The sequence below is a fragment of the Methylomonas montana genome (assembly GCF_030490285.1).
GTDB lineage: Bacteria > Pseudomonadota > Gammaproteobacteria > Methylococcales > Methylomonadaceae > Methylomonas > Methylomonas montana.
In genome coordinates this window covers 4,253,457-4,310,319 of record NZ_CP129884.1, presented here as the reverse complement: position 1 = coordinate 4,310,319, position 56,863 = coordinate 4,253,457, and the positions used below count along the sequence as shown (strand labels likewise).

Annotated in this window: 57 protein-coding genes (2 of these 57 only partly in view); 26 read left to right on the top strand and 31 right to left on the bottom strand. The window is 49.3% G+C overall.

Annotated features, from left to right (window positions below; all coding sequences use genetic code 11):
- The 4 genes from QZJ86_RS19890 to mobH form a co-directional block, all read right to left on the bottom strand.
- A protein-coding gene (locus tag QZJ86_RS19890; protein WP_301672262.1) for a ubiquitin-activating E1 family protein crosses the window boundary here: on the bottom strand, positions 1-444 show its start. The gene continues 696 nt to the left of window position 1, outside the view; only the first 444 of its 1,140 coding nucleotides appear in the window; the start codon lies at positions 442-444; its stop codon lies beyond the left edge, outside the window.
- Between the two features lie 128 nt (positions 445-572).
- Entirely contained in the window at positions 573-1,205 is a 633-nt protein-coding gene (locus tag QZJ86_RS19885; RefSeq protein ID WP_301672261.1) for a DUF4400 domain-containing protein, read from the bottom strand.
- Positions 1,202-3,046 (bottom strand): conjugative transfer system coupling protein TraD, encoded by a 1,845-nt coding sequence (traD, locus tag QZJ86_RS19880; RefSeq protein ID WP_301672260.1) that lies wholly within the window; start codon positions 3,044-3,046, stop codon positions 1,202-1,204. The genes QZJ86_RS19885 and traD overlap by 4 nt, the downstream gene beginning before the upstream one ends.
- Positions 3,043-5,394, bottom strand: a complete 2,352-nt coding sequence (gene mobH / locus QZJ86_RS19875; protein ID WP_301672259.1) for a MobH family relaxase — start codon at positions 5,392-5,394, stop codon at positions 3,043-3,045. The genes traD and mobH overlap by 4 nt, the downstream gene beginning before the upstream one ends.
- Before the next feature lie 110 nt (positions 5,395-5,504).
- Here mobH and QZJ86_RS19870 point away from each other — a divergent pair, with 110 nt between their 5' ends.
- Together QZJ86_RS19870 and trfA are read left to right on the top strand one after the other, a co-directional pair.
- On the top strand, positions 5,505-5,990 hold the full coding sequence (locus QZJ86_RS19870) for a hypothetical protein (RefSeq protein WP_301672258.1): 486 nt from the start codon (positions 5,505-5,507) through the stop codon (positions 5,988-5,990).
- 7 nt (positions 5,991-5,997) lie between these two features.
- Positions 5,998-6,864, top strand: coding sequence for a plasmid replication initiator TrfA (gene trfA / locus QZJ86_RS19865; RefSeq protein WP_301672257.1), 867 nt, complete (start codon positions 5,998-6,000; stop codon positions 6,862-6,864).
- Between the two features lie 384 nt (positions 6,865-7,248).
- Here the strand turns inward: trfA and mobI are convergent, their stop codons facing one another.
- A complete protein-coding gene (gene mobI / locus QZJ86_RS19860; RefSeq protein ID WP_301672256.1) occupies positions 7,249-7,719 on the bottom strand; it encodes a conjugative transfer protein MobI(A/C) in 471 nt (156 codons plus the stop codon).
- A gap of 488 nt (positions 7,720-8,207) precedes the next feature.
- On the opposite strand from mobI, the gene traF reads away from it, so the two are divergent.
- The 3 genes from traF to QZJ86_RS19845 are packed head-to-tail and all read left to right on the top strand — an operon-like array spanning position 8,208 to position 13,901.
- Entirely contained in the window at positions 8,208-9,227 is a 1,020-nt protein-coding gene (gene traF / locus QZJ86_RS19855; RefSeq protein WP_301672255.1) for a conjugal transfer protein TraF, read from the top strand.
- Positions 9,224-10,675 carry a conjugal transfer protein TraH gene (locus tag QZJ86_RS19850; protein WP_301672254.1) on the top strand — a complete coding sequence of 484 codons (1,452 nt, stop codon included), beginning with the start codon at positions 9,224-9,226 and terminating at the stop codon, positions 10,673-10,675. The genes traF and QZJ86_RS19850 overlap by 4 nt, the downstream gene beginning before the upstream one ends.
- A 28-nt stretch (positions 10,676-10,703) precedes the next feature.
- On the top strand, positions 10,704-13,901 hold the full coding sequence (locus tag QZJ86_RS19845; protein WP_301672253.1) for a conjugal transfer protein TraG N-terminal domain-containing protein: 3,198 nt from the start codon (positions 10,704-10,706) through the stop codon (positions 13,899-13,901).
- A gap of 7 nt (positions 13,902-13,908) precedes the next feature.
- On the opposite strand, the gene QZJ86_RS19840 is transcribed toward QZJ86_RS19845, so the two are convergent.
- The 4 genes from QZJ86_RS19840 to QZJ86_RS19825 all read right to left on the bottom strand — a co-directional run bounded on the left by QZJ86_RS19840 (position 13,909) and on the right by QZJ86_RS19825 (position 15,481).
- Positions 13,909-14,508, bottom strand: coding sequence for a hypothetical protein (locus QZJ86_RS19840; RefSeq protein ID WP_301672252.1), 600 nt, complete (start codon positions 14,506-14,508; stop codon positions 13,909-13,911).
- A complete protein-coding gene (locus QZJ86_RS19835; RefSeq protein ID WP_301672251.1) occupies positions 14,508-14,696 on the bottom strand; it encodes a hypothetical protein in 189 nt (62 codons plus the stop codon). Before QZJ86_RS19835 ends, QZJ86_RS19840 begins: the two co-directional genes overlap by 1 nt.
- Positions 14,697-14,807: 111 nt before the next feature.
- Positions 14,808-15,197, bottom strand: a complete 390-nt coding sequence (locus QZJ86_RS19830) for a type II toxin-antitoxin system VapC family toxin (RefSeq protein WP_301672250.1) — start codon at positions 15,195-15,197, stop codon at positions 14,808-14,810.
- A gap of 11 nt (positions 15,198-15,208) precedes the next feature.
- Positions 15,209-15,481 carry an antitoxin gene (locus QZJ86_RS19825; protein ID WP_256604569.1) on the bottom strand — a complete coding sequence of 91 codons (273 nt, stop codon included), beginning with the start codon at positions 15,479-15,481 and terminating at the stop codon, positions 15,209-15,211.
- A gap of 213 nt (positions 15,482-15,694) precedes the next feature.
- Here QZJ86_RS19825 and QZJ86_RS19820 point away from each other — a divergent pair, with 213 nt between their 5' ends.
- Complete coding sequence (locus QZJ86_RS19820) at positions 15,695-15,913, top strand: recombinase family protein (RefSeq protein ID WP_455429801.1); 219 nt, start codon at positions 15,695-15,697, stop codon at positions 15,911-15,913.
- A gap of 116 nt (positions 15,914-16,029) precedes the next feature.
- Here QZJ86_RS19820 and QZJ86_RS19815 read toward each other — a convergent pair whose 3' ends face one another.
- The 3 genes from QZJ86_RS19815 to QZJ86_RS19805 are packed head-to-tail and all read right to left on the bottom strand — an operon-like array spanning position 16,030 to position 17,526.
- Positions 16,030-16,566 (bottom strand): FlhC family transcriptional regulator, encoded by a 537-nt coding sequence (locus QZJ86_RS19815; protein ID WP_301672249.1) that lies wholly within the window; start codon positions 16,564-16,566, stop codon positions 16,030-16,032.
- Positions 16,563-16,868: a flagellar transcriptional regulator FlhD gene (locus tag QZJ86_RS19810; RefSeq protein ID WP_292573926.1), complete on the bottom strand. Its 306-nt coding sequence runs from the start codon at positions 16,866-16,868 to the stop codon at positions 16,563-16,565. Before QZJ86_RS19810 ends, QZJ86_RS19815 begins: the two co-directional genes overlap by 4 nt.
- A gap of 13 nt (positions 16,869-16,881) precedes the next feature.
- Entirely contained in the window at positions 16,882-17,526 is a 645-nt protein-coding gene (locus tag QZJ86_RS19805) for a transglycosylase SLT domain-containing protein (RefSeq protein WP_301672248.1), read from the bottom strand.
- Between the two features lie 17 nt (positions 17,527-17,543).
- Here QZJ86_RS19805 and QZJ86_RS19800 point away from each other — a divergent pair, with 17 nt between their 5' ends.
- The 5 genes from QZJ86_RS19800 to QZJ86_RS19780 are packed head-to-tail and all read left to right on the top strand — an operon-like array spanning position 17,544 to position 19,465.
- Complete coding sequence (locus QZJ86_RS19800; RefSeq protein ID WP_301672247.1) at positions 17,544-17,711, top strand: hypothetical protein; 168 nt, start codon at positions 17,544-17,546, stop codon at positions 17,709-17,711.
- Positions 17,712-17,747: 36 nt separating this feature from the next.
- Complete coding sequence (locus tag QZJ86_RS19795; RefSeq protein ID WP_301672246.1) at positions 17,748-18,008, top strand: site-specific integrase; 261 nt, start codon at positions 17,748-17,750, stop codon at positions 18,006-18,008.
- Positions 18,009-18,039: 31 nt separating this feature from the next.
- Positions 18,040-18,408, top strand: coding sequence for a helix-turn-helix domain-containing protein (locus QZJ86_RS19790; RefSeq protein WP_301672245.1), 369 nt, complete (start codon positions 18,040-18,042; stop codon positions 18,406-18,408).
- The gene (locus QZJ86_RS19785; RefSeq protein ID WP_301672244.1) at positions 18,384-19,055 is read left to right on the top strand and encodes an IS630 family transposase; all 672 of its coding nucleotides are present in this window, start codon (positions 18,384-18,386) and stop codon (positions 19,053-19,055) included. Before QZJ86_RS19790 ends, QZJ86_RS19785 begins: the two co-directional genes overlap by 25 nt.
- A 32-nt stretch (positions 19,056-19,087) precedes the next feature.
- Positions 19,088-19,465, top strand: a complete 378-nt coding sequence (locus tag QZJ86_RS19780; RefSeq protein ID WP_301672243.1) for a tyrosine-type recombinase/integrase — start codon at positions 19,088-19,090, stop codon at positions 19,463-19,465.
- Positions 19,466-20,494: 1,029 nt separating this feature from the next.
- Here the strand turns inward: QZJ86_RS19780 and istB are convergent.
- The 3 genes from istB to QZJ86_RS19765 form a co-directional block, all read right to left on the bottom strand.
- Positions 20,495-21,250, bottom strand: a complete 756-nt coding sequence (istB, locus tag QZJ86_RS19775; protein ID WP_301672242.1) for an IS21-like element helper ATPase IstB — start codon at positions 21,248-21,250, stop codon at positions 20,495-20,497.
- 11 nt (positions 21,251-21,261) lie between these two features.
- Positions 21,262-22,779, bottom strand: a complete 1,518-nt coding sequence (istA, locus tag QZJ86_RS19770) for an IS21 family transposase (protein ID WP_301672241.1) — start codon at positions 22,777-22,779, stop codon at positions 21,262-21,264.
- 273 nt (positions 22,780-23,052) lie between these two features.
- Positions 23,053-23,337 carry a helix-turn-helix domain-containing protein gene (locus QZJ86_RS19765; RefSeq protein ID WP_301672240.1) on the bottom strand — a complete coding sequence of 95 codons (285 nt, stop codon included), beginning with the start codon at positions 23,335-23,337 and terminating at the stop codon, positions 23,053-23,055.
- Positions 23,338-23,425: 88 nt separating this feature from the next.
- Between QZJ86_RS19765 and QZJ86_RS19760 the strand changes: the two genes are divergently transcribed.
- From QZJ86_RS19760 to QZJ86_RS19745, 4 genes are all read left to right on the top strand, one after another.
- On the top strand, positions 23,426-24,076 hold the full coding sequence (locus QZJ86_RS19760) for a helix-turn-helix domain-containing protein (RefSeq protein WP_301672239.1): 651 nt from the start codon (positions 23,426-23,428) through the stop codon (positions 24,074-24,076).
- Positions 24,077-24,106: 30 nt separating this feature from the next.
- Entirely contained in the window at positions 24,107-24,718 is a 612-nt protein-coding gene (locus QZJ86_RS19755) for a hypothetical protein (protein WP_301672238.1), read from the top strand.
- 30 nt (positions 24,719-24,748) lie between these two features.
- Entirely contained in the window at positions 24,749-25,327 is a 579-nt protein-coding gene (locus tag QZJ86_RS19750) for a hypothetical protein (RefSeq protein WP_301672237.1), read from the top strand.
- A 518-nt stretch (positions 25,328-25,845) separates the two neighbouring features.
- The gene (locus QZJ86_RS19745) at positions 25,846-26,379 is read left to right on the top strand and encodes a hypothetical protein (RefSeq protein WP_301672236.1); all 534 of its coding nucleotides are present in this window, start codon (positions 25,846-25,848) and stop codon (positions 26,377-26,379) included.
- A 53-nt stretch (positions 26,380-26,432) separates the two neighbouring features.
- On the opposite strand, the gene QZJ86_RS19740 is transcribed toward QZJ86_RS19745, so the two are convergent.
- The 12 genes from QZJ86_RS19740 to QZJ86_RS19680 all read right to left on the bottom strand — a co-directional run bounded on the left by QZJ86_RS19740 (position 26,433) and on the right by QZJ86_RS19680 (position 39,483).
- Positions 26,433-26,927, bottom strand: coding sequence for a flagellar protein FlhE (locus QZJ86_RS19740; RefSeq protein ID WP_301672235.1), 495 nt, complete (start codon positions 26,925-26,927; stop codon positions 26,433-26,435).
- Between the two features lie 302 nt (positions 26,928-27,229).
- Positions 27,230-27,682, bottom strand: coding sequence for a putative iron-sulfur cluster-binding metallochaperone (locus tag QZJ86_RS19735; RefSeq protein WP_301672234.1), 453 nt, complete (start codon positions 27,680-27,682; stop codon positions 27,230-27,232).
- 15 nt (positions 27,683-27,697) lie between these two features.
- Positions 27,698-28,405 carry a MerT/CopZ fusion-like heavy metal transport selenoprotein gene (locus QZJ86_RS21640; RefSeq protein ID WP_331725267.1) on the bottom strand — a complete coding sequence of 236 codons (708 nt, stop codon included), beginning with the start codon at positions 28,403-28,405 and terminating at the stop codon, positions 27,698-27,700.
- Positions 28,406-28,492: 87 nt separating this feature from the next.
- Complete coding sequence (locus QZJ86_RS19720; protein ID WP_301672232.1) at positions 28,493-28,900, bottom strand: MerR family transcriptional regulator; 408 nt, start codon at positions 28,898-28,900, stop codon at positions 28,493-28,495.
- A gap of 1,446 nt (positions 28,901-30,346) precedes the next feature.
- Positions 30,347-30,841, bottom strand: a complete 495-nt coding sequence (locus QZJ86_RS19715) for a hypothetical protein (RefSeq protein ID WP_301672231.1) — start codon at positions 30,839-30,841, stop codon at positions 30,347-30,349.
- Positions 30,842-31,090: 249 nt separating this feature from the next.
- Positions 31,091-32,770 carry an NUDIX hydrolase gene (locus QZJ86_RS19710; protein ID WP_301672230.1) on the bottom strand — a complete coding sequence of 560 codons (1,680 nt, stop codon included), beginning with the start codon at positions 32,768-32,770 and terminating at the stop codon, positions 31,091-31,093.
- Between the two features lie 297 nt (positions 32,771-33,067).
- A complete protein-coding gene (locus QZJ86_RS19705; protein ID WP_301672229.1) occupies positions 33,068-33,484 on the bottom strand; it encodes a hypothetical protein in 417 nt (138 codons plus the stop codon).
- A gap of 5 nt (positions 33,485-33,489) precedes the next feature.
- Positions 33,490-34,878: a hypothetical protein gene (locus QZJ86_RS19700; protein WP_301672228.1), complete on the bottom strand. Its 1,389-nt coding sequence runs from the start codon at positions 34,876-34,878 to the stop codon at positions 33,490-33,492.
- The gene (locus QZJ86_RS19695; protein WP_301672227.1) at positions 34,875-36,335 is read right to left on the bottom strand and encodes a hypothetical protein; all 1,461 of its coding nucleotides are present in this window, start codon (positions 36,333-36,335) and stop codon (positions 34,875-34,877) included. Before QZJ86_RS19695 ends, QZJ86_RS19700 begins: the two co-directional genes overlap by 4 nt.
- Before the next feature lie 778 nt (positions 36,336-37,113).
- On the bottom strand, positions 37,114-37,521 hold the full coding sequence (locus QZJ86_RS19690; protein ID WP_301672226.1) for a hypothetical protein: 408 nt from the start codon (positions 37,519-37,521) through the stop codon (positions 37,114-37,116).
- Positions 37,522-38,003: 482 nt separating this feature from the next.
- Positions 38,004-38,999: a Gfo/Idh/MocA family protein gene (locus QZJ86_RS19685; RefSeq protein WP_301672225.1), complete on the bottom strand. Its 996-nt coding sequence runs from the start codon at positions 38,997-38,999 to the stop codon at positions 38,004-38,006.
- Between the two features lie 70 nt (positions 39,000-39,069).
- Positions 39,070-39,483: a GFA family protein gene (locus QZJ86_RS19680; RefSeq protein ID WP_301672224.1), complete on the bottom strand. Its 414-nt coding sequence runs from the start codon at positions 39,481-39,483 to the stop codon at positions 39,070-39,072.
- Positions 39,484-39,910: 427 nt separating this feature from the next.
- Between QZJ86_RS19680 and QZJ86_RS19675 the strand changes: the two genes are divergently transcribed.
- Complete coding sequence (locus tag QZJ86_RS19675) at positions 39,911-41,773, top strand: tetratricopeptide repeat protein (RefSeq protein ID WP_301672223.1); 1,863 nt, start codon at positions 39,911-39,913, stop codon at positions 41,771-41,773.
- Positions 41,774-42,082: 309 nt separating this feature from the next.
- Here QZJ86_RS19675 and QZJ86_RS19670 read toward each other — a convergent pair whose 3' ends face one another.
- Entirely contained in the window at positions 42,083-42,658 is a 576-nt protein-coding gene (locus QZJ86_RS19670) for an SLATT domain-containing protein (RefSeq protein ID WP_301672222.1), read from the bottom strand.
- Positions 42,636-43,439, bottom strand: a complete 804-nt coding sequence (locus tag QZJ86_RS19665; RefSeq protein ID WP_301672221.1) for an SMODS domain-containing nucleotidyltransferase — start codon at positions 43,437-43,439, stop codon at positions 42,636-42,638. Before QZJ86_RS19665 ends, QZJ86_RS19670 begins: the two co-directional genes overlap by 23 nt.
- A gap of 475 nt (positions 43,440-43,914) precedes the next feature.
- On the opposite strand from QZJ86_RS19665, the gene QZJ86_RS19660 reads away from it, so the two are divergent.
- The 3 genes from QZJ86_RS19660 to QZJ86_RS19650 all read left to right on the top strand — a co-directional run bounded on the left by QZJ86_RS19660 (position 43,915) and on the right by QZJ86_RS19650 (position 49,176).
- Positions 43,915-45,093 carry a DUF6399 domain-containing protein gene (locus QZJ86_RS19660; protein ID WP_301672220.1) on the top strand — a complete coding sequence of 393 codons (1,179 nt, stop codon included), beginning with the start codon at positions 43,915-43,917 and terminating at the stop codon, positions 45,091-45,093.
- Positions 45,094-46,065: 972 nt separating this feature from the next.
- Positions 46,066-47,061: a DUF4365 domain-containing protein gene (locus QZJ86_RS19655; protein ID WP_301672219.1), complete on the top strand. Its 996-nt coding sequence runs from the start codon at positions 46,066-46,068 to the stop codon at positions 47,059-47,061.
- A gap of 696 nt (positions 47,062-47,757) precedes the next feature.
- Positions 47,758-49,176, top strand: a complete 1,419-nt coding sequence (locus QZJ86_RS19650) for a Shedu immune nuclease family protein (protein WP_301672218.1) — start codon at positions 47,758-47,760, stop codon at positions 49,174-49,176.
- A gap of 217 nt (positions 49,177-49,393) precedes the next feature.
- Here QZJ86_RS19650 and recD2 read toward each other — a convergent pair whose 3' ends face one another.
- On the bottom strand, positions 49,394-51,589 hold the full coding sequence (gene recD2 / locus QZJ86_RS19645; protein ID WP_301672217.1) for an SF1B family DNA helicase RecD2: 2,196 nt from the start codon (positions 51,587-51,589) through the stop codon (positions 49,394-49,396).
- Positions 51,586-52,143, bottom strand: a complete 558-nt coding sequence (locus tag QZJ86_RS19640; protein ID WP_301672216.1) for a hypothetical protein — start codon at positions 52,141-52,143, stop codon at positions 51,586-51,588. The genes recD2 and QZJ86_RS19640 overlap by 4 nt, the downstream gene beginning before the upstream one ends.
- 211 nt (positions 52,144-52,354) lie before the next feature.
- Here QZJ86_RS19640 and QZJ86_RS19635 point away from each other — a divergent pair, with 211 nt between their 5' ends.
- From QZJ86_RS19635 to QZJ86_RS19605, 7 genes are all read left to right on the top strand, one after another.
- On the top strand, positions 52,355-52,897 hold the full coding sequence (locus tag QZJ86_RS19635; protein ID WP_301672215.1) for a hypothetical protein: 543 nt from the start codon (positions 52,355-52,357) through the stop codon (positions 52,895-52,897).
- Positions 52,897-53,205 carry an integration host factor subunit beta gene (locus QZJ86_RS19630; RefSeq protein ID WP_301672214.1) on the top strand — a complete coding sequence of 103 codons (309 nt, stop codon included), beginning with the start codon at positions 52,897-52,899 and terminating at the stop codon, positions 53,203-53,205. The genes QZJ86_RS19635 and QZJ86_RS19630 overlap by 1 nt, the downstream gene beginning before the upstream one ends.
- Before the next feature lie 199 nt (positions 53,206-53,404).
- Positions 53,405-53,686, top strand: a complete 282-nt coding sequence (traL, locus tag QZJ86_RS19625; protein WP_064028648.1) for a type IV conjugative transfer system protein TraL — start codon at positions 53,405-53,407, stop codon at positions 53,684-53,686.
- Positions 53,683-54,294 carry a TraE/TraK family type IV conjugative transfer system protein gene (locus QZJ86_RS19620; RefSeq protein WP_301672213.1) on the top strand — a complete coding sequence of 204 codons (612 nt, stop codon included), beginning with the start codon at positions 53,683-53,685 and terminating at the stop codon, positions 54,292-54,294. Before traL ends, QZJ86_RS19620 begins: the two co-directional genes overlap by 4 nt.
- Positions 54,291-55,268 carry a TraK domain-containing protein gene (locus QZJ86_RS19615; protein ID WP_301672212.1) on the top strand — a complete coding sequence of 326 codons (978 nt, stop codon included), beginning with the start codon at positions 54,291-54,293 and terminating at the stop codon, positions 55,266-55,268. The genes QZJ86_RS19620 and QZJ86_RS19615 overlap by 4 nt, the downstream gene beginning before the upstream one ends.
- A complete protein-coding gene (locus QZJ86_RS19610) occupies positions 55,268-56,647 on the top strand; it encodes a TraB/VirB10 family protein (RefSeq protein WP_301672211.1) in 1,380 nt (459 codons plus the stop codon). The genes QZJ86_RS19615 and QZJ86_RS19610 overlap by 1 nt, the downstream gene beginning before the upstream one ends.
- A 27-nt stretch (positions 56,648-56,674) precedes the next feature.
- Positions 56,675-56,863, top strand: the 5' portion of a protein-coding gene (locus QZJ86_RS19605) for a DsbC family protein (RefSeq protein WP_301672210.1). The gene runs 636 nt beyond the window's last position; 189 of the gene's 825 nt are visible here — the first part of the coding sequence; its start codon is at positions 56,675-56,677; its stop codon lies off the right edge, out of view.

Here is a 56,863-nt window from a genome sequence, read left to right as displayed (position 1 = left end):
GTCTTCAAGGGTGAATAATTCGTCATGAATGGCGAGAGCTTGTCCATCATTGATCAGCCCATGGCTTTGAAGCAATTGTCTAATGCGCTCGGGGTCTTCAATACGCTTAGGCAAAGCCTTTCCAAGGTGGGGCTCGATGACCATCGGAATGGCGAATACGATCGACTCTGCATTCGGCATAGACGGCAATCTCACCCGAATGCGTTCGGCGAGCGAAACAATGCGCTCATTTAATATCGAAAATACGTGCAAACCTTCCGATTGTCGTAAAGCGCTTACCAAAATATCGTCCTGGCCTTTTGCAATACAGGACTCGATCAACGCTCGAAAAAGTGAATCGAGCTCCGACGACGTTGGGTTCAGGGCGACTTTCTTAGCGGTTAAAGTAATGAATTCAACGAAAGGATCCGACGTAGCGGTGTCGTTAATAGAACGGGTTGACATGATAATGCTCCTGGGTTGTGTTGAGGTTGAGGAGTAAAACAAGTTTTGGATTTGGCCTGAGCCTGGGGTTATGCTCCGGATGTGTGTGGATCATGCCGTGCAGAAAACAGATGACATTCATGGAACACCTACACCCGCTTTTGCGTATTGGCCAACAACACGTTGACGGCGTAAGCCACGACAAAAACGCCTACCGGGACGGCTTGCGGTGGAATCGGGAACGGCAAGGTCAAACTGACCAACAACAGATACAGCGCGCCCAGAATCAGGTAGAGGCTGTAGCGATGCGCCATGGGGCTGGGATAATCGAAATTGGTCTGGCTGATCTTGCGCCGTACCAGTCCGTCGACGACAAACGGCAGCAAGGCGGCTGCCAAGTACGGCAACCAGATGCAGGCCGTGGTCAGGCGCTTGATCATTTGAAAAATCGTGTCCCACAGCACGTTAAGCCGGCTTTCGATGAAGGGAAACAAATCGTTGCGACCCACATCCTCGAAGCCTTTGGACATCTGCCGTTCGCGCTCGGTCGGGATGAAGTAGCGGAACACACTGTCTCGGATGCCGGTGGTGACGAACAAGCGATCAAACCAGCGCTGCGCGGTGTGGCTGATCTGAGATTCTTTATCGGCGCCAAAATAGCCAATCATCATCCGGTCTTCGGCGCGCTGCAGTTCGCGCGTCCAGCGGTCGGACACAAAACTGGCCACCAGGATCACCTCCAGTAGCCAAAGCATCAGACTGAACAAGAGATTGCGCGTCATGAGCTCGCACCATGGCGGTCCCGTTGTTGATCCAGGTCCGACCGCAGAATCGGCAACCGACCTTTTACTATCCGGCCGCCGGATAACTTGGCGATGTAATGCAAGTCCGGCAGTTGTCCGAGTAGCTGCGGTGCAAACAAATCACCTTCTTCTTCCATCAGGCGTTCACCGACATTGCCGGAAAACACCGTAGGATTGGTCGCACTGGTGGCGACGCCTTGGGTGCGCATGATGTACTTCAACCGCGTCTTCGGTAGATTGTCGGTAATGTACTGCTGGGTCTCGCTGTCCATGATCCTAAGGGCAATCAGGTTGTTGACGTTGCCCAGTACCTGCCGCGCTTTGTCCTGGGAACCGGTGCGGGCGGCAAAATCGGCAAAGGTCTGGGTGGCGATGAACAAGCGAATTTTGGCGCCGCGGCCTTTGTTCAAGACCTGGATGAAGGGATCGTTGATGACTTCCGCCGCCTCGTCGACGAACACATTCACGGGTCGCTCCGAGACACCATAGTTGTAACGGTCGCCGGCAACCGCCGCCAAGTCAGCCAACAGAATCGAGCCAATGGCACTGCCCACCATGCCGTCCGATAACGAGTCCAGGCCGATGTAGGCGACCTGGGCTTTTTCGATGATGTGGCCGGTATTGGTGATGGGCCGCAAGTCATCTACGTCGTGCGGATTCGGTGACAGCAAAGGCCCCAAGGAGCCGGAGGTCAGCATGTTCATGATCGGAATCAAGGACGCCACCATCTTGCTGAAGTGCGCCCGGTCGTGTTCGAACAAGGACAACAGGCCTTCCAAATCCAGATTGGGCAATTGATACTGCACCACCTCCCGGTAAAATCGCACCAGGCCTAATGCTTTGGAATCGATGTCCTTGGCATTCTTCAGGTAAGGCCGCGCCTCTTGCCGCCAATGACCGAGGTTGTTGTCGAAATAGCGTTCTAAGGCTTGAATCACCAGCGTGGAGGGTCCGCCTTCCAAATAACGACGCAGCTTGACCAAAGTTGGTCGCTCCTCGATGACCATCAAGCCTTGAATTACGTTATCCAGTGATTTTTGGCCAAAGGCTTTGAACGGATCGTTACTGCTTTCGCTGGGAGAAATAGCGCTGATACGACTGGCGATTTCCGAAGGCCGGTTGAAATTGTGCAAGGGATCGAGTCGGACGCTGTCTTCTGGAAACGCCGGGTGGAAATACACGAAGCGATCCGGACGCTTGGCCAAGGCGCAGGCACGTTTGGCGCAGGTCATCAAATCCTTGTCGCCCTTGGGATCAATGATAATCACCGCTTCGCCGCGCAACACGGCTTGCGTTACCAACACGTCAAAGGCGCGGGTTTTGCCGGCACCGGTGGTACCGACCAGCAGCGTATGGCCGGCGGTATGCTGCAAGGGCTGACGAATATCACTTTCGGACACTTCCAGTCCATGTATCCAGGCCGAGCCCATGCGTTGATGATCGCTGGGAATCAAGGTCGAGACATCGCGTTTTAAAATCTCATAGGCCAACTGGGCATGCTTTTGCACCCAATCGAATCCCCAACCAAACCACAAGGCCTCGGGATGCTGTTTCACCATCGAAACCAGCTTTTCGGCATCCAGGTACTGGAACCGAAACTGGCGCAACCGGCGTTTGCGATACCAGAGATTCAAGGCCGGTGACAATCGCCAACACGCCATCACTCCGCACGCCGTCATCAACCAGTCGAAGGGTTCGCGCGGCAAGCCCGACCAACGACTGGTGAAATGCGCCAATCCGGCACCACCCAACCAACCCGAGATGGCATACACCTCGAAGATGGGGCGCCAGGGGAACTGGTAGTCGTAATCGGATTTCATGGTTTGATCCGTACTTTGATGCCTTGCCCCCGCCCCATCACTTGGCAGTCAGGATGCTGACTGATTTCGCGTAGGAACTCGTAGCGTTTCAAGTCGGGATGAGCGTCCAGGTAGACCCCGAGTTCGTCATCAGAAACAGTGATCCAGTCGTCTTGCTGATCTCGAGTGTTGCTCAGTGTCCTGATCCACGCGCTCACCACCGGAAAATCTTGCCTAGGTTGAACGCTCTGAATGTCGTCGTTAGCGCTCGGTTTGGCCGAAATCGAGACCATTGTCGATGTTAAAGAGGGTTCTGCCGGTTGTTTCTGGCTCCTTGGTTTGGTTTTGCTGTTTCGCTGCTTGGTGGGCTTTTGAACGGTCGATGGATTGAGTGGATCGATACGATTGTCTGGTTTGACTTCGGCATTTTCAGCAGTCAATGCATTTGTTGTGGCATTCGATGATTGAATCGATAAATCGCCTATCATGCGCAATAGCATTTGCGCAGGTTCCGCGGCCAGTTGTACGACGCGTTGCTGCCCTAAGGTTTGCACTTTACGCATCGGAGACAACACATCGGTCACTAACCAGTTTTGATCGACCAATCCTTGAATGAACACATCGCTTTCGATCTGAAGCTTTTGCGGAACGTCTGGAAACAGGCAGAACCATTTGCCTTGTCTTTCGAAGATGTCTCCGGCCCATGGCCACTGACCCTGAGCGATCCGGGTCGCGATTTCGATAAGCCAAGCGCCGGCCAGGCCATGATTGCTGAGCCATAAGGTTTCTGGAACTTGGATGGATTGCGTTTGGATTTGCTCAGTCACGATTTCCGCTTGAGAGTCGGCTGAAGACTGGGCATCGCCATCCACACTCGGCGTGCATGCGTCCTCGACAAGGGTGGTGGTTTTGTCGGTTTCACTGGCATCCGATTCAACCTGCATTGCAGGGGATAACGGGACCTGCTCTTGGACATTGCCATCGGGAAAGACAGCCAAGTTTGGCATTTCGCGGTCGGTTGCTGGTGTCTGTGAAACCTGCTTGGGTTTGATCGGTTTGCGAGGTTTTACCGCTACTGACTTTTCGGGCAATGCCTGGTCGTTGGTTTCGGGTTGAGTTGGCGTATTACGATCCTCATCCTCGACTTCAAATCCTTCGATCGCGGCCGGCGGCTCATTGCTGAATATCGACTCCAACGATGCCAAACGCAGCATGTAAAACACGGCGTCCAAGTTATCGGGTCGCATACGCCAATAGCGGTACTGGCGCCCCTCTGCATCGCGTTTGGGAATAGCCAAACCGCGTTCGATCAAAATATCCGCCAAGGTATCTTCATCGCGCGGAATACCGGGCACTTTGTCTTTGGCCAGCAAACCGACTATGTCTTGCGCACCGGTACGCCAGACAATATGCACCCCGGATTGGAATCGCCATACTCTGGCGCCTTTGTCGTTGACCAGCCACTGGCCGGATTTAATCAAGCGCCGCATCGCATCGAACAGATACCGCTCGACCGGCATGCCCAACGCCGCATCGACCGAATGCGCGTGGGTTTTCAAATCGCGTTCCACGCTTTTGCAGTCAGCGGTAACCACTAACTCATAGAGCTTGCTGCCGCGATCCAGACCATGCAATGTTTCCAGTAGCGCTTGCATGATTTCTGGCCCCGGTTCCAGCAGGTAAGCACGCGACTCACGTGTCAGCACCCGCTCGATAACCAGTGCAGAAAACTGTTGGTGGCGCTTATGACGGTTCTCTCGCCAGCGCAAAAAATAGCGATCGATATGGTGTTGTGCCGCCCAGTCGGTCAAATTTTCGTCGCAGGGATTCCAGGTGTGCTGACCCTGACTGTCGGTGACAGCGATGTCGGACACAGGTTTACCGATATCGTGCAATAAACCGGCAAAACACACGGCCAATCGCCAGCGCGGCTCCAAGGTTTTGCGAGCCTTGGGTGTGGCGTCGGTTGCAAACAGAGAACCCTGCGCAGCTAGCGTTGCCCAATGCGCGACTTCGAGGCCGTGCCGAAACAAACCGCCGGCGCCGCGATGGTGATGTGATTCGGAGGCCGGTAACAAGTGACTGAATGCGGCATAGCGCGTAATGACTGGCAGTGCAATCGCCTGATACAACGCATCCGGCAATGCCAATGCCTGCTCGATCGATTGAATCAGCTCGCTTTGGGTGGCCAGAATACGCTCTACCGATGCCGCGGGCAGCCCCTTCATGAACGGCGGATAGCGTGGAATCTCCTCGCCAGACGATGCCGGCGGTGCACTGGCCAAAGCCGGTTTGTCGCCCCAAAGACGCTGACTGATACGTTGAATGAAAGATGACGGGGCGTTTTCCATGACGCCGCATCGTGACATAAAATTTTCCGACCCTTCCTGCAATAAAGGTCAAATTCGACCTTTATTGCAGGAAGGTCAGAAAAAATTGTTATTAATGTACTGCGCTTTCTAATTCGTCTGGAGGCCGCATGAACATTGACAGCATTTTCCCCTATCGTCGCTCTTTTATCCCCGTATTTGCTGCCCTGGTGCTGTGCACGGCTTGCGCAACACCAGCCGCGCGGGATGAGCGTGTCGACGAAATCGTGATCGGATCGATGATGCTCGATTCCAAAGGCCCCTGGCGCTTGGACAGTGCTTGGCAGGCCGGCGGAATGGGCGGTTCGGCGTTACGGACGGCGTCGATAGAGCATGTCGTCAGTCAAGTGGATTTGCCCAGGCCGCACACGGATACCGATTCCGCAGTGACTGCAAAAGGCAAAGAAACGAGTCCGAACCAGAGTGCTCCCAGCGTGCCGTTCGGCGACGACCAGTCTCGATTAGAACGCGCTTGGCGCAAGTATTGTCATCATCAACTCGATTTGACCGAAGCGGAACACGACCTGATCGAGAGAAACCCGCCTCCAGTAACTTCGACATTCCGGCACTGCGATCCACGCAGCTTGAAAAAGTGAGGATGGTATGACCCAAAATACCGGAACATCACTGATCAATCTAACCGAACGCTTCCAGTCATTGACTGAGCGAAAAAAAGCCCAACCCCGACGCGTTGAGCCGTTAGCTACGCTTCCCAGCTGGCCAGCCGCTATGCGCGGTACGCCGAATGCCTGTTTGCGCAGTGCCTTGTTTGCTGGCGTGCAGGGTAATGAACGGATCGCGTACAAAAAGCGTACCTTACTGGCAGCGGTCGATGGGATCGAAGTCCGTTATCTGGGCGTTCAGCTCAATCAGTCGGATCTGGACGTCTGGATGCAGATCGTGCACCTGTCCAGAACGCAATTGCCGGGATTTAGCGTGACCTTCAGTGCGCACGCGCTGCTGACGGCGCTGGGTCGATCAACCGGCAAAAGTCAGCACGAATGGTTGAAAGAATCCATGGCGCGTTTGGGCGGCGCCTTCGTTGAAATCACCTACCATGGTCGGCAGACTTTTGGTGAAAAAGGCTTCCTGCGCTACCACCGCGACGAAGTCACTCAGCGCTATGTGGTGGAACTGACCGAGTCGATGTTACGACTGTTCGAAGACGGTTATACCTATATCGAATTTGAGCAGCGGCAGCAATTGCGTAAACAACCGCTAGCGTTATGGCTGCATGGTTTCCTGTCTTCGCATGCCGCACCGTATCCGTTGAAACTGCAAACGCTTTACCAACTTAGCGGCAGTAGCACCCAAAACCCCCGCGACTTCAAACTGCGGATGCGTAAAGCCTTACAGGCCTTGGTCACGATCGGTGCTATTGAGCGCTTTGAAATCGATGAGGATGTCGTCAAGGTCAAAAAACAACCGACGCCGACGCAAAAAAGGCATCTTGAGCTCAGGCAACATTGAACAAAATGGCACGGCATTCGACTGACGCTATTTTAGCCCGGTCGATGCCACCCCGACACGGCATTCGGCTGACGGGCACACGGCATTCGACTGACAGAGGCACGGCATTCGACTAACAAGGTAACGGCATTCGACTGACACCCCACGGCATTCGACTAACGCAAAGCACGGCATTCGGCTGACAAAACACACGGCATTCGACTAACGCTCAGTCAATTTTTTGGAATCGCTGCAAGACACGATTGACGTGGCCTGCAGCGATTTTCAACGACTCGAAAAAACGGGTGCTAATCTATTTATAATCTTTTTTTAATCTAAATATAGGACCACTGCCCTGTGGATAACTTTGGGCCTTGGCCTTCCAATCAGCAGCGTCATCGACACTCAGCGCAAACCTGTTTCCATGGCTTTTTGAAACTGCAAATAGGCATCGCGCAGTTTGCCTAGCATGGCCATTTGCTTACGGATATCGGCGAATTCGTTTTCCAAGGTTTCTACCAGTTGCTGTTCCCAGTCGGGTTCACCCTTCAGTATCCGCTGCAAGGGATAGCGATAGCCAGGACCTTTTTTCAGGTATTGGCAGATCGGTTTATTCTGACCATTTTGGCGCAGGGTGGCTATTCGGTACCACTCGATGCTAAATGACAGCCGACTTTCACGACGCCGAATTCTAAGTCCAATACGGCCGCGCTCTTTGGTAGTCACGTGTTGATGTCGCTGATTCAATTGTCGCCAGTAATCATCCACCAACATGCGGGCATGGGCATGCAATTGCTCGGCTTTGTTCTCCAGCCACGACAAGACGGCAGCATCAGTCGGTAATAAGGGTTCTTTCTCGATATCGTTACTTTTCATGAATTTTCCTAATACTTAACTTCAGGGATTTAGAGTGATCGTCCCTGAGGGATTTTTGGGGGGATTTTCTGGTATGACACAGAGCTAGAGCTAAAAACCTGTACAGACACACCGCCCCTGCGTCCCTGAATGATCAGGGATTCAGGCAGTGAAAAATTGCCAGGTTGGCATCGATGTTCCCTGATAACGGGGTTATCGGCCTATCCCTGTTCAGACAAGGCGCCTAGCGAATGGCTGAAAAAGTTTGCCGAATGTCCCTGATAGATCAGGGACATGCCGAACGGAAATCCTGCACAGGTTTATGAACTGAGTCTGATCAAAACCTGTAGCGGATTCTAGGCGTGGGAAAAGCCTGCGGCCTGACAACAAAGGCCAAAATCGCCCTTTATTGCAGCCAAGGTAAAAAAATTTGTTTTATCCTGCATCTTAGGTCGAATTTGACCTTTATTGCAGACGAGTAGCCTGTTGACCGGTGTGACAATAGGGCTATGAACCCATATCCCGCCGTATTGCTGATGGTACTGACGATGTTGCTGCAAGCATTGCCCGCCTGGGCCGATGAGGCTGTCGACATGCCGACTGTGCCATATTTCGAAGACAAACAGCGCGGCTGGTTTTGGTACGAGGTGTTGCCGGAGCCGGTTAAAAAAACCCAACCCGAAATTCAAGCTGATCAGCACAAACCGAAGCCTGACAGCAAACCGCCCAGCGTCGATCATCAGGCTGAAACTGAACTCAAAACTCAAGCCCAGCCAGCTGCAGAACCCCAACCCCTGTCCTCTGCTTGGTTGAAGCAAAACCTGGAGCATTATCTGAACCAGGCCATCGATAATCCCACTCAGGAGAATGTCGCTGCGTTTTATTACCTGCAGCGGGTCATGATGGATAAAGCCGAGCGTTTTACCAACGCCGCGCGCTACGTGGTGATGTCGGATCCGCTACTCGATGAAACGGTGCGCCGGCCAGTGGCGACCTATGCCGCCAACGAAGCTAATCATCAAGCCAGTGTGGTCGCCGAACAGGCTTTGAAAGCTATTGCCGCCCAAGCTGGCATTTTGTTTTTCTTTCGTTCCGATTGCCCTTATTGCCATGTCCAGGCGCCGATTCTGGCCATGCTGGAAAACGCCTACGGCTTCAAAATCTATCCGGTGTCGCTCGATGGCTTGCCGATGCCGAACGGCTTTTTTAGCCAGTTCAAACGTGATAACGGTCAGGCTGCAATGTTGGGCGTCGAACAGACGCCGGCACTGTTTCTGATGAAACCGCCCAAGCAAATTGTACCGTTGGCGCAAGGCGCATTGTCGCTGGAAGAAATCACTGGTCGGATTCTGCTGGCCGCCAAGGAAGCGGGTTGGATCGATGCCACCCAATACCAAACGACCCAGGGTATTCGTAACACGCCGATGCTATTGCCGGCCGCCGGTAGCATCAGCCCTGCGGTTACTCAAGATCCACTGTCATTGATCCAGGCACTGCAACGCAGTCCGCAAAGGGGGAGCACGCCATGACGTCGTTTACGTTTCGATTACGCTATCGTCAGATCTTAGTGTTGATGTTGTTGGTTGAGAGTGCCGTTCCAGCCTATGCCGATCTGCAACAGGAAATGGACAGCATGTTCGGCACTATGACCAATTTCACAACACCGACCGCTCATTTGGGGCAGCGCCGCGGCGTGATCACCGGCGGCAGCCTGGTGGCGCGCAATGGCATCACCAACACCAATCTGGTCTCGTTCGTACCGCCTTCATTCAGTGCCGGATGTGGCGGGATCGATTTGTTTGCCGGCAGTTTCAGCTTCATCAACTTCAACCAGTTCGTGCAATTGCTGCGCAACGTGGCCGCCAATGCCTCAGGCTATGCATTCCAACTCGCCGTTGGCGCTATGTGTCCCTGGTGTGCGTCGGTAATGACCGACTTGCAAAAGAAAATCCAGGAGATGAACCAGATGTTCAGCAACTCCTGTCGCTTGGCGCAAGGCTTGGTCAACGATACGGTCAAAGCCTTCGATTTGCAAAGTAAGACCAATCTGTCCAATGCTTCGTTTACCCAAGGCATTTCGGATGTGTTTTCCAGCTGGACCAATACCAGCACCTTGGGTGATCCGGTGCAACAAATCAAACAAAACGATCCCGCCGACATGACCAAGGTCATTCAAGGCAATCTGGTGTGGCGAGCGTTGGTTAATCAGAACGCCGGCGGCTGGTTTCGTTTTGGCGGCAACAGTTTGCTGGAAGCGGCGATGAGTATTTCCGGTACCGTGATCGTCGATGCCCCGCAGGCCGCCCCAGACGGCAAAGGTGAGAACAATGCCATCAGCGCACCGCCACCGATTTTGCGGATCAAGGATTTGATGTACGGCAACGATGCCGGCAATAGTTATCAAACCGTCAGGATATATACCTGTTCGGATGGCCACGATGCCGATCAATGTCTGAAACCCATCGTCCAGAACGTCAATCTCGTGGGCTTGAAGCAACGGGTGATGGAGATTCTGCTTGGGTCTGCCAATACCGGCAACGGCTTGATCTACAAATTCTCGACCAACAGCGGTCAAATCACCGACAGCGAAAAAGCCTTCATGCAAACCGTGCCGGATGCCATCGGCGGCATGATCCATAACCTGGCGCGGGAAGACGCCGGTATTGCCAAATTGTGGGCCGAGGAAGCGGCGCCGGTGATTGCCTTGGAAATGGCACAGTTGATCGTCAACGATTTGCTCAACGCAGTACAGACTGCGGCGCACATGAACGACCATGCCTACGCCAAGTTGCTGATGGATGCCTTGAAGGATGCCCGTGAGCAAATCCAAGACGAATACGTCACCATCGCCGGCCGTTATGGCAATCCTCAAACCCTGATGGCGTTTTACCAGCAGTTGATGACCACCGTGAAGCCTAAACACTACGGCACCGTGGCGCAGTTGCCGGCTTCCGGTACGGCTTGGCCAACGCCTTAGTCCCCCATTTATTTGAAGGCCATCTCCTATGTTTGAAATCTTTTCCGTGGGCGATTCCGCCTATTTGCAAGCCGTCCTCAATGCCATCGCGATGATTTCAGGTACCGGCGATTACCGTACCGCGGCGGCCGTCGGCGGTTTGATCGGTGTCATCATCGTCATGCTGCGGGCCTTGTTGCAATGGGATGGTCGCGGCATTCGTTATCAGGATTTATTGTTGGCCTATGTTCTGTGGTTGATGCTGTATGCCCCATCGGTGCGGGTGTCGATCGAGGATGCCTATACCGGTAGCGTGGCGGTAGTCGACAATGTGCCGTTGGGGCCAGCCGTGGTGGGTAGCGTGATGTCGAACATAGGTTATCGCACTACACGGCTGTTCGAACAAGGCTTTGGTACGCCGTCGATGACCGGCAATGGCTTTGCCGACAGTTTGCAGACCCTAACGGCGGTGCGGAAAAATTTGTTGTCCAGAATCAATTTGGGCGCAGCCAATGTGCCGAACGCCGGTAGCGACATGGAAACCTCGTTTGCCAATTACGTGCGCGAATGTACCTTGACCGGTGTCGATCTGAATCAGAAATCGGTGGACGCCATTTTGCGCGATGCCGATCCGTTGAATGCCATCCGTTTCGATTCCGACATTTACATGACCCAAATCTATGTCGGCGGCCAACCCCAAACCAAAACCTGCACGGATGCCTGGGCTGATTTGAGCGTGGTGGCCACCGGTAATTTCGCGACGGCGCTGGAAGGTTTACTGCAGCCTACCCTGGGTGTGCCGGCGGCAGCCGACACGGTGCCGAAAATTCAGGACGCCTTCGATGCGCTGGCAGGACCTGGTGTGGTCGATGCCGCCGATTACATGTTGATGTCGGCCATCATGCCAATGTTCGAGAAAGGCGTGATCGGTCGGCATGAAGACGGCTTGCATTGGAACAAAGCGGCGATGGTTGAGCAAGCCATTCAGCAACGCAATACCCAATGGGCGGCCGAACAGACGCTGTTTGCCAAGATCGTCCGGCCGATGATGGCCTTCATCGAAGGCTTGAGTTATGCCATCGCCCCGATCATGGCCTTTGTGGTGATGCTGGGCAATGTCGGTATCCGGATGAACATCGGCTATTTCTCGATGCTGCTGTGGATCCAATTGTGGATGCCGATACTGGCGGTGATCAATCTGTTCATCCAGATGTCGGCCGCCGGCAAAATGGCGGCGCTGACCACAGCCACCTTCAACATGCCGTCTATGATGGGCATTTACCAGCTGGACATGGAGTTGCAGCAATGGCTGTCGATCGGCGGCATGCTGGCGGCCTCGACGCCGGCCATTACCTTGATGCTGATCTACCGCGGTGCAGTGACCGCCACGCATTTCCTGGGACGGATGGACGGCGGCGATTACGTGAATGAAAAAATTGCCACGCCCGATGTGATCAGTCCGGCGCCGGTCTTGAATGCGCAAGCGCAACACCAATACAGTCCGTTGTCGGCGGTCACGCAAACGGGAGTCGATAAGGTGCTGCCGACGTTCACGGCCGGCAAGGACATGAGTGCCGCACTATCGTCGGCTTATAGCGCTTCGGAACAGGCGACCAATAGTTTCATGCACAGCGTGTCGTCAACTGCTTCGAAGTCGGCCAACATCAGCAGCGATGCCTTTGACAGCCGGTCGCTGGGCAATCAAATTGCCAGCAGTTCCAGTTATACCGACGCCTATAATCGTCAGTTCGGTGAAGCCTTTGCCAAAAAACATGCCGATACCGGTATTTCCGCGGATCACTTTTCGGCACTAGTGGCCGGTAGTGCAAATGCCGGCGGCAAGACCTCAAACGATAAATTGAGTGCGGCGATTTCGGGGCGGCTCCAGAATGACTTTAAAGTGGGTCAGGACAAATCCGATGCCATTGCCGCCGACATCAATCAAACCGTCAACGACAGTCAGGGCTATCAAGCGGGGTTGGCGAAAAGCCTGGCAATGGATGCGCAAACCGGCACCCGAAACGTCGCCTCAATGGGACTGCAAAATCAATCGCTGTCCTCGTTGCAGCACAGCGCAACCGATGCGGTATCCGCCAGCGAATCCTATCAACAAACCCTATCGGCCCAACAACGCTTCGGGACACAAGCCAGTTTCGGTGCGGCAGAAACAGGTAACAAAATCGCCCATGACCCCGGCCTGATGGAACGCCTGGATCGGACGCTGGATCAATACGGCTTGCGGGGCGATACGCAACGGCTGGCATCGCAATGGAAAGCGGCGGGTTGGATCAGCGATGCCGATCAAGCCTATGCCGCTGCCGGCATGTCGTTATTGACCGGTTTTTCGTCACCCAGTTACCGCACCCTAGATGATCAACAATCGCACCAGGCACAAATATCGGGTTATCAACTGTTGGGCGATGTGTTTAATGCGCCGCAAGCCGATCAAAGCTGGAATGCCAGCCGGAATGAATCGCTGAAAGCCAGCGCTCCGCAAGCTGGCAGGGTTCAGGCATCAGTCGAACAGGGCAATCTCAAAGACCCGCGCGCTGAAACCAAATCGCTAAATCAGCGCGCACATGGACAGATACGTTCAGCGATAGGGAAAATTGCCGGTGGCGAAGCTCGTGTTGAAGCACAACACGATCGTAACCTAGCTGAACGTGAACAAAACTCAAGAGAAGGCTTTGGGCAATTGGCAAGTGTCAAAGCCGAGCACTTTAGGCAATCCATTGCGGCTGCGGCCAATGACACGCCTTCGGCGGCGGAGGCTTCCTATAATTTTCTAGGAGGCAGCTTATACAATACCGCTAAGACATTAGAAGCAGTAGGTATGGTAGGTAAAGAGCATATAAATCAATTCGTTGCTCATGCGCGTGCAGCACATGAAAATGGCGAAAACATATGGGATGCCGTTAAAACTGCAGCATCACAATCCTACCCTGGCTTTACCGAAGTGTCGCAAGTTTGGGCTGATCAAAGGGTAAATGAAGTGACAGATAAGTTGACCCCAAACCAACAGGCTTACTATAAAGCAGCTATGTTCGAAGCCTTTGCCGGAATTGCCGTTGGTGGTGACGATAACGGCAGTATGGGGGCTGCAAGACAACGCTTAATGGATGAAGAAGCCCCTTCCGATGGAGCTAATATAGCGAAATTACTAAGACAAGCCGCTGGTCAAAATAGACCTGATTTAATCGATCAAATCGGTAACCTTAATCGTGCACGTGGACGAATTAATTATTGAGTGTTGACTACTGGCCTTTTGTTCGAAGAATTTGCAAAAAACCTACGACGAACCAGCGCAAAATCATGATCCCTAAAAAAAGAATCAAGTAATTGATTAGATTTGAGTTTTCGTTTGATAACACTAAGGATGTCAAAACTAATCCAGCCCAATAGTAGTTACTTTCGTGAGATAGTTTGGCCGCTATAAACTCAACAAACTGAACAGTTAGCTCAGCCGCAGCAATAATGGCTAATATCAGAGTCCCGATAGTCCCAACAAAACTGAATTCTTCCGGCACCTTTACCCAGTCACTGATTAGCCAAATTAGCCCAAAGCATAATGTCAGCATTACTAAGCTTTTAAAGGCATCAAGAGACGGAGCTTTTGGCTGAAAGTGTTCAAAAAATCGTTGTAACCCACTCGGAAACTTCGCAAAGGTAGCGCCGCAAAATGGACAGACCGATCGAAGTGGTTGGCCATAATACGTCACCACTCTGGGCACCATGATTCGGTTACATTCGAGGCAATTGACCGTGGCATGATGGTCGGCCAATACCGACTTCACGGAGTTAATTGGGTGCTTGTTGGACGACAATCGAAAGCGATGTGATGATAACGAAGACATTAATGATCTCCTGTTTTTCGCAGTGGCTTAATTTTAATGCGGCCAACCTGAGTTGCCAAGCCCGAGCTCGTTTCGGCTTTGGTAATCATGTTCCTCCTGTAAATGCCGGCAGTGCCATTTTCAGAAGACAACTGCGCCTGTTCATTGGGCCGGCCATCCAATGTGCAGCGAACTTCTAAATGTGGCATGTCAGCAATCCTATGCACGACAGCCCTGAGATGTCGGAATTCCACAGAACTCGCCTGCACGACTGTTAAGGGTGTCGTTGCCTGTCAAGGGATCCAAACAAGATGGGCTAGCTATCTTTCCAGCCAGTTCTCTACGTTGAGGCCGCGGATGCGGCTGAATTCGCGCGTGTTGTCCGTCACTAGCGTAAGGCCGAGCGCATAGGCGTGTGCGGCGATCAGCAGATCGTTCATGCCGATAGGCTGGCCAGCGGCTTCCAGTTCAGTGCGGATGCCGCCATATTCGGTGTCAGCCGGAATATCCAGCGGCAACACCGGGATTGTTTCAAGGATGCCTTCTACCCTGGTGAGCAGCTTGGATGAGCCCTTCTTTGCGCAGCCATAGCGTAGTTCGGCGGCGACGATGATGCTGGTGACAATCTCTTTGGGTCCGACCTGCTCAATGCGACGTGCGGCAGGCCCATCCGGTCTGCGGATCACGTCGCTGATGATGTTCGTGTCCAACAGATATCCACTCAAAATATGTCCTCCGGCTGGGCGGGCATATCCTCGACAGCAGGGAACTGATCTTCTGGCCCTAGCGGCGCCTCCTTCTTCCACTCGGCCAGCAGTTCGACGATGTTTGTTGGCCGGGTCACTGGCTCGATGATAAGTTTATTGCCTTCGCGATGGATCATCACGCGATCCCCCGGTAACTCGAACTCCACAGGAATCCGAACCGCCTGACTGCGGTTGTTGCGAAACAGCTTGGCCTCCTTGGGCCTGGACGGGGTCGATAGGGTAGGCATGGCGTTGTTCTCCAATGTATATGCCACACTGTATATGCCTGACTGCACCATGTCAATCGGCCGGTCTGCACTTCACTGCACAACTATTAGCGGTACACTTGTCCGTAAAACGATCATTAGGCGGCCATGCCGGACAATGTCCGTTAATAAGCTTGATTTATGCGATTACGGACATTATGACAGGCGGACGAATTAACGAATAAAAGGATAATAATGGCATTGATCGGTTACGCCAGGGTATCAACGACTGAACTGGATACTGCCTTGCAAACTGACGCGCTAAGCAAGGTGGGCTGTAAGCAGATTTTCGAAGATACGGTTTCCGGGGCTAAAGCCGAACACCCCTGCCTTGCCGCCGCCGCTGCACGCCTGAAAATTAGCAAGACGGATTTATGCGCAGCATTGCAATCGGCCAGCGCAGCAGACTCATGATATTTCGTGTGGTCGACTTCTGAAAATGGCAGTCAGCCTGCAACTACAAGGAAGCCAAGGTCTTAAAAGCGGGTACGGAAACAACCTTACGGTTAATCCCATCACGCAAATGTTCGTCATGTACTTGATTTGTTTTTCATGGCGCACATTTGGCAGACGGGCTTAAAATTGCTGTCATAGATGATCAGGAAATCATGATGACACCGACTGCAGTAGCGCAATTTCACCATGCCAGCTTGAAAAGCCTCAGCAATCACCCAAGCCTCGGTGAAATTGGCCGGCCTGATTTTACCGAAAGGTCGTCGTTCACGGATATGACCTGGAAAGGCTTTGCAAAAATAATCCCAGGCAAACATCACAGCATTAATGTCTATGCCGGTTTTCACGTTACGCAGACTAGCACAACGATAAATGGACACAAATAATGCCATGTATAAATAAGTTTCGCGGGCCTGCGTGATCATCTCGAGGCTAGGGATTTTCCCTGGCAGAGGCCTTTCTCGGTGCAGCTTATAAAAAATATGCTGTAAATCCTTGTCGCGCAGGCATGTAATGACTTTTTTGACGATCGATGTGCGCAATTTTCGCTTTAGCAATTCATATAACAACCAATGCTCATACCACTGCATTTGGTAAGTGTGCGATTGCCTCACGATGATCCATCCTGGGCAAGTATCATTAGTAACTCTTTGGCCCGGTGTTCTGGAGACTCTGAAGCAAATGTTTGTGTTTCCATAAATTCTCGCCAGTGACTGGGATTGAAGCGAGGGCAAAATTTTAGATAGTCGCTTCCAGCCAATGCTTTCATCTGCTTGGTTGTCATGTTGCGAAGTATTTCAATGGCTTCTGCCGGCAAACCAAGATAAAACTGGGCTTTATGCGCATCGCCGGTTGCGATCATCTCTTTGGCCACCAGCAAGTAATCCAGGTTAAGGTTATACAGATTATCGTCCATTGAGATGACGTGCCTAAATGACCGATCTGATAAGCTCAGCTACGGTAATGACTTTTTTGCCATACTCGATAGCGGCAGGAATGTCTTTCCAGTGGTAATAACGCCCGATACCCAAGGCGGGGTTATCCGGCGCCGATTGAATCGCTTTGGCAAGCAACCCTGCGCCTATCTCGAGGTTGGTGATTGGATCGAGCAACTGTTCGGGTTTGTCCACTCGATGACCATGCCAACGCAGATTGACTTGCATCATGCCGACGTCCACATTACGGTTACCGTCAGCGAGCAACTGCTTAAGCTGGATGACAGCATCTTGTTTGCTTGTTGTCATGATCGTTTTGCCGGCATGATTGAGCGCCCAAGGCCAAGGCGTCACTTGGTTATTTTGGTGATGATTTCTCGACTCGATCAGCGCTACTGCATACAAGACATAGGGATCCAGTTGATGCCGTGCAGCGACTTGCCCCCATACCGTGTTTTTCAGTGAAGGTTTGGCAGAAAGGACGGTGGCCGATCGGACATGCATCTGGTTTTCGGCCGCCCAAATTAACTCGGTGTAAACACTAGACATCAAGCCTAGTAATAAAGCGATATGACTGGGTATAAGTGGTAATGGTCTGCGCCGACTTTGTACGGGTAAGGATTTGAGTTGACTCAACATGGCACACTCTCGATTAAATGAACATCAATGAAAGTGTAAAACCTGCTGCTGAAGAAAACTGGTTTGAAAAATCACCCTTAGGGTCGATATTCGTGGAATATGGACAAAATGTACTTTGGGCATCAGCAATAGATATAGCATTGGCACCCTTTGTCGATTTCCATGTGATCAAAGCAATAGCATGACAATAAATCTCCTTAAACAAACATTAGGAGTTCGTCATGAATCAAGAAAACCCAAGCCATCGGCATACGCCCTGGAACAAGGGCAAGTTGATTGGTCAGAAATCGCCTCTGAAATTGAAGGAAATTTGGGCCATACGTATTCGTTTACAGATGGACAAAAACACGCGCGAGCTTGCGTTGTTCAACCTGGCCATTGATAGCAAATTACGAGGCTGCGATTTGGTCAAGCTCAAGGTCTGCGATATTGCCCAGGCAGGTCGAGTATCATCTCGCTCAATCATATTAACCGTCCCATAAGTTCTCGCATGCAGCATGTTAAAATGGCGGCATGGAGAGAGCAGAAAAACGAAGCCAAAAGCGCAAAGAAGTCGTCGAAGCCGTAGTCGTGCGGAAAGAGCCCATCACACTTGTGGCGCGTGTCTTCAATATCCCGAAACGAACGGTATTTGAGTGGTTGGCCCGCTACCGTCAGGGCGGCTGGTCGGCATTGGCCGAAAAAAGTCGGCAGGGTCGCCCCAAGAAAGTCACAGCGGATGACCTGAAATGGCTTTATGACGCGGTGACCATGGGCAACCCCTTAAATTACAAGTTGCCATTTTGCTTGTGGACAGCCAACACGATCCGTGCGCTGCTGGAGACAGAACGGGGGCTACGGCTGTCGAAAAGTGGGGTTTGCCGCCTCTGCTGGGGCACTTAGGCCTAAGCCCTCAACGTCCGCTGTACAAAGCTTACAAGCAAGACCCCGATAAAGTGAGGGCTTACCTTACTAAAACCTACCCTGAAGCTGTGTCGGAAGCGAAAAGATATGGAGCACGCCTTTATTTCGTCGATGAAGCGAGTTTTCGCAGCGATGCCCATCGAGGTACGACCTGGGGCAAGATCGGTGAAACACCGGTTGTCAGGGATAGTGGTGGGCGATTTGGCTTCAAGCTAATCAGTGCTGTTTCTGCTCGCGGCGACCTCCATTTTGACGTCATTGAGGGCACCATGAACGCCGACACCTTCATTGCCTTCCTGCAGAAACTACGTCACGACGCGGGTTGCCCGGTATTTATCATTGCCGACAACGCAAAATATCACCACAGCAAAAAAGTCAGCGCCTTTTTGGAGACACAGGCGGGTCAAATCATGATGGCCTTTCTGCCGCCCTATTCGCCTGAGTTGAATCCTGATGAACAAGTCTGGAACCATGCCAAGGCTCAAGCAGGCAAACGAAGCATTAGAAACAAACAAGAAATGGAAGCCGTCATCTTCGCGACAATGCAAGCCATTCAACAAAAAATCGATCTGGTCAAAAGCTTTTTCCGGTTAACGGATACTGCCTATGCCAAGGATTTTGGGTAAGTGCTGCGCGAGAACTTTTGAGACGATTAATAATGCAGCAGAAAACACATAGACCTGTTCAATTTGAGATAACCGAACAAACCAGAGACTCATTAGCAAACTGGATTAGCCAGGCTCAATTGAAATCCGATGAATATCTTTTCCCTAGTCGAATTCATGAATCACCACACATTTCAACCCGGCAATATGCTCGCATTGTTGAGCACTGGGTGACATCGATCGGTCTTGATCCAGCAGCATACGGAACCCATACGATGCGCCGGACAAAGGCAACCTTGATTTACCGTCGGACAAAAAACTTGCGGGCTGTCCAACTATTGTTGGGTCATACCAAGCTTGAAAGTACTGTTCGTTATCTTGGAATAGAGGTTGATGACGCACTAGAAATTTCAGAGCAGACTGAAATTTAGCGCTTTTTGATGAGGTAGCAGTCGTGTATTTTTGACTGCTACCGATTTTGGGTGGCCTAATTCCAACCTATTTTGTCGGTCGCGTTGCACCAATGCGTTTTATGTCTAGCGGACGGGGTAACTGTCTAAATACAATGAGTTGGAAATCCAGTGAAGCCGCTAAATGGCAGCTTTTTGGCGAGTAATCTTGCATCGTCTTCGGCTCTACCCGGCCAATTTAGCTGTCGTTTAACACCCGGTTTAACCGGGGGCATTGAGCAGTTAGACGTCTGCGTGGGCTACCAGTTAGATCACGCTGGATTCTTCCTTCAATGCAAGCCAAGCCTGTAGTAAGTAGCCGACTAAGGCCGCAGCCTCATCAAGCGACATCGGGTGCCTTGGTGGCTGTTCGCTTTCCTTCCCGTGACGAGCTGCGTCCCCGGCAACTGTGACTGAGTTCGCTGAGTGCTTGAAACGTTTGAGATCATTGATTGATCCCCAGCCATGGCTTGCGAATGCGTTTTGACCTCCAAGGTCAGCCTCCACAACCTCATAGATTCTATATAGCCCAACCCAGGATTCTGAGTCCTTGTCCACACATAGTCGCAGTACCTTTGCAACCGCAGCGTCAGAAGAGGCGAGTTGGGCGAGCAGACGTGTTCTTGGCGGAGGATTAGGTTTTATAACGACGTTGCCTTGACTATCCGACGTGGTTACCGTGACTTCTCCACCTTCAACTCGTAGGTGAAGTCCCTCACGAATGTGAACGAATACGTCTCTTCCCCCAGTCTCGTGTTGCCAATAGACAGCCCCGCTTCGGAGGTGTTCATGTGCGCCTCGCGCAAGCTTGAGTACGCCAGATAACATGGCGAGCTCCTGCTCCGCTACATCGAGTGCATATTCCACCCCAAACCAGCCACCCATTCCGATTGAAAACAGCCACCTGTTCCGACTGAATGTCGGCCAGCCATTCCGATCACAAAACCGCCACCCGTTCCGATAAAAACCCGCCATTGGGCGGGTTCTGTTTTATGCCTGAATCCGGCAGGATTATTCTTTCACCTCCGTGTTTTGCCAACGCCGCTTTCGCATCGAGCCGCCCTTGAGTTCGATGCGGTGGGCACCGCTGACCAATCGATCAAGAATGGCGTCGGCCAAAGTCGAGTTACCTCCGCTCAAGTAATCATGCCAACGATCCACCGGCAGCTGACTGGTAACCAGCGTCGACCGGTTGCCGGTCCGCTGCTCGATGACTTCCAATAAATCACTGCGGCCGATGGCGTTCATCGCAGCAATGCCAAAGTCATCCAGAATCAGCAAATCCGCCTTGGCCAGTTGATTCAGCCGTTTGCGAAAACTGCCATCGCCGTGGGCGATAGCCAGGTCTTCCAATAGCAATGGCAATCGATGGAATATTACAGTCAACCCCAGTCGGCAAGCTCGATTGCCCAAGGCGCAGCCCAACCAGGTTTTGCCGGTTCCGGTTGGGCCGGTCATCAACAGGTTAGTGCCTTGGCGAATCCACTGGCATTGCGCAAGCGAGGCCATTGCACTACGCTCCAACCCGCGTTCCGGCAGATAATCGATGTCTTCGAGGCTGCCGTTTTCCCGGAATTTGGCCGCTTTCAATAAGCGTTGCAAACGACGATTCTCCCGGAAGGTCATTTCCTGGTCGATCAACAGGCCGAAACGCTCCTCAAACGATAAGTGATGAGCAGACGGATTTATCAATTGATCCTCGAAACCCTTGGCAAGACCGGATAATTTCATTTCATGCAATTTGCGTAATGTTTCCTGACTTAACATTTTCCTGGTCCTCAATGATAGTGATGTGGGCCGCGAACATTGTCATGCTCGAAATTAGCTTCCTGGCGTTCTTCTTCGGTCGATAGCACCCGATCCAATTGATTGCGCAGAATGGATCGCACGTTATTGACAGATGTGGCGCCGATTTCAATCGCTCGCTGGCAAGCAGGGTTGAGCCGGTCCTCGCCATAGTCTTTTGCCAGCCCTTTTAAGGTGTTGTGCATGCGATAGCCCTGTTCGTGGGTTTTTGTGTCGATCAGAAGTTGTGCCATAAACTGGTGGACGTGGTGGCCCATTTGCTCGGCCCAAGCCAATGCTTGGTCGGGTTGCCACAAACCGTAATGCCGGTGCGAGGCTTCCATGTGCTCCGGAACGGTAACTTTGGCAACGCCAAACTGTCGGGCATGGCTGGCCACCCGTCGTCCTCGAGATAGCACCTCCAGGGTCGACGCAGTAATCCGCAACTCGATTTCCTGTTTTTTGTATTGATACGGTACGCTGTAATAACAGCCGTCAAATTCGACGTGGTAATCAAGGCCGACTCGGGCTTTATGAAATTCCGCGTAATGATAAGGCGAGGCCGGTAACGAATTCATAGCTGGCCGATCGAGGTTTTCAAACGCTACCCGCCGGCAACCGGGCAGTTTTTGAAAGGGGCGGTTATTCAAATCCACCAACAATTCGGCGATGGCCTGATTCATCTCGGCCAGACTATGAAACACCCGTTTGCGCAGCCGAAACAGAATCCAGCGTTCCACGATCAGCACACCGTTTTCGGCTTTAGCTTTATCCTTGGGCTTGTAGGGACGTGCCGGCGAAATCACGGTGCCATAATGATCGGCCAGATTTTGATAGGTGGCATTGACAACCGGTTCCCGCCGGCTGGCCTTATTGACGGCCGACTTGAGGTTATCGCACACCACCGCGGCCGGTACCGAACCGAAAAACTCGAACATCCGCACATGGGCGGCAATCCAATTCGGCAAGCTCTGCGACAAATGCCCCTCGGCATAGGTATAACAGGAGGCGCCCAGCACGCCGACAAAAATTTGCACGTGGCGAATAAAACCACTAACCCGGTCTGCCAGCGGCAAAGTCGGGCCCGCGTAATCCACGAATACCTTCTCGCCAGCGATATGGATTTGCCGCATGGAACGTTTCAACGACGCCACGAATTCCTGATGGCGCAGGCAAAACATGCTGTATCCCAGACCACCGGGGTATTCGGTCAGATATTCCACATGCAACACCATCAAGGTGGCGTCTTTGCGTTTCAATTGTTGATGAATCTCCGCCCAGTCTGGTTCCGGCTTACGTCCGGTTTTGGCGACCGTTGCGGCTGGAAATAAGCGTTGCTCCAATTCGGCGTCGTCAACGCCCTCGGCAATCGGCCAGCCGATACGGGCCGCTGCCGCGCGGGTCAAATAATCGGCGACGGCGTCTCTGGACAATCCAAGACTTCCAGCAATCTGCCGGCGGCTGAGTTTCGATTCATAATGCAGGCGTAACACCTGGCGGATTTTTCTCATGGCAATTCTCCTGTTGGCCATCATTCGACCTCGTTGGCACTAACCAACGTTTTTCTCCAGTGGGGTTAGATACCGGCACGTTGCAGCCTCACAGCACAAGTAGCGGCGATAAAAAAGACATATAGGTAGGCCGCCCGTACTTGACAGACGGGCAAGGGAATCGCAGAATTGACATCGAAGGCACACTTCAAATGCAGTTCCGCGAAGCCTCTGGAGCGCTAACTCCAGGGGCTTTGCTATTCCTGGCCTTGTGTACGGTCAGCAAGTTTTAAGTCATGTTTTTTCTCCTGTTGTCGATTCGGCTTTGATTTTGGTGCGATGCGATGACGGACCTCTCGGTTTGAAACTGTAACGTTCAGGCCAAATCTCCTCGATCCGACATTCCAACAGACCTGCGATATAGCGGGCAATCTCGTAGGCCGTAATCCGGTCATGAATCACGTTATTCACCACGCCACCTGATACGCCTAATTCGCGAGCAATTTGCGCTTGGCTTTTGCCCAGGCGTTGCAAACGGTAAATGATTTCAATGGCGTCCATCGTGGCTAAAGGTGACATCGTTTCGGGCTGCGAGTAATCTATCGTTAATTAAACAACAATTATTGTAACTCAATAGAGTTTCAATATAACTCCATAAATGATGATTATGCAACATAACCCGCCTCAAAAAGCTAACTTGGGTCTGGAGGGTTTCGCTAACCGACTGACTCAGCTCATTGCTCAATCCACGCCCAGTCAAGCTGAATTTGCCCGCCGTATTGGCATATCCACCGGCTTTCTGAGTGATGTAGTCCGTGGACTCAAGAAGCCGGGTACCGAATTTTTCTATGCCATCCGCACCGAATTCGGCGCATCGATCGATTGGCTGCTCACCGGCGAAGGCACGATGTTTGGGCGTAACGATATTGATCTGGATTTACTGAGGAACATTGAGCTTTATATCGCCGTCGCCCGTTCGGCCGTTGTGGATGCCGACCCAACCGCCAAAGCGCTGCTACTGCTTTGTCAAGCCGGCCAGTTACAAGAGGCCCTGGCCGATCCTGCTTTAAATGATTTTCTGGAACGCATCGCGCCCCTCAGCGACCTCAATTTAGCGGCAGAACTCTACAACAGCCATCTTTGGTACCACGATCCTACATTCCGTCGGCGCAACCTGCTCGCCGCCGCCCAAGCCCACTTTGAAGCACAAAAACCGCACGACAAACGAGCCGCCTTTGCCGATACGGCCAATTCTACAGTCCAGATCAATTTTGGCGGTTCGCAACGTAACGCCGGCCGCGACTACAACGAAAAATAAATTCTTTAAACCAAAGGAGATTGTAAAGCAATGAACAAGGAACAAGACCAAAACACCCACCCAAACAACCACACCCGCGCTCACATCAACATCGACGGCATTCAGCGCAATTCGGGCCGCGATTACTACGAAAACATTACCCTAGGTTCGATTAAAACCCTGCTTCTGTGCGCCCCAAAAGCCCTGCTTGATCGGATAGCGTTGGATAACTCAAGAATGTTCGAATACCGGTTTGGTTTCGAAACGTCCCGAACGATTCGGCGGCAGATTCTGGCGATCCAGAATCGCTACGACTTTACCGACAAACAAATCCGTGGATTCCGTGTATCGGGCACGTTAAAAATCACCCACAAAGAAGCCAAACTGGCGCCCAGTCGGTTGGCGTTGGCAGCCGGCTGGGCGCAGGTCTGGATACTCAGCCTCTACAGCATGGTGATGTTGTACCTCGTGGGATATTCGCTTCCGCCTACGCCGAAACAGCTACAAGCCCTGGTGCTGCTCGGCGGATTCTGGCTGATCATGGCCTGGATGCTCAACAAGCTCTATATCGCGTCCTGGTACATCGCCAAACAGGCCGGCGTCCCGTTGGCATTCCGTCGGCGCATTCTGAACGCCGCCGGCCAAGACCGCTACAAAGAATAAAATCCTAATACCCCAGGAGATGATGAAGCAATGAACAAACAACAGAATCAAAACCACAACCACAACAGTACTCAACTCAATTTCGGCGGCATTCAACGCAACGCCAGCCGCGACTACTACGAGTATTTAGTGGCAAGCTCCCTCAAATTGCTGTTAGCGTGGACACCAACGGCGGAACTTGACCGGAGATCACTGGATAACCCTAAGCTATTCAAGTGCCGTTTCGGGTTTGCGCCACCGACTATCATTCGGAAACAGGTCATCGCCATTCGCCGGCAGTACGATTTCACGGATCAGCAAATCCGCTGGCTGCGCTACTCAGGCTTGTTAAAAATCACCGCCCAGGAAGCCAAGCTAGCGCCCAGTCAACTGATATTCATGGCAGGATGGCTGCAATTGGTCTTAGTTAGCCTGGTCTGCTCCTCCATGCTGTTTCAAATTACTTACCCCACCGCCATCGTTCCCGCCTGGAAACAAATGGCAGGATACCTATTCATTTGCGGATATTGGATGATGATGGCCTGGCCGCTAGGCAAGCTCTATCTGGAGCCATGGTACGTGCTGAAACGGGCAGGCGCATTAGCTGCCAAAAATCACCCGATAAGTTGACACCCGTATGTAGCCCCGAAACCAACGAGCCATAAACAAAAACTGACGGAGTAAAACTCAGGGCTGAACAAAGTTGTTTTCTCGGTGATTTCATCGGGTCATTACGAGATAAATAGATTTGTTTGGCAATAGGGATTCGGACGGAATTTGCAGTTAAGCCTGTTTCTAAGGGGAGCTGAACCGAAAAACCTGCTAAAGAACCTTCTACTTGCACACCCAAGGTCGTGTGAGTTGCGTGGCTTCTGCGTTACGTATTGCACACTAGTTGAACCAACTTGCGTATGAGAATCTTGAGAAATTAGTCGTTAAAAGCAATACGAAGTGGCGTCAAAACATATGAAGCTGGGAAGCGGTAAAACGTTGCCGCTTATTGTTGATGCTAGCTTTGAATAGCGGCAAGCCGATGCCGAAAAAGCCATCAGAACGCCATAAAGTCGTCAAAATTCATTGGCATAAATCATGCTGTCAATTTAAAAACTGATCCTGAATGTTTGAATTTCAAGTTTAAAAGGAGATAGATGATGTTTATTAACACAGCGTCAAATATATATTCAACTCGAGCGCCTACGGCCAGTACTAGCACTTATCCATCTAACTCAGCCAACAATATCACCACTGGGAATGCCGCTAGTGGCGGTGATAGCGTGCAAATAAGTAGTTCCGCGTATAAGGCATTAAACGACTCAAAAGCCACAACATCAGATGGCGTGAAGCTCATCTTTGATCGAGTAAATAGCGATCCTGAGTTCGCAAAGGAGATGGCTAACGTATATACGTACTCTAGAGACTTTGAGCTTGTAGATTTGAATGATTTGCCTAGCCTAAGCGACGCATCGGCTATGTCCGCATATACTCAGCAAGTCAAGAGCTTTGAAAATGAAGCGGATAAAATTAGAGACCAGCGAATTCAGATTTATACCGAGATGAAGGGCAGTGGGGCTAGTGACTCAGATATCTTTAACAAGATTATGCAGTTTAACAAAAATCTACCGGAAGATTACCAAGCAAAAACTGGCCTTGATAAATATAGCAAATATTTAAAATCGGCATGATGGCTCCAAAGACCGCCTAAATATTTAAAAATATAGAGGCGGTCATATTTTGCTTAATATTGGTAATTCACAATGACCTGATCGACTTGGCCATAAGCAGGCGGAGATACAGAGCCAGAACCAGCAACACCGAACGCATAAATCATTTTCTTATTCGCAAGAAGCCCATTGAAGCTTGAAGTGGAGCCACTTCCAGTACTAGTTACATTTATACATGCACTTGTTGTATCGTGGCACAGGTAGACTATCAAGCCAGTCGGATAACGGGATAGTCCCCACGACCAAACAACGGACGTAATGGTAGCTGTAGCAGGAATACTACCAACTGGGTTCAGTTGAAGATAGTAATAAATTCCTTTGCTATATAACGTCGGACCTCCAGCGCTATTCGCCCAAGCGCCGCCGCTGGCAAGAGGGACAATACCTAAACTTTCAACAGGATCAGATGATGTTCCCATTGGAGCTGACATAATTTCTGATGCAGGTATAAGCTGAACAGTGGCTGCCACAGACCCTGTCTGAGCCAGTGCAGACTGCATCAGTGCCATCAAGCTTATACTGAGAAGAATTTTCCTGCTGATTGATTTGGTAATTGTAGCGGCTTGCAATCAAAATCCCGCAAACCAGCAATCAGCGCAATTTTCGACCAGGATTAAATGCAAATGACGGGCGTTCAAACCGACATTATTTGCAACTGAACCTGCAATCATTCGCGCCGACCTGCAATTATCCACTGCAAACCAGCATTATTTGCAACTGAAATATGTCACTGGCCATCGGCGGCAGCCGGCCTAAAGCGGTCTATGAAAAATGCAAAAATTCAGTTTTCCGAATGGCTGGTTTATAGCGATCATTTGACAGCTATATTGTGCTCGTTTTCTAAACGCTTGAAATTCGCTAAACAGCATTGGCCTGACGGGTTCCTGATTTCACAGGCACATTCTCCGGCTTTGGTGCGTTGCATGACAAAATCCTTTATCGGTTCCGCACGCTGAGCTTTTAACGCCGATAAATACTGCTCGGCGTCAATATCAAAACAGTAACAAAGCGCGTCGTTTTGAATCGCCTGATAGCTTCGTAAATGCTGTTTGGGAATAGTGTTGCCTGCGTTGGAGAAGTAAGCAATTGAGCAAGTTTTTGCCGGGCAAAAATAATAGCTGTTACTGCTGAGCGCCTGATTCTCTGGAAACCGGACTTGATGATAAAGCGTAGCCATACCGACGCTTTTGCATGTGCAGCCGCATTCAGGGCAAATCTGTTTGGTTTTGGTGGATGTATTGGTGGGGCAGCAGCAATCAGACATAGATGTATCCTTGCCTTATCGAGCAACAGGTGTGGCAAGGGAACCCGGATAACCCGCATCCGCCGTGGCTTTGATCAAGGCTGCACTATCGGTTTTTTGGTTATCGAAGGTGATGGTGGCCGTTTTTGAATCGTAATCGACAGTCACTTCTTGTACGCCTTCGACTTTCTTCAAAGCTTTCTTGATGGTCACTGTACACATGGCACAGGTCATATTTTCTATGTTCAGCGTCACCGTTTGCTGCCGGTTTGGCTGTGCAACAGTCGTTTCAGCATGAGCTGCCGGCATCCACAACACACTTGATGACAAGCTTAAAATAAACAAACTGGATTTAATGGTCATATCTGAATCCTCTCAAGCCATGAAAAAAGGCGCTAACCAAGGAAAGGCCAGCAGTATCAAAATGAATGCGGAACCCAACCAAAACATCAGGCGTTGTCGGTGCTGGATGTCAGATGTGGCGCAGATTTCACCTGCCTCACAGCGGTCAGGCATTAGATAGAGTTTTCGATACCCTAACGCCATAAAGATTAGAGTCAGGATGATGAAAAATGGACGGACCGGTTCCAGTGCCGTCAACGTGCTAATCCATGCGCCGCCAATACCCAACGACAACAGTAAAAATGGCCCGACACAACAAGCCGAAGCCCCTACAGCGGCCAATAGGGCGCCGATACCCAGCCATGACTGGGTTTTTATGGGTGTTTCAGGGTCTGTATTCATGCGAATCTCCTCAACCAAACAATGTTCAATGCTGGCAAGAAGCTTAAACCCTGTTGTTTAGAACAGAGTCAAGTGCGTGATTTAAAATTAGGGCTGGGTTGATGCGTCTTCGCTAAACGCATCGAGAATAGCGCAATGAGTGGATGACGCTGTCTGCTGACAGTCGTTGACCAGAGTTCCCAATATCTGTCGGAGAGCCGTTAAATCCTTAATCTGTTGATCGATCTGCTGGCATTTCTGCTCGGCGAGTTGTCGAACGTCAGCACAATGCGCCCCATCAAGCGCTAACAAGGTGGCAATTTCCTTCAAGGTAAATCCAGCCTGTTGAGCACGTTTGATAAAACGGATTTGGATAACCGCATCATCCGAATAACAGCGATAACCGTTATCGGGTTTGTCAGGTTCCGGCAGTAAACCTATGCGTTGATAGTGGCGGATGGTTTCAATGGTGACTCCGGTTTGTTTGGCAAGTTTGCCTATGGTCAAAGACGACATTTCATTGAACCAAACGTTGAAGGGTTGTTATTTTCTCTCGGGTTTTCCAATCATCAGCTATTTAGAACTAACTATCAATAGTATCTGGAATGGCTGCTAGTGGTCTGATGCCTGTCTTCAAAGGAATCGGTGTCAAATGGACTGGTTTGGGTCGGTCTTTGTCGGTCAAGCGGCTGCTGACACCTACTTCGAAAAATAACCAGTCCAGGAAACGTACGTTTTCTGGACTCCATTAACCATCCGCCGCCCGTTACCAATCTACAAGGCTTTCTGAGTCCATAAACCTATTCCACAAAACAAGTTCCAGATAAACTGCGTTCATTAGACTTATTGGACTTTGGATTACGCGAACATGTGCAGAACTTCGAGGCCCAACCGGCAGTTGCAAATAATGTCGGTTTGCAGTGGATAATTGCAGGTCGGCGCGAATGATTGCAGGTTCAGTTGCAAATAATGTCGGTTTGAACGCCCGTCATTTGCATTTAATCCTGGTCGAAAATTGCGCTGATTGCTGGTCTACAGGTTTTTGATTGCAGGTTGCTACAGGTAATCATACCATTACACTCCTAAAAATAACTCCAAAATGTACTTCAGTTTGCGGGCAACGTGCTAAGCCCGCGAGGCAGTATAGTTTGAATACTAACATTTAAGATGTGTCACATTGTCGCAGACTCACTTGGTGTGTTAGCCAGTCGGCGCACGTTCTGAATTTCCTTCTCCAACCCCTCCAAAGCCAATCCTCACCATAAGAGTTCACGGTTTCCAAGCAGCGGTGGTGTATCCAACCCCATTGCCGTTCCATGAAATCCAATTGCCAAGCGTTTCACTGCTGTTCGGTTGGTGGTCAGCATGCCAATTGGGCGCGAGTACCACAGCCTTAGCTCAACAGCCAACCTCAACATCGGCGCCACCGGATGTTTTGGTATCGGAATGCCTGGTGGTTTTGAAGTCGGAATGGGTGGCGGTTTTTATCGGAATACGCAATCGAGAACTTCTTGAGATGTAGTGCAGTTGGAAAATGCGCTTGACTCATAGATGAAGCCGCCATTTTGCTCATCTCGGACCACGCGCATAGGAGGTGTAGTGAAGTGGAGCGCAAGATGCTCCAGATCGGATAGCCAACCCTGAATCTGGATCTGCCATTGGGGTAAGGTACTGGTCATAAGGTCTAACGGAAGATTAATGGTTTCTGTATGTATATCATCCGTGATTGATTCGGACTAAGTAATGGCTTACACGATAAGCATTTGCAACGATTCCTAGTGCAGCTATAACAGCGGCAAGAGCAGTCCAAGAGCATTCATGGGCGGAAGAGAAAAAGGCATAACGTAAAGCTAACCTGGCGCGGCCGGAAAGCTGAAAAATAAAACCGCATTATAACCGCGCTCCGGTTGAGCCTAAGGTCAGGCCAATATTGAAAGTTTGATCTGGCCCCGCGCTTGTTTATTATCTTAGGCAAAAGGCTGGCCAACCTACATTCAATCGCCACCAAGCTTCTATCGCATATCGAATCTCATAGTTATCAATAACCTGATAACTAATTCGCCATTTATAATCGGAAAACGGTGATTCATCAATAACGCATCCTAATTTCACGGTATCTGCATGACCTTGATTAAACAGATGCTGCTTAAGACGCTTTTTAATATCATCTTCGGTGCCAGAATAAGCAACATAGTAGTTGTCGCCTTCTTGATCAATAAGGCTAACCCCTTTAGGTGGGTTTTTACGGAGACGTTTTTCTTTGTTAAGAACTTCAGAAATAGCCTTTCTCAGTTCTTCTTTTGGCATAGTGGTTTCTATCCAGTAAACCCCTTGCGAAGCTGGAACATTAGTGTCAATACAGGATGTACTTTTAACATCAATGGTAACTTTATCTTTGTCTATGGCTTTACCATATTCATTTAAAAGGTTTTTCAAATTCTCAAGAATTTCTGACATATAGCCGTCTCTTTTGGTTGTATTGTCTAACAAGGAATAGACTTTTCTGTAAATTATCGATGATAAATAACAACGACCGAAATTGATCAAATTGTCGCCATTGAATCAGATGGAGTGATCGACCGCAATGGGTCGCTATGTTAATCTACACATAGGGGTCGGTTTTGTTGGCCAGTTTGAGACAGACGATAGTTTCCAGTGAACGGCTGCTTAACCTTGAAAAGCGGTCATTCAGAAGCCGACTATGCTTTAAGCGTTTGTAAATCCTAAAATAAACTTAAAAATACCCGCTTCGCGACGAATTAAACTTCTCAAGCCTAATGCTAAAAATCTGGGCTCTTTATGCAGCCCTTTTTTATAGGTATCTTCGATTTTTACAGCGTCCTCATTATCTGTACGAAACTGACGAACAACTAATGATTGCAGTTTATGGACGAATTCAAGGGTAAGTTTGAATTCGTCGGTGTTGTCTTTAACCTTACCCAATGCCGTTTCAAAAGATTCTCTATGAATGTTCACCGGGATTTTTGTTTGGATACCATTCAAGTCGGCCTGTTTGACGGCAAACGAAAACAGCCTTTCATAGAAATAAACCACATAAGGACTAATCGACAAGCGGAATAAGTTATCGCAGTGATTTTCAATGATCAGGTCAGTACCTTTAAACAAACCAGCCAGACTTATCAGCTCTGTTTGCAAAGCAAAGTTGCGTTTTACCTCAATCCAGCCAAAAGGATGAAAATTAATATTTTCCTCAACGGTTGCAAATTCAAAGCCACGTAAGTGCGAGGCTAAGCCCAATAGAATCGCTAATTGTCGTTCAGTTAAATTTATCTCCAACGGCTTTTCTTTACCCAGCACGCCTGCCAGCAACGGCATCTGATGATCGATAGGCAAGGTCAATCCGTACTTTGGCGGCTGAAACAAATAACGGCTGGCAAAACTGTCCGGCAAAGCCATTAACTCGGTTGCAAGTGCCGAACTATCATCAGAAAAATCATTTACCAATGCCTTGATATACGGGATTTTTCCGTCAATTGTCTCGCCCCGCACCATATCTTCTATCGAAAACCAGGCCAAACGGTCGTCGGATTTGATTTTCTGGTGCAAGAAAAGATAGCCCTCCAGCGTTAAGTCAATATAGAAAATTTCCAGATAATATTCAGTCAACGCATGATTGGGCGCAGCGCCTTGAACTTGCCGATAAGGCTTCAAAGTGCGCCAGGGTTTGAATGTGTAATGCAAGTCAAAGACTAAGCCTGCTTCTTCCCGTAACTCCCGTTTCAGGGTAAACGTTAAGGCATTCTTGATTAACCCGGAATTGGGCGATTGCAATTCTCTAATTAACGAAACCTTGCCACCGATTGGTACATCATTTTGGTTAGCCCGGCCGCCGATTAACCCATAGTCGCCTGCTGATTTATCATGGCGTTTTTGTGTGTCTTCGCGCTGGTAAAACAAAACCTTGCCATCCAGTTTTATAATGCTCCAGGCGACGTAACAGTAACGGATTGGTTGAGCGTCGTTGCCGGCGTGATTCTCCAGCCGGACGTTTTCGACAATCCTCAGCACATCGCGTTGCTGATTCTTTTTATCGCTTGAAATGCCTTGAGTATTCCAGAAATTAGCAGCAAAAAAACGCGATTGGCTGTCGCACATTGTCGTTAGCACCGATGTTGCCATTAATTGTGCGGGAAAAGAGACAAAACACCATTCGCCTTCTAACAGAAGATCGGCCTTTAGTACTGACAAGCTATCCAACAGACACTCGCAAAGCAACACCGTGTTTTCGGCGATACCCACATCAATATCGTGCTGCTTGCACAGCGTCTCAATCAAACTACCTCGCTTAACACCATAAAAATCGCCTTCCTCTTCGGCGTAACGCGGCATTGCGGTAATCAGGGTTTTAATAAGGTTTCTGGTCATAAGTGATTCAAGGGGGCTTGCGACTCATCGCGTTGTTATTTAGCGTGTACTTCCACATCGATAATCGCTTCCGCCAGTAGATGGGGATGATTATGTAAAGTCGTTTGATTCGGAGTTTCTTGCAACAAGGCCAATACCTAGGATTTTTAGCGGGAATGTCTGCGTATTGCTCTGATTAATAGGCCCAGCGTGCCATCAGCCGGAATGCTCAGACTTTTGGCGGCAAGACGCGCAGCTGTGTCATCGGTCAACAGCAGGCAATCGCCGAACTCAACGCACAAATGCAAAGCTTCTTGTTCAACGATATGCAAGGTGTAGAGTGGCTTCAGCGCCTTGACCAATGGGGAAGACATTAGCGGGCTTTGCCGAGCAAACAGCGTTGGTAATGATGCCATTGCCTGCGGACGATGACGCTGCAGTTTCAGCAAACCGCTTCGGGTACAATAACCTTGCCAAAATCGGCCAGAATATCGAGACAAGCCAATTCATCCAGATGAATGAGTAGTCCCGCGTCGGCAAAGACGACCGGGCTAATCTTGACCACGCAGGCCCCACGCGTATGAAACGCTCATTCATCGTTTCAAGATGCGATTCCAGATAACGGCGCATGGATTCGGCAATCAATTCGTCCATATTGGCGACCCAGCCTTGCTGAATCATGTATTGCGCTTGTTGCCAGAGTTGATCGGGGATTTCATTTTTTACGGTGGTCATGATGGTTATGACTCTGCAAAGCTACGATTGTAAATATGACTGGCAAATTTTAGTAAAAACTCAGGCTGAGCGTAATCAAAAAAAGAAAATGTATAGTGCTTTGATATGTAAACTTGATTTGGATTGCGATTATTTTCTAGGGCTATATCTTTTTTTTCATCATGTTCTGAAGTCAAAAACCAAAATGAGTGATAAAGTCCGGTAATAAAAAAATCATCGCCTTTAGCTTTTAATTTACCTTTATCATTTTGTAAATCATGCAGTATGTTATGAACCTGAATTCCCTTGGTCTTGGTCTTGGTCTTGGTCTTTTCATTAAAGTATGAAACATAGTGCTTAACCAGCGGAATACGCTTTTCTTTAACGATTAGTTCAGCCTGTTTAAACGCTTCGCTTTCCTCGCTTTTATTGAACAACAAAAACAGATTTTTTTCATAGCCCTTTGCTTCATTGCCTAAATCAAAAATTGCCCGCATATTGCAAATGAATAAATAAGCAACGTCATGTTCATTCAGATTATTAAAAATAGCAGTGGAATTATGGGTTATCCAATTACGAGTCATTTTCATTATCCATGAAAATGCAAGCGTTATTTGGTTATCATCTATTCTTTTAGGCTCAACCGATTCCTCCCATTCGTGCGCTAACGTTCTGATAAAGAGTTTATACAATGCGGCTTTGTTACTGGGTTCACGCAATGGTAAAAAGTTTTCTAAAACATCCAAATAATCATCTGCATCCAAGAAAGCTGGCTTTTTATCATCCTTGCTGAATTTGTCAAAACGTAAACTTTCCTTTAATGCTTTTAAATATCGACAACCTTCAATAACCCCTCGCCTTAAAATCGCATAATCAGATTCTCGTTCTTTAATCCATTGCCTTAACTTCACATACTCAGGATCGCTTTTTTCAAAGCCTACGACTTCTGGAATATAAATGTCATCGCATTGTTTTTTAAAACCGCTAAAAGAATTCTTTTCTCCGGTCATAAAACACATCTTTTCAGCGGGAAACCCTAAATGCACCAAGTCATTAAAAATATAAAAACCGGCATTGATATGAAATTTTTGTTTTTCTTGCGAATCGTTGGGGATAAGCAAGTCAAAATCGACATTATTATCCAAGCGAATGTCGATAATTACTACGTCAACTTTTCTGGCTAACTGGTTGTTTGCCTTAAAATCAACATAATCAAAATAATGACGGCACAAAAAGACGCAATGCAAAGCCGAATTTTCTTTACAAAAATTTTCCAAATCACTGGGTTTACTTAATAAACTCAGCTCATCTTCATCCCAGTTGTCAAAACTGATTAAGTCCTGAAACATCAGGTTTAATGTGGCTTTGCCTCGGTCAAATCCTCCCCCAAAATCTTCAATCCATAAGATATTCATACTTCCCCGTCAAATAAGGCTTTATTTAAAATTAACTCCGCTATAAAAAGCTGATCTTCGCTTTTACAATTAAATTGTGCTTGGTCGCCTAATAGTTCAACCAATCGCTTGATAAATGCCAAGCCTTTGTGGGTTCCGGCTAAGTTGCTGGTCGCATTGGCTTTGCAATGATTTTTAACCGAGAACGCATAGTTGCCTTGCTCTGCCAACTGCCAGCTAATTTGAATGCGGTTCTCACCATCCCAATATTTTAAAGCGTTTAAAATAAGCTCAGAGGTGATGGCAAACAACAAAGAAAAGCGGATTTGATTAACGCCAAAATTTAGCTTATCGCAGTCTACTATAGACACATCAATTGCCGAAATATGCTTAAGCGTCCAGGCATAGAATACATTAACACCTTGACTGTCGACATTAAGCGGCAAAACTTCTTCAATAAAAGACTTGCGCGTTGCCTTTATTAACGCCGTTTCCGGGTTATCAAGCAGCTTTCTTAACTCGCTGGTATCGCTCATAAAAATGATGCGGTTTAGCGATTGCCGTAAGGACGAAGCAATCACCAACCTAAGCGTTGCTTCCCCCGTGTGATCTTTTTGCCAGGATTGTTTAAACTCTTGCGGGTCGCTGATCGACTGCTTAAAGGTGTCAATCAAGCAATCGGTCAAGGATAGCGTGGAAAACAATGAAGCAATTTTGTTGATCGCTTGATAGTGCTTGGTGTCTTTTTCGTAGACCTCGCCACCTAACAAATGAATGACTTGTCTAAGCGATTCCGGCGCAGTGGCGAGGGCATTACGCATGGTGTGGGTAAAGAAAGAGAGCATTTCTTTTTCTTTTTCATGTATAGCACGATATGCTTTTTCCTTTTCCTTAATTTCTAATTCAAGTTGTTGGTTTTTTTCTTCTAATTGCTCGGCCAGTACAATAGCGGTTAAGCAAGTGTCTTTATAATCTTTTTCAGAATCATAGGCATCGCTATATACTTCTGCAATAGCTTGTTTTGCCAAATCAAAGTTTTTCATCTTAATTTGACAGTTAAGCCATTGATAAATTATTTTTCCTTGTGAACCGCCGACTTGTTCGTACCAATAAGCAGCTTGGCTATAATCCTGTTCAACTCCATACCCATAGTAGTAACAATTTCCTAAGCAAAGTTGAGCATCCGAATTATGATTTTCTGCGGCTTGTTTATACGACTTAAATGCTTTGACATCATCCTTTTCAACTCCATATCCATATCGATAACAATTGCCTATGTCATATTGAACAAATGGTTCTTGTTCAGCGGCTTTGCCGTACCACTTAAACGCTTCTACATAGTCTTGCTTAACATCTTCAAGTCCATATTGGTAAATACGCCCTAACCACCATTGACTATTAGCATCGCCTTGTTCAGCTAATCGTTTGCACTTTTCAAAATGTGGTTCTATAACGGTTATTTCGTTGTTTGTAGTCATTAATTCGACCTAACCTGTGTGCTTGATAAGTTTAAGTTTCGCCATGGAGCATCCTTCGTCATTTTTTTAAAAACGGCTTCAGGTAATCTTTTCATGTCAGTATTCTCGATGATTTACGCTTGATTCGTTTGGTCAAATATCCTGTCGTAATCACTGTGCTATCGTGATTATCATTTTATGTTCATCTATAAATAGAAATTACCTGATTTTGAAGCTGCTGGTATTCCGCCATGAATCCGCTTTCACAACATGGTGTGTAGTATGAGATAAATTGCCAGCAATGTAATGGGAGAACTGTGGGAGTTTTTGGGTAGTATCGAGAACAATTTAACGTACTGAAGTGTATCGGGATAATCTATTTTATGTAGAAGAAGGTTTGGTGACTAAAGCTAATTGATATTTTGCCGGACTGTCATTTGGAATCTTGCACCCAGCTACACAATAGGTAAGGTAATCCTCATGCTTTGGCTGGTAATGTTAGTTGGGTCCCCAGAACGACTGTCCGCTATGCCTGGTGAACCAGTCTGTCAGTTATTAGGAGCCGATGACCGCTGTGGGTCGGTTTAACTCAGTGACGAACGGCCGCTTTCAGGTATCGGAATTCAATGGCAGCTTTCCGGCGATCAATCTGAAGAGCGGATGGTCGCCAGACGGCAGTTTGAAAACAAGCCGTTGGATTCGAGAGACTCAACGGCTTTTCACTGTTCTACCGCAGAAATGGCGATGCTATCTGTAATTGTTAGTTGCCCCACTAGACTTCCAGATCGATGAACTCGGACTACTCCCTATCTTCCCATAAACGATTGGCTTTCTCGATTAACTGATTTCGAAGCTGTAATTGATAGTCCGAAATTAAGTTGTCCTTTTCAATTTGATCAAAATAATCCTGCAAATCGATTAACATCCTAAAATAATCTACAAAGCCAGGTATTATTTCAAAGATGCAATCGCAAATTCCATCGACAGATGTTATTTCTCTTTTTAGGTTATATACATACTCTTGAATCAAATAACAGCCATCATCTATCGGCTCAATACTTAAACTGAAACTTTCATAATCAAGATGCTTCTCAACAAGCTCCGCTATATCAACTGAACATGGTCCTGATTGCTCGCCTAGATCGATTACCTCATATGTTAATTCATTGACAGAATAACGCATCCAATACGTTTGATAGGCATTCATTGGCAGGCCTATGCTATATTGATCGCCTAAAATAGCCCTATGCCTTTCAATTTTAACAATTTTAATATTAGGTTCAGAGTTCTCAGTGTGAACGGTGTTTCTGCTCAGTAATTTCTCTTCGTTTACATCAACAGGCCATCCATTGACATAAAATATTCTGTTAATGTATCTAATATATAATTTTTATTTTTTACAGACATTGAATATCAACAAAGTATATATGGCTGGTACCAGTGGTTTACTTGGAGACAGGCTATTAATTATCCCGATTTGATCAGTTTTGGTTGTGTAGACTGCCAACACGACGCGATTTGCTCGCGATGTAATGTTGACATAGTAGATGGTCGAGCCGTGACTCTGCAAGGTTGATTTCCCGAACCTCAGTTCCATTTGCATGAAGGCTAACCCAGGCCGACCATGAATGCTTGCCATTGAAGGCAATACCTAACGGACTGCATAGTCGTGTTATCGGGATACGTGTATCACTCCCAGTTGCCGACTATCTTGTCCATCACCCAACTGGTTCTCGCTGCCGTTTCGCCGTTTGACGGCGATCGACCTAGGCCGCGCAACTCGGCAACGATAGCGCTGATCAAATGCAACTGAATGTTTTCCGGTTTCGGCGGCAGGTATTCGGTCAATGCGCGGCCATCGTCAACCACGATAGGCGTGAATGCGAATGTCGAAAAGCGGATGAAGCCTTTGGTGCCAAAGATCTCCACTGTATCGGCTCGGCCCGATTCGGGGGCTACGAATGACCAAAAGCCCGAGCCGATCACGCCGCTTTCGAACTGGAAAGACGCCGCAACCGTATCCTCGGCGGTATAAAGCCCCCCGCGATTTTCGCAGCAACCTTGAGTGTTCGAGATCGGCCCCAAAATGAAATCCAGTACGTCCAAGGTATGGCAGGCCAGGTCGAAAAAATAGCCGCCACCAGCGATCTCCGGCCGTACTCGCCATGGCAGGTTGTCGGTATTGAAATCGGCGGCACGCGGCGATTGGGTCAGCCTGATATTGACCGCCAGGATGGTACCGACTGCCTCAGTATCGACCAACGCTTTAACTTGCAGAAAATACGGTAGCGAGCGGCGATAGTAAGCCACAAACAATGGCAAGCCTGCGGCACTGGCTGCCTGATTCATCGCCAGGCAGTCCGCATAATGGCAAGCCATCGGCTTCTCGACATAGACCGGCTTGCTGGCGCGCAAGGCTTTGATGGCATATTCGGCATGGGTCGACGGCGGCGTCGCCACATAAATGGCGTTGACTTCGGTGTCGTCGATTAACGCATCCGCGTCGGCATACCACTTGGGTACTCCGTGACGTACCGCGTAATCACGGGCCTTACCGGCATCACGACGCATCACCGCGACCAGCCGTGACTGTTCCACTTTGTTAAACGCCGGCGCGCTTTTCTTTTCGGTCACCGCGCCGCAACCGATCACACCCCAACGGACTTCGTCGAGCTTAAGTGTCACGTCTGATTGAATTGATAGTAGTTTGTCGCCAACATGCCAGGCACTAACTACAATTGACTCACGGCGAACGTCACTCCGGATATTCGGGGTAACGCGGCAAGCTATCGCCATCGCACGACCAGTCGGCACGCGAATCCCAAAAGATGCGCGCCTGCGGCTTGATCGGCGGTTCGTCGTCCAATGACCCGGCGGGAATCACGACGCCGTCGATTTCCGGAACGAATCGCGCAACCGAACTGCCGCATTCGCTGCAAAACTGACGGGCAAACCGTTTGGCTTCAGGGACCTTAAAGCGCTTTAGCAACGATTCGCCTTCAGTAAAGGCCAATGTGGCATTCGATAGGAATAAATTGGTCGCGTGCCCGGTTCCTGAAGACTTTCTGCACCGCGTACAATGGCAGTGATAAAAACGCTGAGGATCGCCGCTGACTTCGTATTGAACAGCACCGCATAGACAACCGCCTTTTAGCGTGATTTGAGACATAGCAACTCCTGTGATTCGAATCGACCGGAAGAAATTTCGGATACCACTCGCCGGCGAAGTCGTGTAATGAGCCGACCGGAAATGATTTTAGCTCGTCGATCGCACGCTGCATAGAATCTGGCGAGCGCCCGTATACGATAAGATTACGCCTGTAGAGGGTGGCGATTGTCGCAGTCGACCCTAACCGGCCTGTAACGTTTCTCCAAAGCGGCCAGTCGGCAAAATACAGATATTTGGAACGGACGGCTACAAAGCAGTCTTTGGCGACTGCATCCAACGGCCATAAGCGGTCATAGAAAATTTTGTCACAAATTTGTAGATAGACCAGTGATAAACTCCAAAGCTGCCTCTCGTTCAAACTACACAAAGCCTTCAAAACTTCGGTTTACAACCAAAGCGACATTAACCTCAAAAAAGGATTTTCCTTATGCCATCCTCACGAGTCATCCGAAGATTAAAGATTACTCTTTTTTTCAATTCATATTTGATTGCTTCTTGGGCATCGGCGACGTTACCGGATATCAAGACTTATTGGCCAAAGTCGGAGGAAGCTCTTCAATTAGAGGCTTACTCACGAACTTCTACGGAGATGGAGTCGCTTGCGAAAAACGGGGATCCCGAGTCCCAGTATCAGATGGCTGTTCTGTATCGTGAAGGTAAAGGTGTAAGCAAAGATTTTGGAAACATGGCGACTTGGTTAACAAAAGCCGCCGCCCAAGGGCATAAGATTGCTAGGTTTGATTTGGCAACAGCCTACCAGCTTGGGGAAGGTATGCCGAAAGACGTGAACGAAGCATTAAAACGTTTCCGTGAGTTGGCGACAGAAGGAATGCTGGATGCAAAAATTCGTTTAGGGTTGCTTTTATCCAATGGCACAGTTGTTCCAGCAGATGTCGAAGAAGCTAAACGTTGGCTGCTGGAGGCTGCTGCTAGTGGTAATCCGACCGTAAAAACGGAAGTTGGCAAGATGTTCAATTTTGGTCAAGGCTTGACCAAGGATTACGCTCAGGCACTACGCCTATATCGGGAGGCTGCTGAGCAGGGAAATACGACAGCCATGAACAATTTAGGGGTGATGTACAAAAAAGGCGAAGGGGTTTCAAAAGATTTCGAAGAAGCGGTACGATGGTATCGTCGCTCGGCGGAAAAAGGGGATATGGACGGCCAAATGAACCTGGGCTATGCCTACATGAAGGGAGAAGGTATTAAGCAGGATTCGACCCTAGCAGTCGAATGGACGCGCAAGTCCGCCGGCCAAGGTTTTGCAGCAGCCGAAAATAATATGGGCAATTTTTACGCAAATGGCATGGGTGTACGTCAAAATTTCCCTGAGGCGGTTAAATGGTTTCGCAAGGCGGCTGATAAAGGCTACGCCGATGCATTCGTTATGCTTGCATTAGCGGCTAATCAAGGCGGCAAAGCGACCGCAAAAGAAGTTCAAGAATCCATGGCTCTTTTGCGCCAAGCCACAGATCAAGGTTATCCGAAAGCCTTTTATGTGATGGGACTAGTTTACCGCGATGGCGCGGCCGGGGTTCCCAAGAACCTTTCAGAAGCGGCAAAATGGTTTCAAAAAGCAGCCGATCTCGAATTTCCCGAGGCCTTTTTGGACTTAGGGGGAATGAATGAAATGGGTTGGGGCATAAAGCAAGATTTTGTTCAAGCAGCCCGTTTTTACCGGAAGGCCGCCGAATCTGGAAATGCCCAAGGCCAATACCAGCTATCGATCCTTTTGTTTAACGGCAAGGGTGTGCCCAAAAATCCCCAAGAGGGTTTGGCTTGGCTAAGCAAGTCGGCGGAACAAGGTTTTCCTAAAGCACAAAAGGATATGGGATATATCTATTTCTATGGCTCAGGAATAACCAAAGATACCGTAGAAGCTGCCAAATGGTTTGGGAAATTAGCAGATAACGGACAGGCGGATGGTTATTTCGGGTTGGGCTTGATTTTCTTTGAACAGGGTCAACGGGATGCAACAAAATACGGGGAAGCCGCCAAGTGGATCCGTAGCGCTGCGGAGAAAAAACACCCTACGGCACAAAACTACTTGGCCGTGATGTATGCCAACGGCTTAGGTATCGAGCGCGACCAAGACAAAGCGATCAGTTGGTTTCGAAAAGCGGCGGAACAAGACGAGGTTGCGGCCGAATATAGTCTTGGGCACATTTACGAAGATGGATTGGGTGTTCCAATTGATCACAAGATAGCATTGGAATGGTATCGAAAATCCGCTAACCACGGATATCAACCTGCTGCTAAGAAAGCCAGAATGCTGGAGATGCAGCAATAAATTGCGATTATAGATGCTTAACGTCATGTGTTTTGCTAAGTCCTTGAACGTCTGCTTTGGAAGGAGTTGAGATCAATCGAAAAGCCCTTCTAATATTCTGGATGACCGGTTTGGGTCGGTTTTCCCCCCTCAACTAGGCAAAAAAATAATCGTTCTCTATTGATCGTGTCGTCTTCGGCTCGACCAATAGCTGTTTATCAAAGTCGACTTCTGATGACCAGTTAAGGTAGAAAAAATTGCTCCTTTAACGCCGGGCTCTGCGGCAAATTGGCCAGCGCAACGGAAAATTTTTCCAACAGCAGCCCCTTGTTATAAGCCATTGCTTGTTTTCTTGCGAAGCGCCTTTGGCAAAATAGCATCAATCTCTTCATCGCTAAAAGTTAGTTCTTCAAGTTTCTTTAGTGCTTTCGTAGCTTCTTTATAAGCTTTTGCAATAGTTCTTGGAGAGCCTCGATATATTTTTAGTAATTTTTCTTGAAGAGCATCCCTGCGCTTTCTCATTTCATCGTCCTCTGCGTGACCAGACCTTATGTCCGTTAAAAGAGAGAGATAAGATTCCCTAATATCCCATAAATCCACAGCCGCGTCGGCATGTTTCTGGGCTAAGCCACCGAGATCATATTGCTTCACATAAGTATTCAAAACGGTAAGAAAAAATGAAAGTACCGCAGAAAGAATGCCTATTTCCTTACACTCACCAAACACGGCAACCATAATCCCGGTTGTTGTTATTGCAGAAAGAATGATCTGCCAGAGCTTTATGCAGTTGAGCCGTGTATTTAATATGTCAGAACATTTTTCATGTGTTTTGTGTGACCATGCAACACGACCGAAACACTCTCTTATTTGCTCCTCTAATACATTAGGAAGGGAATTTTGTTCCATAAATCTCTCGCCATTTCTGATTTGCTGAATACGGCATTTTATCTGCTTCGTACTTTAGTGCCTCGTTAGCTATGTTATAGCAACGAAGCGCTTTGTATTCGAAAGCCCCTTTGCGCCATACGTATTGGGAGCTTCCCGGTGCAAGCCAATAATTTTTATTTGGATCTTGATTCTTTAGATATTCAAAAAAACCACGTGTCATCCAATCATAGTAAATATATGATTTGTCCCTGTATTCCCACTGTTTCATAAAGTTATACGCAAGCGTATCGATCAGAAGGCCTCCCATAGGGACATCCCAAGTGTCTTTCCATGCTCGCGCCATTCGGCATAGCCGCTTGAGATTTTTATTCCATAGATTATTCGCGCTTGTGATCTCTGTTATTTCCTCGCGCGGCTTGGTTACCTTCCACGAGCCACCATTATTGCTATCTGGATAGGTATAGCTTGAACCATCTTTGTTAATGAACCCAGGAACAATTTCGTAGCATATTCCGTCTTGGAAATTTAGCTTTACTACTTGCCCGTCTCCACTCACATGAGTGGTGGAGTAGGTTTTCTTGATTGAATCCTTTACTGCCTGGATAAGTGCAGACTGGCCATTCCCTTTGTATTTGTCATATTTCTCATACTCGGAATATGGGAGCTCGACAATCATATCTATATCGCTGACATGAATATCCGTTCCTCTACCATATGAACCGACAAATAAACTGTACCTCGTATCAGAGTCAATTCCTCTGAAGTCCGAATTAACGGCTACCCACTTAACCCGGGACAAAACCGAACGCCCGTTGCACAGATCTGTATCATGAGTTAATGACTAAAAAAACAAAACGACACAGGGAATCCGTGCAACGAACCGTTCGATTATCAATGAACTGGTTGGCCGTAGCAAGAAAAGTCTTCGACAATTGGCGGTACTGGTCAATCGATCTAAAAGTAGCGTCCATCGGCATCAACAAGCGCAAGCCCGGCGCAATCGCCATCCTGAATCCGCCCTGTGGGAAACCGAGGCGGGCGAAGCTTGGCTGAAATTATTGATAGTGGCGGTTCTGTATAGCTTTGGCATGGAGTGCCATGTCGGGGCGGACAAGCTATCGCGCTTTTTCAAGCTGATTCGCATTAACACGCATGTCGGCGTTTCGCCCTCGGCCTTGCGCCAACAATTGAGCCGGATGGAAAATTTGTTGCCCTTGTTTCAGCAACAGTGCGAAAAAGAGGCCTCGACTCAAGCGCGTTCAGCCGTCGTCGCCATGGATGAAACCTTTTTTGGCGATTTTCTAATTCTGGTGCTGATGGACTTGTCGTCCGGGTATTTGATTCTGGAAGACATCGGCCATGACCGCCGCTTCGATACGTGGTTTGAGAAAGCGATACCGCGCCTGAAAGAGTTGGGCATTGATGTCAACCATGCCGTCAGCGACCGGGCCAAGGCCTTAATCAAACTGGCGATCACCGGGTTTGACTGTCAATCCGGCGCCGATGTTTTTCATGCCCAGCAGGATGTCAGCAAATGGTTGGGCACAACGCTGGGCAGGCGGCACGAACAGGCGAAGACACAACTGGAAACGGCTGAGGCGCTGGTGCAAAAGAAACCGGACAACAACCTCGCCGAGTTAGTGCAGCTCGTTGATGCAGAACGCGCCTATCAACAGATACAGGAAACACGCGCCGATTATCACGAAAATCTGGCGGGTATTGCCGAAGAGGTCCATCCCTTTTCGTTGCAAAGCCAGCAAATCAACCGGGCGGAACAGGTGGCTTTCGGGCTGGAAAAACGGGCTCAAGCGTTTGAAAAAATCGCGCAATCCCAAGCGATTGCCGACTTGAAACAGACCCTGAATAAGTTTCGCAATCAAATTAATGATCTGGCGACCAATGTAGAATCCTGGTGGCTGTGGGTCATGGAAATTCTAACGGGCCTTTCGGTGGATGAGGCCACGCAAACCTGGTTGATTCAGACCCTGCTGCCAACGGTGTACTGGCATCAGCAACGACACAAAACACAAAATCCCAGGCAACGCGAAAAATACCGTCAGGCCTGGCAGCAAGCCGTGCAGAATTTACAGGCTGATGCTTTCACGGCAACACTGCCGGAAAACGAATTGCAACGCTGGTTGGAATGGGCGGAGTGGATGGCGCGAAACTTTCATCGGAGTTCGTCCGCTGTCGAGGGCCGAAATGGCTATCTGTCGCAGATGGTCCACAATGGTCGTGGGTTGACCGAAAAACGCCTGCGGGCATTGACGGTGCTTCATAACTACGGCCTCAAACGGGCTGATGGAACAACGGCGGCAATGCGTTTATTTGACCAAACGTTTCCTGATTTGTTTTCATGGTTGGTGGTTGAAATGGGCGTACTTCCGCTGCCAAGAAAAGGCAGAGAACGGGTCGCTCGTAACCCATTGTTTTTGGAAGCTGTCCCGGGTTAAGTTGGAAGCCGAATTAACTCTCTTGGTAATCTGCTTTGCTCTATAACGAACATTCGAGACAGTAGTATCGCTCATACGTAAAGCGGTACAAAAATTTGAGAACTTATCACTGATGCTCAAATAGCACTCCTTGCTTATAACGCCAAAGCCAACCCTTGAAAGATTGGTTATATATTTTTGGTCAAAGCTACCTGATGATTTAATAACCCAAGTCCGGTGGCTCATGTTCACTGACAGATTCACGGAAGGGGAAATAATGCCTACCACAGCTGGGACATACAACCGAGATTTTCGGATCAGGCTTCACGAAATTGGTAGGGTATTTTTCTCCGCACTTAGGACAGAAAGCGGCGAAGGTAGCGTTCTCCGAAAATTCATTCATGACTTTCCTACTATAGAGAACATGGTTTTCGAGGCTCGGATGTATAGTTATTATCAAGGCCTGCATATTTTGTACACTAGGCGTACTCTTTACGTCAATCTTCTTCTGAAACCCTTGAAGTTCTAAACGGGAGAACATGCATTTTTGACATGATAACTGCGTCTAGATAACTTCAACGAGTGAGCTACTAAAGACAAATGCTTCAGGATTTTTAAATGTCTGCTCTTCATGAACTTGCCGCCATTCGGAAAATTTATCGATAGACCGCTCAGGGGCGCCTGGCGACCGTCCACTCTTCAGATTCATCGCCGGAAAGCTGTCATTCAATTCCGATACCTGAAAGCGGCCGTTCGTCACTGTGTCCAACCGACCCTAAGCCGCCAAATATGATTAATTTGAAATGACATGAAAAGACAAATAAGCTGTCATTCAAAATTTAGTCGCCATTAGTGCTTGCATAATCGCACTTTTTGACGCAAACATGCCTATCGCTAATCGGACCTTCGCGGACTGGCCGGGAGGTATACGGAAATTTTTTATTAACTAAGCTCTGATCTAACAAAGTCAACAACCACTATTTAAGAATCTGCATGACAACTAGTAATAGAGTGAAAGAACGCATTGGGATCAATGCAGTGTCTCGTACCGTTGAGGTCGCGTGGGAAAGCGGTTGGCAAGAGTACGATGCTGCAAATGACGACGCAATTGATGGTGTTATCTTGTTACGCAAAGGACGTATTAATCCAGCTGACACAGGCGGGCTTGTTTTTGTTCAGGTCAAGTGTGGAGGTAACGGATACAGGCAAGATCAACAACAGTATCCCAATCACCTTTGTATTGCGTTGGGTGCAGGATATATCGCCAAGCATAGGGAGCGTTGGCACCGTGTACCTGGCCCCGCCGTGCTCATCTTCGTTGACGACACTAAGGACAAAATGAATCCACCTGCTTGGTGGGTTGATTTACGCGATCCAACCTCCTATTCGCCTACTAACGCCGGAATCATTCTGATACCCAAATCGCAACGATTCGCACATCACACTAAAGGGACGTTTCACCGTCTTTGCGGAACAGGAACCCATGATCGTAGACTGGAGAGTTACATACTGACGCGGGAGGAAACTGTGTTGCCGCGGCTTGGCAAAAGCGAGTCCTTACGAGCCGATGCTTGGGCCTTCTACAAGGCTTGGCGCGATGACTTGAATGCCAGGGAAAATCCGGCTCTTGGACGGGTATTGGTTAACCGAGTTGGATGGAAGCATATCACTCGTCACGGTCGCCTTCCAGAACGCATAGTTCAGTCATGGCTGTTGCTTGGTGCAGCGAAGAAGCTGGTCTTATGCTCGACAGATGTCTACAACTTAGGTCACGCTAAACGAATAACATACGAAGATGGGAACTCTGTTACAGAGGACTACCTCGGCCTGCGCGCAACCGTCACATTCCCTTACCGCCATCATTCTGTGGTTCAAGTAGTTCTGAAACGAAGTCGCCTAGTAGCACCAGTCCACAATTGGCAAGAGCGCGAAAAGATCTGGTTTTATTCTGTCTATGAACTTCGCCGTGGAACACTTCAGGCTATGTGATTTGTGCGGTCGCCTTACCACAGCCGGACAAGACTTGAGCGGAAACTCGGTTAAGAAGGCCGATACGCCATTACTCTTCGAGGGCAATGGGGCTAACCGCACGTCAGTAATATATCGGAATAGAATCTTCGCTACAAGTATTGGGATGTCCAGACATTACAACTCTAATCTCCCGTTTAACTCCAATCCCTGCATTTTAATCTTATTAGTTGTACCGGCTCACCTAAGCTACTGTACTTCCTTATGACTCTACCAAATGATCTATTGAATGTAACGCAAGCACTTATCGAGCAACTTGTTGCCGATCAGACGCGCGAAAATGTAGGGTGGGCAATGCTTTTCTGCCCACCAATCGAAGGCAACTGCTTTAAATCCGCGTGGGCACAAAAAGCGTGCCCACCCTACCGGGCTGGGACGGTCAGTCAATAAAGGGAGCATTTGCGAGTGGTTTTATCCGTCGCGAAGCTGGAAGTCACTTCCTTTACACGTGCTGGCATGTTGTAACCGGTTTCGACATGCACGACCTTGGCGGTAACGGACATCGCCTCCAACCAACTTTTGCACAAAACTAGCTATTGCGCTTAGCACCAACCCCACCATGTTTTGCACAAAAAAGCTCAGAATAAAAAGTTGGGTTGTGCAGATTTCAAACCTTAGAATGCAAATAGCCGATTATAAAAACCAAAGGAATAGCTAGTGGCATCAATCAGACCTTCAGCATTCAATCTACAGGAACGTGAGGACGGCGGCCCTTTTTTGCTCATTGAGGATGCTGAGCTCGAAGAGGGAGGTACTAACGTTTTCTATACGGACATACCGGCCGCACAGCGTAAGCCAGATTCTCCAATGGCTAAACTGCTTAATGTATGCTCTGATCAATTGACTATTTGGCCACTCAATATCCGCAATGATCGTGATGATTTTCTATGGCCCAAGTACGGCAATCTTGAACGCATTGTTATCACTCGCCCCGTAATTGAACCTTATCCATTACCTACGACAACCGACGATGTTGTGGAATTGCTTAAGCTTTTGCCTGATGGCTTCTCAAAGGACTTTCGATTTGGTTTGGGTCTACTCTGGGAATACCGGCATATCTGTGAAACCATTGCTGGCTTGGATGGGGTAACTGTTTTGTTAGTTCATGGAGGAAACGGAGATGATGATGCCAATATTAATCCACCTTTCTTTACCCTCGGTATAAGAAGATTTCATGAACTTAGAAAGGAATTAAACCGTATCGCTTCCCGCTATCAACGTTATGCACGCAAGGACAAGGTATTTCATACTTACCAGACCTTATTAAATGCTGCGGATCCAGTGAAGTTTCCTACTCTCAAAAAGAAGCTAACTCCTGACGCAATTTCAGAAATGACCAATGGAGGACGCGATCGCGTAACACTTTCCAAGCGTGATCGGCAGGCCGCCGTTCGTATGGTACAAGATAATGTGCAAGTGTTGGCCGAAGCTGAGCCAAATACACTTCTGGCGTTGAAAAGCGAGATCGAGCTTGTCACATTAAAGCAGTTGATTGAGCGCTATAAAAAAATGCTTGAGCAAGGACTCTCAGAAAGCAAGTGGCAGAATTTTTTCATGGGAAATCCCTTCATACTTAGCCTTGCCTTTGCCATACCAACCATGATGGTTCAGGGGCAGGCTTATGCTGGTGGTAAACGGCTAAATGGCAGCGGCTCAAAAGTTGCTGATTTCGTATACGCATCTGCTTCTACAGGTAATCTGGGGCTTATTGAGATAAAGAAACCCGAAGCAGAGTTACTTGGCAAAACTCCTTACCGGGGTGATGATGTATACGGACCCTCAACAGACTTAGGCGGGGCGATTGCTCAAGTTCTTGATCAGCGTTTCAAATTGCAGAGCGAACTGCCGGTTATGAAAAACAACATGAATCGTTACGATATTCACTCTTATGCGGTGCGATGTTTCGTTATTGCAGGCATCATGCCTAAAGAGCACCAGCAAAAAAAATCATTTGAGCTGCTTAGGAATTCTTTGTCTGACGTCGTAATCGTTACTTTCGATGAGCTTCTAGAGCGACTTACAGAAATTCAGAAAGCCCTACAACCCTTGGGATACGATGAAGAGGTGCCGTTCTGACAACTATTGAAAATATGTAAAATCAAGGGAATAAGTTTTAACTTAACTTGATCTGACAGTGACAAACAGATTTCACGCATAGGGTCAGTTTCCATATTCCAACATAACGGATCTTCACGACCAAATAGCAGGCGGCTATAGGTCAATCATCGGACGTTTGCCAAAAAAACCTTCCGTCCGCAACTGGCCGATCTCGACAAGTACAGCGTAACAATAGTCACGTATTTTCGTTCAACCTAGCCGCCAAATGCGTGATCCTGCGCTGTGATTGCTGATTCTTGACAGCCATCGCCAGCGCTTTGGGCTGGGCAATCACGACTACTAATTGTTTTCCACGCGTGACGCCGGTATACAGCAGATTACGTTCCAGCAGCATAAAGTGCTGCATGGCCATAGGAATGACCACCACCGGATATTCGGAGCCTTGCGATTTGTGCACGCTGGTTGCATAAGCCAGTGTAATTTCGTCCAGATCGCTGAATTCGTAGTCGACCTCCCGATCGTCGAATAAAATCTTGACTTGGTTTTCCTCAAGATCAATACTTTTGATCACGCCAATGTCGCCATTGAAGACTTCCTTGTCGTAGTTGTTAATCCGCTGAATGACTTTATCGCCCGGCGCATAGGTATTGCCGAAACGGGTAATCTTCGGTTCGCTGTGTCCGTTTAACCGAGCTTGCAATTCGATGTTCAACGACCGCGCACCCAAACCACCGCGATTCATGGGCGTCAGAATTTGCACATCGTTGACCGGATGAAATTTGAAACGCTGCGGAATCCGTTCGAGGACGACTTGCATCAATTTAGCGAAAATCTCCTCAGGTGTTTCGGCGTACAGGCAATAAAAATCGCTAAGAGCTTCAGTCTTATCCACCACCGGCATTTGCCCGTGGTTAATCCGGTGAGCATTAGTGATGATTTTGGAAGTACTGGCCTGGCGGAAAATTTCGGTCAGACGCACGGTGGCAATTTGCCCGGATTCGATGATGTCAGCCAGCACAGATCCGGGGCCGACCGAAGGTAATTGATCAACATCACCGACGATTAAAACCCCGGCCTCTGTCGGGATGGCTTTTAACAGCTGATTCATCAAAACAACATCCATCATCGACGACTCATCAATCACCAAGCAATCGAGGTCTAGCGGGTTTTCGTCGTTATGCTTGAACGCGAACTGCGTCGGATCGAACTCCAGTAGACGATGCACCGTTTTTGCTTCCATGCCGGTCGATTCAGTTAACCGTTTTGCCGCTCGCCCCGTCGGCGCACACAAACCAATCCGAACGCGTTTGGCTTTGAGAACCTTGAGCAGACTGTTGACCAGCGTGGTTTTGCCAACACCGGGACCGCCAGTGATCACCGAGACTTTATGCTGGAGTACCAATCGAACAGCGACAGATTGCGACTGCGACAATGTCATGCCGGTTTGCTCTTCCACCCAGGGAATGGCTTTATCCGCGTCAATCGCACCCCATGGCGCATCACCTTGATTCAATCGATTTAGGTTGGCGGCACAGCCTATTTCAGCGCGATGCAAAGGCGTCAGAAAAATGAATTCGTCGCTGCCATCGATTTCGGCGATCAAATTGCCTTCGGTTAATTCCGCCGCGATCGCTTCGTGGATAATCGGCGGAGGAATTTCCAGTAGTTTCACCGCCATTTCGCACAGATTGCTCCGAATAGCGGCGCAGTGACCTTCGCCAGACCATTCCTGCAAGACATGTCGGACACCCGCTTGGGCACGCAATAGGGATTGCGGGCCGATGCCGAGCCTCTGTGCCAGCGTATCAGCCGTTTTAAAGCCGATGCCATGAATATCCAATGCCAGACGATACGGATTTTCTCGCACTTTTTCGATGGCCTGATCACCGTAGGTTTTGTATATTCGCACCGAACGCGATGTGCCGACGCCATGAGATTGCAGAAAAACCATGATCTCCCGAATCACTTTCTGTTCCGCCCAAGCACGGGTCACACGTTCCTGGCGTTTCTTACCAATTCCCGGTAATTCCAACAGACGCTCGGGTGTCTGCTCAATCACATCGAACACCTGCTCACCGAAGGCTTTGACCAGCTTCTTGGCAAAATGGGGGCCGATGCCTTTGACCATGCCGGAACCCAGGTATTTTTCGATGCCATCCAACGTGGTCGGCGGCACGATTTTTAAGGAGATGGTTTTGAATTGCTGGCCATGTTGGCGATCGTTAACCCAGCACCCCAGGCATTCGATGTATTCACCCGCCGTGACACTGGCGGCCGAACCGATCACGGTAATCAGTTCACGATTACCTTTGACCTTGACCCGCAACACGCAAAATCCCGAGGCCTCGCTATGAAACGTGACACGTTCGATGGAGCCGTGCAGTTTTTCGACGGGATTTTCCGCATGCGCTGGCGCAGCCTGTAGCGTCATGGGCTACTAAACCTCGTCATGTTCGATAAACAAGGACGCTTGCGAGAGATTCGACTCATAGGACGTGCCATCAATGACAGGAAACAAACGTGAATAAGGCACCAGCCAAGTATGCTGCTCACTGATCTTGATAGTGGCCGTTTGGGGTTCAGCCGGATGACTTCGCCGAACAGTTCGTGGTTGTCCCGGCCCCTGAATCCTACGCGTGTACCGACTTGCAATGCACTTTTGGGAATCCCGGTCGTATGCGGTTTGGGTTGAAGCGCCGTATCAACGTCATCCAGATTGAGGTAATAAAACGGGATGTTCCAATTTTTTTGGTCTTTGACGTTTCTCACCAGGCAACGGGTCTTTTGAATCTTCAAGATAACGGCATCGATCAAGCCGTTGGCTTGCGGGTCGAAATAGCTAATCGATTGGCCGGCTTTCAATTGCGCATTCACCTGTTCTACCCGAACCGGATTGATGAGTTCCTGATAAATGGCAGACTGTAGTCGATGTAAATCAAACAGTGATGCTTTATTGAGCGCTTCAAGAATTGCAGTGTAGTCCATTGCTGACGTCCCCCGTTAACGGTTTTACCGTGATATTACCGGCTTTTATATCGCCAAAATAGTGCCAGGCATCGGGTAACATACGGAGCCGCCTCGTTTTTTCGCTTCTCGGTTTCACGCAGGTTATACGGCGCGACCGAACGGTACCCAGTCCGCTATACTGGGTTGGCGGACAGAACATCTACCAGGACGATTAATCCAAACAGAATCTATGGACTTTATAAAACTATGCGTGGGCGAACGCTTCGAACATGACATGCCTGAAGAAGGCATGAGTATTGTTCTGGCTAATGGCGCGCCGTTATTGACTTTTAATTTTTCAGTTTCGCCGGGCGAAATCCAAGCCTTTCTGAATGGCACCGCCTCGTTCGCGTTATTTGCCGAACAAAACCATCTGTTCTTTTTGTTTAAAATCGAAGGCTTTCTGGATTGGTCGGACTTGGCGTTTACCATCCATCTAGCCGGTGACGAAACCATTGATGCAGGTGAAGCCTACTTGCCGTTTAATCTGGTCTTGGTCGAACCGGATACCAAAATTGTTAAAGGCCTGCGCATGGTGACCGTTTCACAGGAGTTCAGGTCAAGACTGGCTGAATTGATCCGAAAACAAGCGTCAGAGCCGTTTGATACCATGACTTACTATCGTGGCATTGGCGGCCTTTATGATAAATACCCCACCGCGAGCGACTTACTCAAACAGGCCGTGATCATCGAACAAGGCGGCAAGACACTGCCGATAACGCATACCCGATAATGACTAAATCCCAACTCATCGAACACATCAGCCTTAAATTGCCCCATTTACAGCAACGCGATGTCGAAATGGCGATCAACATCACCATCGAGGTGATGACCCAGCATTTGGCACAAGGCCAGCGTATTGAAATTCGTGGTTTCGGTGGCTTCTCGGGGATTCAACGAGCCGCCCGGATGGGGCGTAACCCCAAGACAGGCGAACAAGTGAGCTTGCCCATTCGGCATTCCACCCATTTCAAGCCGGGACTGGATTTACGTGAGCGAGTCGAACGTTCGAGAGCAGCGGTACCCATAAATGGTGATTAGACAAATCTCCTTGCGTGAGACCTAAAAACCATCAGGGTTTATTGCAATTAGAGGCAAAAAACCCTGTGAATTGATTCCTTTCGTCCCGATTTTTAAAAAAATTCTGCACTCTTACAATAAAGGGCGTATTTGACCTTTATTGTAGGCAACTCGCCCAAAATCATTTGCAAAATAATGACCATCCCAACCGGAGGTCATTATGGAACCCGTTGCCATCCCTCAATCGATAGACGATCCGATTCACATTCTGTTGTGGAGTGCAGACGAGATCGTACCCTTCATGGTCAGCATGCTCACCGGCATGTTGATCGATCAGTTCATCCCCGGCTTGGCGCTTGGATTCATCGCAGTCAAGTTTTACCGGCGTTTCCGCGATAACCGGCCTGATGGCTATACCTTGCATGCGTTGTATTGGCTGGGTCTTTTGCCCAGTCGCGCGCAGACCATCCCCAATCCCTACATTCGCCGGTTCCTGCCATGAGATGGTCGGATTTTCTGCAAACCTGGGATGGACACGAGACCGAGAACCGGTTTAGCCGAGTCGTCATCATTGGATTGCTCGTCGTTTGCGTGATTACCTCGCTGGCCGCCTGGCGTACCGAGCGCAGCATCATTCTGGTGCCCCCTACCCTCACCCAGGAAGTCGAAGTCACCCGCAGCCAAGCTTCCAGCGAGTTCAAAGAGTCGTGGGGCTTGTTCCTAGCCGAATTGCTTGGCAACACCACCCCAGCCAATGCCGACTTTCTGAAAACCGCGGTCGAGCCGTTATTGGCGCCGGATATTTACCGCAGTGTCCTGGATGCCATGAGCGATCAAATCAAGGCCATCAAAATGGACCGGGTCGCGATTAGTTTCACCCCGCGTCATGTCGATTACGAAGTCGAGACCAACAAAGTCTTTGTCAGCGGCGAACTGAAAAGTCAAGGCCCCAGTTCCAAACCGGACGTGAAGCCCCGTACCTACGAATTCGTCATTGCCATCAAAAACTATCGGCCCCGCCTGGAATACATCGACGTTTATCCGGATTCACCTAGAACCCTGGCCCGCTTGAAAGCCACTCAGGGTCAACCGCATGAGGCTCAACCATGAAACGATTGTTGCCCCCCTGGCTATTACTTTCCCTAGTCAACGGCGCTTGGGCCGGTGATGATTTACCGTTGACTGTGTTACCACCGGTCACCACCGTGGCCGAAGAGTCATCCGCATCGCCATCACAACCCATTGTTCCGTCGCAGCCCGATTTAGGCATCGAGTTACCGCCGGTTGATGCCAGCGTATTGAAAGCCGCCAAACAACAAGCGGCAGCGTCAAACTCAGCATCAGTCACATCAATCGGCCCGCAGCACATTGCGGTTAAACCCGGCATCAACGAACTGATGCCAATTGCCGTCGGCCACTTGAATCGCCTGGTCACGCCGTTCGAACATCCGGTAGTCACGACCACCAGTCAAGCCACCACTAGTACCAAAGGCAAAATCGTTTATGTCGCCACCGCCGACGAAACGCCGATCACTTTATACATCACCCCTGGAGACAACCAGGACATTGCGCTATCACTGACGTTGATCCCCAAACGCATTCCCGCACGAGAAATCCATCTCGATTTGGATAAGGACAGTTACCAGTTACTGAACCAATGGCAACGATCGGATGCCGCGAACCGAACTTCAGGCCAACAGGAACAAGCCTACATCAGCCAGCTAAAAACGCTATTTCGGGATTTGGGTTTGCAAAAGACTCCGCCCGGCTATTCACTCCGCGAACCCAAGCCGCAGGAACAGATTCGCTGCCTGCAAGACCGCGTGCAGATTAAAACCGGCCAAGTTCTGGAAGGCCAGGATCGGCTGATTCTGGTGGGACTTGCCAAGAATACTGGCAGCGAGATGCTTGAGCTCGACGAACGCAGTTGCGCGACCACCCAACAGGACGTGCTGGCCGTTTCAGTCTGGCCCAACGTGGTGTTGAAGCCGCAGGAAGCCACCGAATTGTATGTCGTGGTCCGACAATCGCCTGAAGCGTCATCCAGTTTGCGGCCTTCGTTACTGAGCGGAGGCCAACCGTAATGGCAACCGTCGATTCGTGGTGGACACGCTTGAGTCCGACCGCCAAACGCAATCTGGCCGTCGGCAGCATTGGTACCGTGCTGTTGGCCGTCATCATCGCGCTGGCCACCGTCACTCCGGAAGTCAGCAAGCCGCTGAGTAAACAAGCGACCATCCAACATATTCTGACTGATAGCGATCCGCGCTCGCTGGGTATCGACGGCATTTCCTCGCAATTGCGCGATCTGCTGCAGAAGAACGAGGAACAAGCCCGCCGTCTGGCGGCTATCGAAGAACAGCAACGGCGCGAACAGCAATCCGACGAAACGCGTTTCAAACAATGGACCACCGCTGAGCGGGAAGCCTATGAAGCCAAGCTTCAAGCGGTCACCGGTGAAGTTGAGACGTTGAAGAACAAAGCGTCTACAACGGCAGTGGCTGGCAACCCTGGCGACGTCAGTCAAACCACCGTGGAGACAACTACACCGGGAAGACCGTCAAACCGCCGCCCAAGCTATCCGCCGTTCGACAACGGGCAAGACGATCTCAACCGCGTGTTCGAGCAAGCCGCTATTCCCGCACCGACTGCTAGCAATACCGGCGTCTCAGGAGCACGAGCCAATAACCAAGCACCGGCGGCGATGCAAATTCGGGTCATCCAGGAAGGCGCTGACCAGTCCAATGGTAAAGACAAAGACGCAGCGACGACCAACGCTCACGGGCAGTCGCAGCAAGGCCACGCCAATAGCGATGTATTCATCCCCGCCGGCAGTATTTTGACCGGCGTGTTGTTGAATGGCCTCGATGCCCCGACCGGCAAAAAAGCCAAGAAAGAACCGATGCCGGTGCTGTTCCGGATCAAGAAGGAAGCCATCTTGCCCAACCGTTTCCATGCCGATGTGCGCGAGTGCTTTCTGTTGGCCGCGGGCTTCGGCGACTTGAGTGCCGAGCGCGCCTACTTTCGCGGCGAGACCTTTTCCTGCGTACGCCAGGACGGTGGCGTAATCGAAGTCCCGATGAATGCCTACGCCACCGGCGAAGACGGCAAAAACGGTGTACGTGGCCGCGTCGTTTCCAAACAAGGCGCGCTACTCGCCCAATCCATGATGGCGGGCTTTTTACGCGGCTTTTCCGATGCCTTCGGCCGCAATCAGATTCCAATGTTGATGACCGGCGGACTGGGGGCTCTTTCCGGTACTACACCGTTTCAAAGCGCGTTTTCCTCGCAGTCGATGGAAGGCGGTGCCCTGAAAGGCGCCGGTTATGCCATGGAGCGACTGTCGCATTTTTACATGGACATGGCCGAAGAGATTTACCCGGTCATCGAAGTCGATGCGACTCGCCAGGTCAACTTCATCGTGCAAAAAGGCACGGCGCTGAAGCTGAAGTCACCGAGCTGATTCTTTAACCCAACTCCAAAGGTCGTTATGACGCTACGCCAAATTTCTTTATTGATAGCCACGTTAATCGGTACATCCATCGCCCTGGCCGCCAATCCGCAAAAGCAGACGGTCTCGGATATTGCCGCCGGTTTGCTCTCGATCAAAATCGACGGCATGCAAGACTTGCCGATCTCGGGCCTGAAGATGGTCAAAACCGGCGAGCAGACGGTGTTT

What these genes read in the sequence shown, in the direction of transcription:
- mobH (WP_301672259.1), bottom strand. Translation starts at nt 5,394, where the DNA reads ATGTCACGATGCGGCGTCATGGAAAACGCCCCGTCATCTTTCATTCAA.
- QZJ86_RS19675 (WP_301672223.1), top strand. Translation starts at nt 39,911, where the DNA reads ATGCCATCCTCACGAGTCATCCGAAGATTAAAGATTACTCTTTTTTTC.
- QZJ86_RS19805 (WP_301672248.1), bottom strand. Translation starts at nt 17,526, where the DNA reads ATGTTGAGTCAACTCAAATCCTTACCCGTACAAAGTCGGCGCAGACCA.
- QZJ86_RS19870 (WP_301672258.1), top strand. Translation starts at nt 5,505, where the DNA reads ATGAACATTGACAGCATTTTCCCCTATCGTCGCTCTTTTATCCCCGTA.
- QZJ86_RS19705 (WP_301672229.1), bottom strand. Translation starts at nt 33,484, where the DNA reads ATGACCACCGTAAAAAATGAAATCCCCGATCAACTCTGGCAACAAGCG.
- istA (WP_301672241.1), bottom strand. Translation starts at nt 22,779, where the DNA reads ATGAGAAAAATCCGCCAGGTGTTACGCCTGCATTATGAATCGAAACTC.
- QZJ86_RS19615 (WP_301672212.1), top strand. Translation starts at nt 54,291, where the DNA reads ATGAAACGATTGTTGCCCCCCTGGCTATTACTTTCCCTAGTCAACGGC.
- QZJ86_RS19760 (WP_301672239.1), top strand. Translation starts at nt 23,426, where the DNA reads ATGCAACATAACCCGCCTCAAAAAGCTAACTTGGGTCTGGAGGGTTTC.
- QZJ86_RS19795 (WP_301672246.1), top strand. Translation starts at nt 17,748, where the DNA reads ATGAATCAAGAAAACCCAAGCCATCGGCATACGCCCTGGAACAAGGGC.
- QZJ86_RS19820 (WP_455429801.1), top strand. Translation starts at nt 15,695, where the DNA reads ATGGCATTGATCGGTTACGCCAGGGTATCAACGACTGAACTGGATACT.
- recD2 (WP_301672217.1), bottom strand. Translation starts at nt 51,589, where the DNA reads ATGACGCTACAGGCTGCGCCAGCGCATGCGGAAAATCCCGTCGAAAAA.
- QZJ86_RS19790 (WP_301672245.1), top strand. Translation starts at nt 18,040, where the DNA reads ATGGAGAGAGCAGAAAAACGAAGCCAAAAGCGCAAAGAAGTCGTCGAA.
- QZJ86_RS19745 (WP_301672236.1), top strand. Translation starts at nt 25,846, where the DNA reads ATGATGTTTATTAACACAGCGTCAAATATATATTCAACTCGAGCGCCT.
- traD (WP_301672260.1), bottom strand. Translation starts at nt 3,046, where the DNA reads ATGAAATCCGATTACGACTACCAGTTCCCCTGGCGCCCCATCTTCGAG.
- QZJ86_RS19750 (WP_301672237.1), top strand. Translation starts at nt 24,749, where the DNA reads ATGAACAAACAACAGAATCAAAACCACAACCACAACAGTACTCAACTC.
- QZJ86_RS19845 (WP_301672253.1), top strand. Translation starts at nt 10,704, where the DNA reads ATGTTTGAAATCTTTTCCGTGGGCGATTCCGCCTATTTGCAAGCCGTC.
- QZJ86_RS19720 (WP_301672232.1), bottom strand. Translation starts at nt 28,900, where the DNA reads ATGTCGTCTTTGACCATAGGCAAACTTGCCAAACAAACCGGAGTCACC.
- QZJ86_RS19670 (WP_301672222.1), bottom strand. Translation starts at nt 42,658, where the DNA reads ATGGAACAAAATTCCCTTCCTAATGTATTAGAGGAGCAAATAAGAGAG.
- QZJ86_RS19810 (WP_292573926.1), bottom strand. Translation starts at nt 16,868, where the DNA reads ATGGACGATAATCTGTATAACCTTAACCTGGATTACTTGCTGGTGGCC.
- QZJ86_RS19735 (WP_301672234.1), bottom strand. Translation starts at nt 27,682, where the DNA reads ATGTCTGATTGCTGCTGCCCCACCAATACATCCACCAAAACCAAACAG.
- QZJ86_RS19620 (WP_301672213.1), top strand. Translation starts at nt 53,683, where the DNA reads ATGAGATGGTCGGATTTTCTGCAAACCTGGGATGGACACGAGACCGAG.
- QZJ86_RS19840 (WP_301672252.1), bottom strand. Translation starts at nt 14,508, where the DNA reads ATGTCTTCGTTATCATCACATCGCTTTCGATTGTCGTCCAACAAGCAC.
- traF (WP_301672255.1), top strand. Translation starts at nt 8,208, where the DNA reads ATGAACCCATATCCCGCCGTATTGCTGATGGTACTGACGATGTTGCTG.
- QZJ86_RS19680 (WP_301672224.1), bottom strand. Translation starts at nt 39,483, where the DNA reads ATGTCTCAAATCACGCTAAAAGGCGGTTGTCTATGCGGTGCTGTTCAA.
- QZJ86_RS19780 (WP_301672243.1), top strand. Translation starts at nt 19,088, where the DNA reads ATGCAGCAGAAAACACATAGACCTGTTCAATTTGAGATAACCGAACAA.
- QZJ86_RS19800 (WP_301672247.1), top strand. Translation starts at nt 17,544, where the DNA reads ATGAACATCAATGAAAGTGTAAAACCTGCTGCTGAAGAAAACTGGTTT.
- QZJ86_RS19850 (WP_301672254.1), top strand. Translation starts at nt 9,224, where the DNA reads ATGACGTCGTTTACGTTTCGATTACGCTATCGTCAGATCTTAGTGTTG.
- QZJ86_RS19710 (WP_301672230.1), bottom strand. Translation starts at nt 32,770, where the DNA reads ATGACCAGAAACCTTATTAAAACCCTGATTACCGCAATGCCGCGTTAC.
- QZJ86_RS19635 (WP_301672215.1), top strand. Translation starts at nt 52,355, where the DNA reads ATGGACTTTATAAAACTATGCGTGGGCGAACGCTTCGAACATGACATG.
- QZJ86_RS19825 (WP_256604569.1), bottom strand. Translation starts at nt 15,481, where the DNA reads ATGCCTACCCTATCGACCCCGTCCAGGCCCAAGGAGGCCAAGCTGTTT.
- QZJ86_RS19630 (WP_301672214.1), top strand. Translation starts at nt 52,897, where the DNA reads ATGACTAAATCCCAACTCATCGAACACATCAGCCTTAAATTGCCCCAT.
- QZJ86_RS19835 (WP_301672251.1), bottom strand. Translation starts at nt 14,696, where the DNA reads ATGCCACATTTAGAAGTTCGCTGCACATTGGATGGCCGGCCCAATGAA.
- QZJ86_RS19740 (WP_301672235.1), bottom strand. Translation starts at nt 26,927, where the DNA reads ATGGCACTGATGCAGTCTGCACTGGCTCAGACAGGGTCTGTGGCAGCC.
- QZJ86_RS19690 (WP_301672226.1), bottom strand. Translation starts at nt 37,521, where the DNA reads ATGAATGCCTATCAAACGTATTGGATGCGTTATTCTGTCAATGAATTA.
- QZJ86_RS19610 (WP_301672211.1), top strand. Translation starts at nt 55,268, where the DNA reads ATGGCAACCGTCGATTCGTGGTGGACACGCTTGAGTCCGACCGCCAAA.
- QZJ86_RS19640 (WP_301672216.1), bottom strand. Translation starts at nt 52,143, where the DNA reads ATGGACTACACTGCAATTCTTGAAGCGCTCAATAAAGCATCACTGTTT.
- istB (WP_301672242.1), bottom strand. Translation starts at nt 21,250, where the DNA reads ATGTTAAGTCAGGAAACATTACGCAAATTGCATGAAATGAAATTATCC.
- trfA (WP_301672257.1), top strand. Translation starts at nt 5,998, where the DNA reads ATGACCCAAAATACCGGAACATCACTGATCAATCTAACCGAACGCTTC.
- QZJ86_RS19660 (WP_301672220.1), top strand. Translation starts at nt 43,915, where the DNA reads ATGGATGAAACCTTTTTTGGCGATTTTCTAATTCTGGTGCTGATGGAC.
- QZJ86_RS19755 (WP_301672238.1), top strand. Translation starts at nt 24,107, where the DNA reads ATGAACAAGGAACAAGACCAAAACACCCACCCAAACAACCACACCCGC.
- QZJ86_RS19655 (WP_301672219.1), top strand. Translation starts at nt 46,066, where the DNA reads ATGACAACTAGTAATAGAGTGAAAGAACGCATTGGGATCAATGCAGTG.
- traL (WP_064028648.1), top strand. Translation starts at nt 53,405, where the DNA reads ATGGAACCCGTTGCCATCCCTCAATCGATAGACGATCCGATTCACATT.
- QZJ86_RS19885 (WP_301672261.1), bottom strand. Translation starts at nt 1,205, where the DNA reads ATGACGCGCAATCTCTTGTTCAGTCTGATGCTTTGGCTACTGGAGGTG.
- QZJ86_RS19765 (WP_301672240.1), bottom strand. Translation starts at nt 23,337, where the DNA reads ATGTCACCTTTAGCCACGATGGACGCCATTGAAATCATTTACCGTTTG.
- mobI (WP_301672256.1), bottom strand. Translation starts at nt 7,719, where the DNA reads ATGAAAAGTAACGATATCGAGAAAGAACCCTTATTACCGACTGATGCT.
- QZJ86_RS19700 (WP_301672228.1), bottom strand. Translation starts at nt 34,878, where the DNA reads ATGAATATCTTATGGATTGAAGATTTTGGGGGAGGATTTGACCGAGGC.
- QZJ86_RS19715 (WP_301672231.1), bottom strand. Translation starts at nt 30,841, where the DNA reads ATGTCAGAAATTCTTGAGAATTTGAAAAACCTTTTAAATGAATATGGT.
- QZJ86_RS19695 (WP_301672227.1), bottom strand. Translation starts at nt 36,335, where the DNA reads ATGACTACAAACAACGAAATAACCGTTATAGAACCACATTTTGAAAAG.